This is a genomic window from Serratia sp. J2, from assembly GCF_046269175.1.
Lineage (GTDB): Bacteria > Pseudomonadota > Gammaproteobacteria > Enterobacterales > Enterobacteriaceae > Chania > Chania fonticola_C.
This window is the reverse complement of the sequence record NZ_JBKABN010000031.1, coordinates 1-57,671: the sequence shown is the minus strand read 5'-3', so window position 1 is coordinate 57,671 and position 57,671 is coordinate 1. Positions and strand designations below refer to the sequence as shown.

60 protein-coding genes (1 of these 60 running past the window's edge) are annotated in these 57,671 nt (G+C 48.8%); 15 read left to right on the top strand and 45 right to left on the bottom strand.

The window, feature by feature from the left end:
- The 3 genes in view from ACKWMY_RS23960 to ACKWMY_RS23950 are tightly spaced (each overlapping or abutting the next) and all read right to left on the bottom strand, a layout consistent with a single transcriptional unit that may run on beyond the window.
- Positions 1-455: the beginning of a sigma 54-interacting transcriptional regulator gene (locus ACKWMY_RS23960; RefSeq protein WP_074031679.1), read on the bottom strand. It extends 889 nt beyond the left edge of the window; 455 of the gene's 1,344 nt are visible here — the first part of the coding sequence; its start codon is at positions 453-455; its stop codon lies off the left edge, out of view.
- Positions 442-2,214: a PAS domain-containing sensor histidine kinase gene (locus tag ACKWMY_RS23955; protein ID WP_081375856.1), complete on the bottom strand. Its 1,773-nt coding sequence runs from the start codon at positions 2,212-2,214 to the stop codon at positions 442-444. Before ACKWMY_RS23955 ends, ACKWMY_RS23960 begins: the two co-directional genes overlap by 14 nt.
- A complete protein-coding gene (locus tag ACKWMY_RS23950; RefSeq protein ID WP_309048240.1) occupies positions 2,204-2,377 on the bottom strand; it encodes a hypothetical protein in 174 nt (57 codons plus the stop codon). Before ACKWMY_RS23950 ends, ACKWMY_RS23955 begins: the two co-directional genes overlap by 11 nt.
- 154 nt (positions 2,378-2,531) lie before the next feature.
- On the opposite strand from ACKWMY_RS23950, the gene ACKWMY_RS23945 reads away from it, so the two are divergent.
- The 3 genes from ACKWMY_RS23945 (at position 2,532) to ACKWMY_RS23935 (ending at position 5,384) form a co-directional block, all read left to right on the top strand.
- Positions 2,532-2,984, top strand: coding sequence for a periplasmic heavy metal sensor (locus ACKWMY_RS23945; RefSeq protein ID WP_074031669.1), 453 nt, complete (start codon positions 2,532-2,534; stop codon positions 2,982-2,984).
- A gap of 329 nt (positions 2,985-3,313) precedes the next feature.
- The gene (locus ACKWMY_RS23940; RefSeq protein ID WP_199062777.1) at positions 3,314-3,781 is read left to right on the top strand and encodes a glycine zipper 2TM domain-containing protein; all 468 of its coding nucleotides are present in this window, start codon (positions 3,314-3,316) and stop codon (positions 3,779-3,781) included.
- A 148-nt stretch (positions 3,782-3,929) separates the two neighbouring features.
- Positions 3,930-5,384: an alpha/beta hydrolase gene (locus ACKWMY_RS23935; RefSeq protein WP_409487184.1), complete on the top strand. Its 1,455-nt coding sequence runs from the start codon at positions 3,930-3,932 to the stop codon at positions 5,382-5,384.
- A gap of 44 nt (positions 5,385-5,428) precedes the next feature.
- Here the strand turns inward: ACKWMY_RS23935 and ACKWMY_RS23930 are convergent, their stop codons facing one another.
- From ACKWMY_RS23930 to ACKWMY_RS23900, 7 genes are all read right to left on the bottom strand, one after another.
- Entirely contained in the window at positions 5,429-6,007 is a 579-nt protein-coding gene (locus tag ACKWMY_RS23930; RefSeq protein WP_309048238.1) for a helix-turn-helix transcriptional regulator, read from the bottom strand.
- 123 nt (positions 6,008-6,130) lie between these two features.
- Positions 6,131-7,315 (bottom strand): fimbrial protein, encoded by a 1,185-nt coding sequence (locus ACKWMY_RS23925; protein ID WP_409487183.1) that lies wholly within the window; start codon positions 7,313-7,315, stop codon positions 6,131-6,133.
- Positions 7,316-7,438: 123 nt separating this feature from the next.
- The gene (locus ACKWMY_RS23920; protein ID WP_409487182.1) at positions 7,439-8,611 is read right to left on the bottom strand and encodes a fimbrial protein; all 1,173 of its coding nucleotides are present in this window, start codon (positions 8,609-8,611) and stop codon (positions 7,439-7,441) included.
- A gap of 108 nt (positions 8,612-8,719) precedes the next feature.
- On the bottom strand, positions 8,720-11,368 hold the full coding sequence (locus tag ACKWMY_RS23915; RefSeq protein ID WP_211136389.1) for a fimbria/pilus outer membrane usher protein: 2,649 nt from the start codon (positions 11,366-11,368) through the stop codon (positions 8,720-8,722).
- 75 nt (positions 11,369-11,443) lie between these two features.
- The gene (locus ACKWMY_RS23910) at positions 11,444-12,145 is read right to left on the bottom strand and encodes a fimbria/pilus periplasmic chaperone (RefSeq protein WP_409487188.1); all 702 of its coding nucleotides are present in this window, start codon (positions 12,143-12,145) and stop codon (positions 11,444-11,446) included.
- A 54-nt stretch (positions 12,146-12,199) separates the two neighbouring features.
- Positions 12,200-12,745, bottom strand: a complete 546-nt coding sequence (locus tag ACKWMY_RS23905) for a fimbrial protein (RefSeq protein WP_409487181.1) — start codon at positions 12,743-12,745, stop codon at positions 12,200-12,202.
- A gap of 118 nt (positions 12,746-12,863) precedes the next feature.
- A complete protein-coding gene (locus tag ACKWMY_RS23900) occupies positions 12,864-13,244 on the bottom strand; it encodes a transcriptional regulator (RefSeq protein WP_074031658.1) in 381 nt (126 codons plus the stop codon).
- 719 nt (positions 13,245-13,963) lie between these two features.
- Here ACKWMY_RS23900 and ACKWMY_RS23895 point away from each other — a divergent pair.
- Positions 13,964-14,782, top strand: coding sequence for a transcriptional regulator (locus ACKWMY_RS23895; RefSeq protein ID WP_409487180.1), 819 nt, complete (start codon positions 13,964-13,966; stop codon positions 14,780-14,782).
- Between the two features lie 261 nt (positions 14,783-15,043).
- On the opposite strand, the gene ACKWMY_RS23890 is transcribed toward ACKWMY_RS23895, so the two are convergent.
- Together ACKWMY_RS23890 and ACKWMY_RS23885 are read right to left on the bottom strand one after the other, a co-directional pair.
- Positions 15,044-15,433, bottom strand: coding sequence for an SHOCT domain-containing protein (locus ACKWMY_RS23890; RefSeq protein WP_024484143.1), 390 nt, complete (start codon positions 15,431-15,433; stop codon positions 15,044-15,046).
- A gap of 474 nt (positions 15,434-15,907) precedes the next feature.
- Entirely contained in the window at positions 15,908-16,159 is a 252-nt protein-coding gene (locus tag ACKWMY_RS23885; RefSeq protein ID WP_074031654.1) for a DinI-like family protein, read from the bottom strand.
- Between the two features lie 432 nt (positions 16,160-16,591).
- Between ACKWMY_RS23885 and ACKWMY_RS23880 the strand changes: the two genes are divergently transcribed.
- Entirely contained in the window at positions 16,592-17,167 is a 576-nt protein-coding gene (locus ACKWMY_RS23880; protein ID WP_074031653.1) for a tyrosine-type DNA invertase, read from the top strand.
- Between the two features lie 113 nt (positions 17,168-17,280).
- Here the strand turns inward: ACKWMY_RS23880 and ACKWMY_RS23875 are convergent, their stop codons facing one another.
- The 19 genes from ACKWMY_RS23875 to ACKWMY_RS23785 form a co-directional block, all read right to left on the bottom strand.
- A complete protein-coding gene (locus ACKWMY_RS23875) occupies positions 17,281-17,778 on the bottom strand; it encodes a helix-turn-helix domain-containing protein (RefSeq protein ID WP_409487179.1) in 498 nt (165 codons plus the stop codon).
- Positions 17,779-17,894: 116 nt separating this feature from the next.
- Positions 17,895-18,557, bottom strand: coding sequence for a hypothetical protein (locus tag ACKWMY_RS23870; protein ID WP_409487178.1), 663 nt, complete (start codon positions 18,555-18,557; stop codon positions 17,895-17,897).
- A 66-nt stretch (positions 18,558-18,623) separates the two neighbouring features.
- Positions 18,624-19,541 carry a fimbrial protein gene (locus ACKWMY_RS23865; protein ID WP_199063387.1) on the bottom strand — a complete coding sequence of 306 codons (918 nt, stop codon included), beginning with the start codon at positions 19,539-19,541 and terminating at the stop codon, positions 18,624-18,626.
- A 13-nt stretch (positions 19,542-19,554) separates the two neighbouring features.
- Entirely contained in the window at positions 19,555-20,061 is a 507-nt protein-coding gene (locus ACKWMY_RS23860; protein ID WP_409487177.1) for a fimbrial protein, read from the bottom strand.
- 15 nt (positions 20,062-20,076) lie between these two features.
- Positions 20,077-20,604, bottom strand: coding sequence for a fimbrial protein (locus ACKWMY_RS23855; RefSeq protein WP_065686982.1), 528 nt, complete (start codon positions 20,602-20,604; stop codon positions 20,077-20,079).
- Between the two features lie 22 nt (positions 20,605-20,626).
- Positions 20,627-23,266, bottom strand: a complete 2,640-nt coding sequence (locus tag ACKWMY_RS23850; RefSeq protein ID WP_081375854.1) for a fimbrial biogenesis usher protein — start codon at positions 23,264-23,266, stop codon at positions 20,627-20,629.
- A gap of 82 nt (positions 23,267-23,348) precedes the next feature.
- On the bottom strand, positions 23,349-24,017 hold the full coding sequence (locus ACKWMY_RS23845) for a fimbria/pilus periplasmic chaperone (protein WP_074031645.1): 669 nt from the start codon (positions 24,015-24,017) through the stop codon (positions 23,349-23,351).
- A gap of 125 nt (positions 24,018-24,142) precedes the next feature.
- A complete protein-coding gene (locus ACKWMY_RS23840) occupies positions 24,143-24,685 on the bottom strand; it encodes a fimbrial protein (RefSeq protein WP_065686984.1) in 543 nt (180 codons plus the stop codon).
- 78 nt (positions 24,686-24,763) lie between these two features.
- Complete coding sequence (gene fimA, locus ACKWMY_RS23835) at positions 24,764-25,312, bottom strand: type 1 fimbrial major subunit FimA (protein WP_024530428.1); 549 nt, start codon at positions 25,310-25,312, stop codon at positions 24,764-24,766.
- A gap of 405 nt (positions 25,313-25,717) precedes the next feature.
- Entirely contained in the window at positions 25,718-26,389 is a 672-nt protein-coding gene (locus ACKWMY_RS23830; protein WP_081375852.1) for a tyrosine-type DNA invertase, read from the bottom strand.
- Between the two features lie 591 nt (positions 26,390-26,980).
- On the bottom strand, positions 26,981-27,397 hold the full coding sequence (locus ACKWMY_RS23825; RefSeq protein WP_409487176.1) for a hypothetical protein: 417 nt from the start codon (positions 27,395-27,397) through the stop codon (positions 26,981-26,983).
- Between the two features lie 445 nt (positions 27,398-27,842).
- A complete protein-coding gene (locus ACKWMY_RS23820) occupies positions 27,843-28,373 on the bottom strand; it encodes a fimbrial protein (RefSeq protein ID WP_409487175.1) in 531 nt (176 codons plus the stop codon).
- A gap of 9 nt (positions 28,374-28,382) precedes the next feature.
- On the bottom strand, positions 28,383-28,865 hold the full coding sequence (locus ACKWMY_RS23815; protein ID WP_226906619.1) for a fimbrial protein: 483 nt from the start codon (positions 28,863-28,865) through the stop codon (positions 28,383-28,385).
- Positions 28,866-28,879: 14 nt separating this feature from the next.
- Complete coding sequence (locus ACKWMY_RS23810; protein ID WP_098931726.1) at positions 28,880-29,314, bottom strand: fimbrial protein; 435 nt, start codon at positions 29,312-29,314, stop codon at positions 28,880-28,882.
- A gap of 74 nt (positions 29,315-29,388) precedes the next feature.
- On the bottom strand, positions 29,389-30,144 hold the full coding sequence (locus ACKWMY_RS23805; protein ID WP_309046888.1) for a fimbria/pilus periplasmic chaperone: 756 nt from the start codon (positions 30,142-30,144) through the stop codon (positions 29,389-29,391).
- Positions 30,145-30,158: 14 nt separating this feature from the next.
- On the bottom strand, positions 30,159-32,693 hold the full coding sequence (locus ACKWMY_RS23800) for an outer membrane usher protein (protein ID WP_074031637.1): 2,535 nt from the start codon (positions 32,691-32,693) through the stop codon (positions 30,159-30,161).
- 18 nt (positions 32,694-32,711) lie between these two features.
- On the bottom strand, positions 32,712-33,290 hold the full coding sequence (locus tag ACKWMY_RS23795; protein WP_233169615.1) for a fimbrial protein: 579 nt from the start codon (positions 33,288-33,290) through the stop codon (positions 32,712-32,714).
- Between the two features lie 41 nt (positions 33,291-33,331).
- A complete protein-coding gene (locus ACKWMY_RS23790; RefSeq protein WP_074031636.1) occupies positions 33,332-33,871 on the bottom strand; it encodes a fimbrial protein in 540 nt (179 codons plus the stop codon).
- 160 nt (positions 33,872-34,031) lie between these two features.
- A complete protein-coding gene (locus ACKWMY_RS23785; protein WP_199063390.1) occupies positions 34,032-34,703 on the bottom strand; it encodes a helix-turn-helix transcriptional regulator in 672 nt (223 codons plus the stop codon).
- Positions 34,704-35,096: 393 nt separating this feature from the next.
- Here ACKWMY_RS23785 and ACKWMY_RS23780 point away from each other — a divergent pair, with 393 nt between their 5' ends.
- Together ACKWMY_RS23780 and ACKWMY_RS23775 are read left to right on the top strand one after the other, a co-directional pair.
- Positions 35,097-35,897, top strand: coding sequence for a transcriptional regulator (locus tag ACKWMY_RS23780; protein ID WP_409487174.1), 801 nt, complete (start codon positions 35,097-35,099; stop codon positions 35,895-35,897).
- Complete coding sequence (locus ACKWMY_RS23775) at positions 35,890-36,366, top strand: hypothetical protein (protein ID WP_074031633.1); 477 nt, start codon at positions 35,890-35,892, stop codon at positions 36,364-36,366. Before ACKWMY_RS23780 ends, ACKWMY_RS23775 begins: the two co-directional genes overlap by 8 nt.
- Positions 36,367-36,512: 146 nt before the next feature.
- Here the strand turns inward: ACKWMY_RS23775 and ACKWMY_RS23770 are convergent, their stop codons facing one another.
- From ACKWMY_RS23770 to ACKWMY_RS23725, 10 genes are all read right to left on the bottom strand, one after another.
- The gene (locus ACKWMY_RS23770) at positions 36,513-37,334 is read right to left on the bottom strand and encodes a PapG chaperone-binding domain-containing protein (RefSeq protein ID WP_409487173.1); all 822 of its coding nucleotides are present in this window, start codon (positions 37,332-37,334) and stop codon (positions 36,513-36,515) included.
- Between the two features lie 52 nt (positions 37,335-37,386).
- A complete protein-coding gene (locus tag ACKWMY_RS23765) occupies positions 37,387-37,932 on the bottom strand; it encodes a fimbrial protein (protein WP_199063391.1) in 546 nt (181 codons plus the stop codon).
- Between the two features lie 10 nt (positions 37,933-37,942).
- The gene (locus ACKWMY_RS23760; protein ID WP_065687006.1) at positions 37,943-38,422 is read right to left on the bottom strand and encodes a fimbrial protein; all 480 of its coding nucleotides are present in this window, start codon (positions 38,420-38,422) and stop codon (positions 37,943-37,945) included.
- 10 nt (positions 38,423-38,432) lie between these two features.
- Positions 38,433-38,921, bottom strand: coding sequence for a fimbrial protein (locus ACKWMY_RS23755; protein ID WP_199063392.1), 489 nt, complete (start codon positions 38,919-38,921; stop codon positions 38,433-38,435).
- On the bottom strand, positions 38,918-39,403 hold the full coding sequence (locus ACKWMY_RS23750) for a fimbrial protein (protein WP_074031628.1): 486 nt from the start codon (positions 39,401-39,403) through the stop codon (positions 38,918-38,920). Before ACKWMY_RS23750 ends, ACKWMY_RS23755 begins: the two co-directional genes overlap by 4 nt.
- A gap of 43 nt (positions 39,404-39,446) precedes the next feature.
- Positions 39,447-40,049, bottom strand: coding sequence for a fimbrial protein (locus tag ACKWMY_RS23745; protein WP_081375849.1), 603 nt, complete (start codon positions 40,047-40,049; stop codon positions 39,447-39,449).
- Between the two features lie 75 nt (positions 40,050-40,124).
- The gene (locus ACKWMY_RS23740) at positions 40,125-40,886 is read right to left on the bottom strand and encodes a fimbria/pilus periplasmic chaperone (RefSeq protein ID WP_199063393.1); all 762 of its coding nucleotides are present in this window, start codon (positions 40,884-40,886) and stop codon (positions 40,125-40,127) included.
- Between the two features lie 101 nt (positions 40,887-40,987).
- On the bottom strand, positions 40,988-43,498 hold the full coding sequence (locus ACKWMY_RS23735; protein ID WP_409487172.1) for an outer membrane usher protein: 2,511 nt from the start codon (positions 43,496-43,498) through the stop codon (positions 40,988-40,990).
- A 13-nt stretch (positions 43,499-43,511) separates the two neighbouring features.
- On the bottom strand, positions 43,512-44,066 hold the full coding sequence (locus ACKWMY_RS23730) for a fimbrial protein (protein ID WP_409487171.1): 555 nt from the start codon (positions 44,064-44,066) through the stop codon (positions 43,512-43,514).
- Positions 44,067-44,139: 73 nt separating this feature from the next.
- The gene (locus tag ACKWMY_RS23725; protein ID WP_074031624.1) at positions 44,140-44,682 is read right to left on the bottom strand and encodes a fimbrial protein; all 543 of its coding nucleotides are present in this window, start codon (positions 44,680-44,682) and stop codon (positions 44,140-44,142) included.
- Positions 44,683-45,217: 535 nt separating this feature from the next.
- Between ACKWMY_RS23725 and ACKWMY_RS23720 the strand changes: the two genes are divergently transcribed.
- Together ACKWMY_RS23720 and ACKWMY_RS23715 are read left to right on the top strand one after the other, a co-directional pair.
- Positions 45,218-46,000, top strand: coding sequence for a transcriptional regulator (locus ACKWMY_RS23720; protein ID WP_074031623.1), 783 nt, complete (start codon positions 45,218-45,220; stop codon positions 45,998-46,000).
- Positions 45,984-46,478, top strand: a complete 495-nt coding sequence (locus ACKWMY_RS23715) for a hypothetical protein (protein WP_074031622.1) — start codon at positions 45,984-45,986, stop codon at positions 46,476-46,478. Before ACKWMY_RS23720 ends, ACKWMY_RS23715 begins: the two co-directional genes overlap by 17 nt.
- A 103-nt stretch (positions 46,479-46,581) precedes the next feature.
- Here the strand turns inward: ACKWMY_RS23715 and ACKWMY_RS23710 are convergent, their stop codons facing one another.
- Both ACKWMY_RS23710 and ACKWMY_RS23705 read right to left on the bottom strand, forming a co-directional pair.
- A complete protein-coding gene (locus tag ACKWMY_RS23710; protein ID WP_074031621.1) occupies positions 46,582-47,154 on the bottom strand; it encodes a helix-turn-helix transcriptional regulator in 573 nt (190 codons plus the stop codon).
- Positions 47,155-47,563: 409 nt separating this feature from the next.
- The gene (locus ACKWMY_RS23705) at positions 47,564-48,130 is read right to left on the bottom strand and encodes a LuxR C-terminal-related transcriptional regulator (protein WP_074031620.1); all 567 of its coding nucleotides are present in this window, start codon (positions 48,128-48,130) and stop codon (positions 47,564-47,566) included.
- A gap of 1,041 nt (positions 48,131-49,171) precedes the next feature.
- Here ACKWMY_RS23705 and ACKWMY_RS23700 point away from each other — a divergent pair.
- Positions 49,172-49,384: a hypothetical protein gene (locus ACKWMY_RS23700; RefSeq protein WP_178380952.1), complete on the top strand. Its 213-nt coding sequence runs from the start codon at positions 49,172-49,174 to the stop codon at positions 49,382-49,384.
- Positions 49,385-49,816: 432 nt separating this feature from the next.
- On the opposite strand, the gene ACKWMY_RS23695 is transcribed toward ACKWMY_RS23700, so the two are convergent.
- Positions 49,817-51,568, bottom strand: coding sequence for a UvrD-helicase domain-containing protein (locus tag ACKWMY_RS23695; RefSeq protein WP_409487170.1), 1,752 nt, complete (start codon positions 51,566-51,568; stop codon positions 49,817-49,819).
- A 3-nt stretch (positions 51,569-51,571) separates the two neighbouring features.
- The gene (locus ACKWMY_RS23690) at positions 51,572-53,683 is read right to left on the bottom strand and encodes an ATP-dependent nuclease (protein ID WP_409487169.1); all 2,112 of its coding nucleotides are present in this window, start codon (positions 53,681-53,683) and stop codon (positions 51,572-51,574) included.
- Positions 53,684-53,975: 292 nt separating this feature from the next.
- Here ACKWMY_RS23690 and ACKWMY_RS23685 point away from each other — a divergent pair, with 292 nt between their 5' ends.
- The 5 genes from ACKWMY_RS23685 to ACKWMY_RS23665 form a co-directional block, all read left to right on the top strand.
- On the top strand, positions 53,976-54,929 hold the full coding sequence (locus ACKWMY_RS23685) for a hypothetical protein (RefSeq protein ID WP_409487168.1): 954 nt from the start codon (positions 53,976-53,978) through the stop codon (positions 54,927-54,929).
- A 3-nt stretch (positions 54,930-54,932) separates the two neighbouring features.
- Positions 54,933-55,139: a hypothetical protein gene (locus tag ACKWMY_RS23680; protein WP_248578184.1), complete on the top strand. Its 207-nt coding sequence runs from the start codon at positions 54,933-54,935 to the stop codon at positions 55,137-55,139.
- A 53-nt stretch (positions 55,140-55,192) separates the two neighbouring features.
- Entirely contained in the window at positions 55,193-55,576 is a 384-nt protein-coding gene (locus ACKWMY_RS23675; protein WP_409487167.1) for a hypothetical protein, read from the top strand.
- A gap of 557 nt (positions 55,577-56,133) precedes the next feature.
- Positions 56,134-56,496, top strand: coding sequence for a hypothetical protein (locus ACKWMY_RS23670; protein ID WP_409487187.1), 363 nt, complete (start codon positions 56,134-56,136; stop codon positions 56,494-56,496).
- Positions 56,465-57,671 (top strand): relaxase/mobilization nuclease domain-containing protein (locus tag ACKWMY_RS23665; protein ID WP_409487166.1); only part of this gene is annotated, 1,207 nt, incomplete at its 3' end. The genes ACKWMY_RS23670 and ACKWMY_RS23665, both read left to right, overlap by 32 nt.

The window sequence follows — 57,671 nt, the reverse complement described above, 5'->3', positions numbered from 1 at the left end:
CGCATCGGTTCACTGCGGCCAATAAAATTTTGCTGTTCGAACCGCAAGCGCTGCTTCAGATCTTGGTTCTCGCTTTTTAACGAGGTATGCTCCAGCGCGCGTGCCAGCGTGAGCTGCAACGTATCGAAATCGAGAGGCTTGGTCAGATAGTCATAAGCCCCCGCCTTAATCGCTTCCACGGCAGACTCCACGTTGGAATAGGCAGTCATGATCAGGATCGGGATCGCCGGGTTATAGCTTTTGATGGCCTTCAGCGCCGCGATGCCGTCCATTTCCGCCATCCGCACGTCGCTGAGGATCAGATCAAACGGTTGCGCCATGACCTGCTCCAACGCTTGTCGGCCGTTATGCGCCACGCTGACCCGGTAACCCCAGCCGTTTATCAGCGCCTGGAGGATGGTGCAGTGGCTGAGATCGTCCTCAACCAGCAAAATATGTGCATTAGGCGTCTGCATGAGCCTCTCCCTGCAGTGTTTGGTGACTAAGTGGGATCACCATTGTAAAGCGTGTGCCCGTTGGTTGGCCGCTGGTCACGGCGATCGTCCCCTGATGCTCCTCGATCACTTTCTGCACCATGGTTAGCCCCAGACCTGTGCCCGTCGCCTTGGTGGTGAAGTAAGGGTTAAAGATTTTTCCAAGGTCGTCGGGTGGGATACCAGCACCCGAGTCGCTGACGGTAATGCGCATCGCCCCATCCTTGGTCACTTCAACGTCAACCTCGAGTACGCCTTTCGAGCCAATCGCCTGGATGGCATTGAGATAGAGATTCAGCAACACCTGAGTGAGGCGATCGGGGTCGATCTCCACCAGCGGCAAAGCTTCATCACAACGGGAACGGAGGACGATATTGTTACTCTCTGCATCCTGGCGGATCAGGTGCAGCGAATGTTCGATCACCTCGTTAATCGCCACCCGCTGAAAACGCAGATCGGCAGGGCGCACCAGCGCCAGTAACTCGGTGATCACCCGGTTGAGACGATCGACCTCTTTCGCCATCACCTTGGCCAGTTCATGCTGTTCGCTACCCGCAGGCGAACGGTCGGCAAAATACTTGGCGAAGCCTTTGATGGAGGAAAGCGGATTGCGGATTTCGTGGGCCACGCCAGCCGCTAAATCGCCGATAGCCGCCAGCTTTTCTTTGCGGCGGATCTCCTCTTGCAGTTGGCGAATTTCCCGCATATCGCGGAAGATAAACACGTTGCCCAGAAAATGGCCGCTGTGATTAACAATATTCGCCACGCTTAGGCTCAACGGCAGGCTCTGCCCGCCAGCTAGCCGATAGTCAATATCCTGTTCGATAATCGGCTGGCCGTGGCTACTTTTCTGCGCCAGTTGCTGCCATTCGGCGGGCAGCACCTGATGGCTGGGCTGGCCAAACAGCTCGGCGGCACGACAACCCAACATCACTTCTGCCGCATGATTAACCACCCGGATCTGGTGCTGCTCATTGGTGGTGATCAAGCCCATCGGCAAGTTACTGATAATTTCGCTGGAGAAGGCCCTTGAGTCCTGCAACTGCTGGCTGGAACGTTGATAACGCCGCCCCCAGAACAGCGCCAACACACTGGCTAACGCCAGCAACAGCAGGATGGACAGCAAAATCGAGGTGTTGCGCATATCCTTTGCCTGGGCGGCATCCAGCGCGACGGTGTCTAACGCCGCAAAAATGACGGCCTGCTCATCATCCTGAAACTCGGCAGCCTCCTGCATACGCGATCGGTTCATCATATGGCCGGCGTGGCCGCTACCACGTTTGAGCGGCTTAAACCAACGGTAGGCTTCGAAAGCATTCTGCTGCTGAGCCTGTGGCTCATCAAAAACCGTCATATGCCATTGTGCATCGCTGGAGACTTTCAGCTCAGCCATCTGTTGCGGGCTATACAGCTGCTGGCCAACGCGTTGCGGATCGCTGTGCGCCAGGATGCGGCCAGAGCGATCGGTAATGGCGATGTACAGCACGTTCGGCTGATAGGCCATCTCCTCCAACAGGGTTTGGCGCTGATCGTGACGCCAACGCATCCCCATACCGGTACGGGCACCGGATTCAAACGAGCTCATCAACACCGCGCTTTTTTCTCGTAGCGTTTGGATCTCCACCTCACGACCACGCTGCAGATCTTTAATGGCCAGGGTGATGATAATGCCGAGCAGTAACGCGACCGCAGCAATCGCTATCCAGGCAGGTAAGAGCGTCGATTTGGTTTTAAATTCCATTGGCTTCCTCTGCAACCGGCACGCCAGCGTGCGGGTAATTATTACCCACACTATCAGTATGGCGAGTAAAAATAACCCACTTTATCTCTGGATTGCGACCAGCAAACGGCCATCCTCTACCGTCAGTTATTTTTATTACTGTCATAAACTTAACGCGCTGCATGCTGACACTCCTTGGCTGGTACCCGTTGGTTGGAGCTAGCCCAGCCCAAAAGGCGATCCTGGATCTATACAATTCCCATGCCAGCCTGAAGCTGGCACGACGGTTGCAATGAAAGAAATGGAATCCATGAACCCTAAACAAAAGGAAATCAATCATGACGCTAACTAAAACCACCTTCGCCGCCATTATCTCCGTTGCCCTGCTAGCCGGTGTTAGCACTACTGCGCTGGCGCAAAATGGTTACCACGCAAACATGACCAATGCACAGGGAACTCATCAGGGGATGGGTTATCAGCACGGTAACCGCGCGAACTTGACGCCTGAACAGCAAGCCGTCAGCCAGAAAGCCTTTGATGAGTTCCAGTCGAAAACCGCCGATCTGCGCCAACAGCTGATGTCCAAGCAATACGAATATCAGGCGCTTCTGACCAGCAAGCCTTTGGATGAACAAAAGGTCTTGGCCGTGAGCAAAGAAGTTACCGCATTGCGTGACAACCTGTACCAACAACGCGTGGCGCTGGATACCGATCTGGCCAAGGCCGGCGTGCCAATGATGGGCCGTGGGATGGGCGGAGCTGGGATGGGCGGCGGACGCGGCTGCCGTTAAGCCCTAACATTACCCTCAGATAAAATCGGGAGAACGCCAGACCTGTTCTGGTTTCTCCCACCAATTCTTCGCAATTCCAGGATTGCTCAGGCTACCCCCGCCATTGATTTCTCCCTTAAGAACAATTAATAAGACTGATTTAAGACTTATTAATGAGAATATCCTTGGGAAATTGACGCAAAACAGCATACTAAAACGCTTAATCTCTATTCTTACGCCCGAATATAATTTTTTGTCGTATCACCTGAATAAAATCAAGTTCCTGCCATACTTATTTGCATGAGACAGCGACTGTCTCTTTGCGCACTTAACTTGCTCGGAGTTATCTCATGAATAAAACAATCATTGTTGTCGCTCTTGCTGCCGCCGTTCTCAGCGGATGTAACGCTAATCGCACCGCTTCCGGCGATACCTTTACAGCAGCACAGGCCAGGCAGGCCAACTTCGTCACTTATGGCACACTGGTCTCCGTGCGCCCGGTCACCATCCAGGGGGGTGATGGCAACAACGCCGCTGGAGCCATCGGCGGGGCTGTGGTAGGTGGCTTCCTGGGTAACACCGTGGGGGGGGGAACAGGGCGCAATCTGGCAACGGCGGCAGGTGCCGTTGGGGGCGCAGCTGCTGGCTCAGGTATCCAAAGCGCCATGAACCGCAGCGCCGGGGTGGAACTGGAAGTGCGCCGGGATGATGGCGTGAATATCGTGGTCGTTCAGGCACAGGGCTCAACCCAGTTCCATAACGGGCAGCGCGTCGCACTGGTGACCAATGGCAGCACCACCACCGTATCACCACGCTAAAGGGAACAAGTTGCTTCACGGTTTAGGTGTCAGGCCGCAACATGGCCCCCTTGCTGATAGGATACAGAATTCAGGGACGAACTCCCCTTGCGGGGTAAAAGCGAGTTTTCCGGCTCGGCCATTACAATAAAAAACGGAGTTAAACCTGATGTTTATCAAATGGATTAAACGCATTGCCTTGCTGCTGGTGGTGTTAATCGTCGGTGCACTGGGCATGCGAGTTTATGAAACTCAGCGTGGGCCATCACTACAGCTTTGGCATACCTTTGTCCCCAATGAAATGCGCGCCGATGAGATCGATAAGGCCAGTTGGGCGGATTATCTGACTGCCGAGGACGCCATTTTCAAAGAGGTCCGCCAGAATGTGACCGACAAGCTGGACAGCAGCCAGCAGACCTCGTTGAACCGCTACTATGCCGGCAGCCCGATCTATCCCGAGAAATTCCCCACCGACTGGAACCGCTCCTACATCATGATGCCGGACGGCAAACCGAAAGGTGCTGTCGTGCTGTTGCATGGTTTGACCGATACCCCTTACAGTCTGCGGCATATCGCGGATAATTACCGTGAATATGGCTATGTGGCGGTCGGTATTCGTTTACCGGCGCATGGCACCGTACCGGGAGCACTGACCGATGTGGATTGGCAGGATTGGATGGCGGCCACCCGCTTGGCGATCCGTGAAGCCAAGCGCCTGGCAGGTGACGACGTCCCGCTGCATATCGTTGGTTTCTCAAACGGCGGCGCGTTGGCGATGAAATACACGTTAGATGCGTTGGATGACCCTCGGCTGACCAAACCCCAGCGTGTGGTGCTGATTTCTCCGATGATCGGCGTCACCAGCTTTGCCCGTTTTGCCGGTATTGCCGGTTGGCCTGCCATCTTCCCGGCGTTTGCCAAAGCCGCCTGGCTGGGAATTGTGCCGGAGTTTAACCCGTTCAAATACAATTCGTTCCCGGTGAACGCGGCACGCCAGTCCTTCCAGCTAACCCAGGCATTGCAAAAGCAGATTGCCGCCGATTCGCGCAATGGCAAAATGGGCGAATTGCCACCGATTCTGACGTTCCAATCGGTGATGGACTCGACTGTCAGCACCCGTGCGGTGATTACAGCGCTGTATAACCATCTCCCCGCCAACGGCAGTGAGGTGGTGTTATTTGATTTAAACCAGGCGGTAGCGTTTGGGCCGTTACTCCGAAGCTCATCCTATACCGCGCTGCCGCGGCTGCTGCCACCGCCACCGCGTAACTATACGGCCACCATCGTCACCAACGTGACACCGGAAACTACCGATACCGAGGCGCGTACCATCCTCGCAGGGCAAACGGCAGAGACCACCGTTCCGCTCGGTATCACCTATTTGCCGGATATCTTCTCGCTGTCGCACGTGGCGTTGCCGTTCCCGCTGAGTGATTCCCTGTACGGGCGCTACCCGGAACCGCGCAATCAATACGGCATCAGCCTGGGGACCTTTGCCGCACGTGGCGAGCGGGCGGTGCTGGTGGTCGGGCTGGATTCGCTGATGCGTCTGTCCTCCAACCCGTTCTTCCCTTATATGCTCAAGCGTATCGATGACAACATCGGCCCGGCACCAACAAAATAGGGCAGGTTAACCCGGCCAGTACCCAATCGGTGCTGGCCGGGGTTTTAACCGGCAAAAATGGCTGAATTGAGCACGCTGGTTTTTATAGGGCACGCCTGAAACAGGTTACGCACCCCCAGTTTATGCAGCGCATTGCGCCGGTGGGTATACACGGTTTTGGTTGAGATACGTAAGCTGTGGCCGATGGCCTGCATATTCATGCCATCGATCATAGACAGCAGTACGGCCTTCTCTCTGCGGGTTAAGCTATCCTGGAGAAAAGTAGCAACGGGAAGCTCTCCACCGACTATCTTGACTAACTCATTAAACACTGCGTCTACATCAGCATCCTCTGCAAAGGCAACATGCCGCCCAAAATCCAGGTTGAATTTTATTTTCATTTCACGTGGCAAAAAAATTATTTTGCCCGGAAATTTGGCAACAGCAATCAAGAACGACATTTCACTCATTGAATTCAACATATGAAAAACCAGCACATCCTCTTTGCCAAAGCTACTAGCACTGGTGTTTTTCAGTTCATTGAGCGCCATTAGATTAATCACTCTACCCTCGGCATACAAATACGCCTTGAGCCCAACAAAAAAATAATAATTATCGGTAATTATATTAATTCTTCCAGACATATCAATGGCACTCCTTTATGAAAAATAAATCTCCATCTCATTGTTATCACAGCAAGCAGATACTAAAATCTGGCGAGCGGAACGTTTGTATAGTCATGAGTTATGTTATCCACAGGCCGCAATTCAATAATAGTTAATGGTAAATACCACTTTGCCATTCGCCTTGCCCGGCGTCAGAACCGCCGACGTTTTAATATAACGGGCAGCCAAGGGAATTCGAATTGTCGAACTACCATCTTTCGGCAAGGTCACGCTCTGTTCCGCCGAGAAGTTAAACAGCGTCGGCGCTTGGGCGCTCTCCCCCCAGCCAAGTTGAATGCCTACACCGCTGGCAGCACCGGATACCGTTGAGTCGATAGCCATAATGCCATTGGCAGCATCCAGTACCGTGGTCGTTGGGGTTAGACGCACGCCTACGCTGTTATTCAGCGAGATGGTAGTGGTACTGCTCCCGGTATTGTAATCCATTAATAGCGGTGCATTGGTCGAATTATAAAAACCGTAGAATTTAGGGCAGTTAGTCAGGTTAATTGAGGCATCAACCCAAGGAGTTGTTGCATTCGCCGTGCTAAAATGTTCACTTATATCGTAACTTCCCAAGTTAACGGAAACATCAGGGGTGCTGCAGGTTTGTGCCGATACCGTTATATTGCCTTGAAAACTGAAGGTCCAATAATATAATGGCAACCCACTGATCGTTACAGCATTAGTGTGGCTGGTGGGTGAAAGATCCATCCCCTCCCGAGCGGTAGGAAAATTTGCACCATTGATGCTGTAACTTCCTGGTACCAAAGGGCCTGTTTTAACCAATACAATACTTCTCGGTGAGCTTGCACCACTAGAGGTAATCTTTATACCTAACGATGAATCCAATAAAATCTGCCCCTCAGCATAAAGCTTGGTCGTGGTTATCGCTCTATTTGACACGCCAGTGATAATCGCCACGCCGATACCTGGGATACCGGTTTCATACACCCCATTAGCATAAGGTCCGGTTGCCAGGCCAGAGAGGGGCTTTGGCGTAGTGATTAAATTCAATGATGTCGCATAATACAAATATTTTCCGATATCGGAGGTGCCCCATTTCCCTTCAATATAGGTATCTTTCATCGTCAGGCTTGCCTGATATATTACCGTTCCCACCGGTACATCTACACCGGCAGAAATCACCGGTGGACTCAAGGGAACGATGACAGTTTGCTGACCGCCAGTGAGCGTCGCAGTAAACGTTGCCCAGACAGGGCAAGAGATAACCGTTAGCACTATTCCAACCAACAATCCTGATATTTTATCTATCGATATTTGCATGAGTAACATCCTCTTTCGCACAATCTATGTAGGCCATGACAGATAGAATAAGGTTGGAATTTGTGGCTACGCTAACCACGGGTCAACCTTCTTTATTAATCCGAGAGGCAAGCTTGTCGTTGCTCAATAGTAATTAATGGTAAACGTCACTTTGCCATTCGCCTTGCCCGGCGTCGGTGCCGAAGCCGTTTGAATATATCGGGCGGCCAGCGGGACACGAATGGTCGGGCTGCCATCTTTCGGCAGCGTCATAGCCTGTTCAGTTGAAAAATTAAACAATGTCGGCGCCTGGCTGCTCTCCCCCCAACCGAGCTGGATGCCTACGCCCGATGCCGCACCTGGAACCGTCGAGTCGATTTCCATCACGCCATTGGCAGCATCGATCACCGAAGTTGCCGGGGTTAATCGCACACCAATACTGTTACTGGTTGAGTTGGCTACAAGCCCGGTGCCGGTTGTGTAATCGAACATCAGCGTACTGTTATCAGCATTATAAAAACCGTAGAAGGTTGGGCAATTGGTCAGCCTAATTGACGCATCAAGCCAAGGAGTGGTCGAACCTATTCGGTTAAAATACTCTCCGATGTCATATTCACCCATTGCAACAGCGACCAGCGGTGTGCTACAGGTCTGTGCCGACACCGTTAATTGCCCCTGAAATTGAACCCGGGTAACCGTGATAGGCAATCCAGTTGTCGAGGCATGATACAGCGGATTAACAATAGTCAGGCCGGCTACCGGAAGTTTCGACGCATCCAAGGTATGATTCCCAGGCGAAATAACACCGGTTTTAATCAGTGAGACGTAGATGACCCTATTCGCCATATAAGGCTTATAATGCCCCCCAGTTATCGGGCTCTCGACATCGTTGGGAAACTGATAGTTTGGTTGGCCAACCTTGGCCGCATCACCATTATTGCTGCGGGAGATGGCAATGCCTATACCTGGAATGCCGGTCTCATATACCGCGCCACCGAAAGGGCTGCCTGACCAAGTGGAAAGCGGCATAGGCGCCTGCTCAATACTCCAGGCAGCGTTAAGCCAGATTGAGGCAGGGTCCAACGTGGATGTACAGTCCATCACACTGATACCGGTTGAACCACTAATCCAGCGCCCTTGATAAATTACCGTTCCGACAGGAATATCTGCCCCTGCAGAAATCGCGGGAGGGGTTAGTTGAACGATATCGGTACGGGAGCTACCACCTATCGCAGTACAGTTTACCACCGCCCAGGCGCTGTTGCTGGCTACCATGAACAAAAGTAGCCCAATTGTACGCTGCATTATTCTCTTCATTCTTTCACCTCTGGCACAACCGTATGCGCCACACTTGCTATATTTTATATAATCTGCACGACATAATTTATTTGGCTTCACCAGCCGAATAGCTGTCATACCGGACGGCTAGCCTTGGTTAACAGCCGATATCGCATCATTGTTCGCCAGTTTCACTCTCTGGGAACCGGCTGATGTCGTCGCCGCACAAGGAGAGTTGAATTGCTGTATCTGCGCCTGGCCCTTGGCTACAGGCATCAGCACATAGCTGACGGTGCATTGCATCTCACCGCCTTCACCCCATTTCACTCGCAACTGGCCCTTGTCTTGCGACACACGCGCATACAGCTGCCCGCCCTGGCCCACTGAGCCTACGCTGTTGCCTTTGCTATCAAAGATATCGGCCCCAAACGGTACCGGCTCCCCTTGATAGGTCGCGTTCACCAGAATTGGCGTCCCCTGCTTAGTTGTATATTTCATCTTCACTACCGCACCGGAATATGGCGCGACTTTCTGGCTGGTGTTATCCAACTCCACACCGGCCGCCGTCCCTTTCGGATCGATACTGATCTCGTTCATCTGGTACGGATTCAGGTATGGCACTATCGCGTACCCCCGTGAATCGATGCTAACGCCCGGATATGAGGAAACTTTCGCTCCCTCTGCACCCTTGGCTTCCACTAGCGCGAAGGTGTCGGACGTGTACGGCGTAAAGGTCACTCCACCAGAGTGGGCGATCACCGTGCCGTTCATCCCGGCAGAGGCGCTTTGATAACCTTTACCGGTACTGTAAGTACCGCTCAACGCCGTGGCCGGGGTACGATAGTTACCGCTCAGCGAGCCGCTGGAGCCCATCCCCTGATTGGCATTCATCGCCGTCACGCCGTAGCTGAACTGATTATCCATTCCAGCAGTGCCGGATACCGTAGCCTGCTGGCCATAACGGCCGCTGCTGTCATGCGACAAATCCATCCGCAACTGTGGCGTGTGGGTTTCGTCGCTACGCCCCAACGGCAGGCTGAAGCTCAACAGATAGTTGGTCTGCGCCGTGCCCAGGCTGGAGAAACTGCGGTTAATGCTCAGGCCGTAGGACAGGTCCTTGTAGCGATTGTTGTAACCCACCTGGTACTGCTTCTCGCTGCCGTCTTTGTTCCAGTAATTCTGCAAGGAGCCGCTGATATACAACTGGCCCCAGTTCTCCGGCAGACCTTGTCCCGCGGTCACCGTCAGGCGATTTTTGGCTCGCGAGATCGACTCCGGCGAAAACCCTTCTGCTACCGCGTCACGAGTCTGCATCGCGGTCATAAAATCCATAAAGCCATCGGTTGAGAAGCGGTACGCCGCCAACGACAGGTTGCTGTTGGTTTCGCTGATCAGCTTGCTATAGCTCACCTTATAACTTTGCCCACTCAGGCTATTATCCGCCTCATGTCGGCCATTGGCGTCGGTGCCGTTCCCCAAATGGGTACGCGCCTGCGTAACGTCAAATGCCCAGGCACCAATCGGCGTGCCTACCGCCGCACCCAACTGCAGTGCGTAGTAATCCTGGCTGGCCTGCAGGCCACCGTAACCGGTGATGGCGTTAGTTAGCCCCAGTTGATAGGTGCCCTGATACAGCGCCGGTTTCTCACGCAGGTTATCGCTGCGGACTTCACCTGCGGTGATCGAATAACGTGATGACCCAGGTCTCAGCAGTTGAGCCACCGAGGCATAAGGCACGCTGAAAGTCTGCTCGGTACCATCGGACTCACGTACAGTGACCTGTAGATCCCCACCGTAACCGGTCGGGTACAGATCGTTGATCAGAAATTCGCCCGGCGTGACCGTAGTTTCATACAACACCTGGCCGCCCTGACGCACGGTAACGCGGGCGTTGGTGCGGGCAATGCCACGGATATCCGGCGCATAACCGCGCAGGGACTCCGGCAACATCCGCTCATCACTGGCCAGTTGAATACCGGTAAACGGCAGCGTATCGAACAGTTGCCCGGTAGTGTTCGATTGGCCCATCAACACGCGCGCCTTGAGCACTGGAATATCGCGCTGCAAATAAGTGTTGAGGTTGCTGTACTGGTTTGGCCCATTGTCCATCCGGGTATAAGACCCGTTGTGACGTAGATACCAGGCACCGACATTCAGCCCGGCGTTCACACCGGCAAACAGTGAATTAAAGGTATTGCCATGCGATTCGCTGGTGTAGCCGTTGACGTTGTAGCCCATCAAAAGTGCCGGTACGCCGCTGTCCCACAGCTCCGGGCTAACGGTGCCACGGGCGGTGTTGAGCATGTAAACCTGCGGAACCACAATATCCAGGCGTTGCTCATTACTGTCGTAATTCACCTGAGCCTCTGGCAACTGGCTCTGGAGATCGAAACAGACTTCCCCCTTGCTCAGCAAGGTTAAAAAATCCGCCGGCAGTTTGGCGTAATCAAACGCAATGTTTTTAATCAGTTCGCGGGTCAGACAGGGATAAACGCTTTTATCTGCTCGCGCTTTGAATTCAATGTCAGTATTGCTGATCGGTTGATTATTAACATATAAAGCCGTTTTATAGACCCCAGGCAGCCCCGAGGAACCATTGGCAAAACGACTAAGGTCAACCGACTTTTCATCATCCACATTCAGGAAAGAGGCATCGAACTCAAGATTTTTGGCAATATCTTGTGATGTCGAAGCCGCGATCTCAGCATTAACGTTAGCCGCAAAAAAAGTTGATAAAATAGCTAGGGCCAGTGGAGATAGCTGAGCACACAGGCCATATTGAAAATATTTAGACATAGATATCCCTTCAAGAACTGATTCCTGAATAGCGGTCAACAAATTAATGCGAGAGTGTTTTATATAGCGGGGACGTTATTTTATCACTGCATCAAAAGTATTAACCGCACCGTAATCATTTACGAAACTCCCTGTAACCTTACTACCTGCACTACCCGCCAAGTCCAATGTCATGGTGCTACGAGGGGCCACCATCGCATAGTCAAGTTTTTTACCATTCACCGACAGGTTGACCAACGAGACATAATAAGGCGTTGGGTTACTGGCCTGTACCCGATTACCCTGGCTGTTCCAGGTTAGCGCTTTAGCCGCTTCATTGGCGTTACCTTGCAGACCCGCTGGGCGATAAAACAGCTTGATGCGCGAACGGAACGCCATCTGCAAGCGGTTCTCAGTGACTTTAGCCTGGGCTTTAGCTGGGACTTCCAGCACGTTCAGCCAGAACACCGATTCTTTATCCATCGGCAGCGAACCACCGGCGTAGCTAATACGTAACGTCTGGCCTTTACTTGGCTCCACACGGTTCATCGGGGGCGTCAGGACAAACGGCACCTTGATCGCTGCCGGTTTGGCGTCGGCGTCACCGTTATCGATCCAGCTTTGCAACAACACCGGTGATGGACCGCCGTTACTGATTTTGACGCTGACTTCTTTGGCGTCAGAGGGGTAAATCACCCGAGTACCACTAATCACCACACTGGCCAAGCTACTGACGCTGAATAAGGCTGCGGCGGCAAGCGTGCCAACTTGCAGCACATTAGTAGAGAGAAGCTTCATCATTAACTCCGAAAACTGACAGATTGGGAGGGGGATACCCCCTCCCACAGTCCATTACTGGTACTGAATAGAATAAACAACGTTGCTGACTACGGTACCCGCAGTGGTTGCTGCCTCTGCATAGTAGCGAACAATGTACGGCAGAGTAGTGCTACCACCGGTAACGTCTTTATAGGTCATCGCGGTAACCTGATCTTGGCTACCGGCTTTGATCACGGCCTGAGTCGGGCTTGAAGCGTCAAGCAATTGCAGGCTGACGTTGGTTGCACCACCGGTAGTGTTAAGCAGACGGCCAGTCACCGCATCAACCGAGGCACCCGCCTGGAAGAAGGCAGAAGCAGTTTCCAGCGTGCCAGAACAGTTGTTCAGGGCCATCACGAAGCCGGTATCACCTGCTGTGCGAGTGGCAGTTTGCAGTTGGCTGGTGCTTACGGTTGGCAGAACTACGGTGGCGTCTGCTGCCTGGCCGTCAACAATAACGTCACAGGTGTTGGCAGTCAGTTCACCGTTAAAGGTGATGGTGCCGGTAGAAGCTGCCTGAGCCAGGCCAACAGTACCGAAAACAGCGATCAGGGATGCAGCGATTGCTAACTTTTTCATATATATTCCTACTTACCTTGTATTATGAATACCATTTTAATATCCATTAAAATGGCCTGGTGAATACCCATGGGGATGGATATAGCTAGATGATTCCAGCATTTATATTAACAACAACTTACTTAATAAATAGCGAAGAGACTCGGTGGTTATCGACGGAATAGCCAATACCATGAACGTTCGCTATAAAATCTTCCGGGAGTCCAAGTGACGCCAGTTTCTTACGCAATTCATTTATTGCATGCCATAAACGCTGACTGGACGAAGATAAATTAATCTCCTCCCAAACGTTTTTCATTATGTCATTTTTATAGATGACGGCATCCCGGCAATTTGCCAGCAAATAAATCAGTAATCGGGTCTGGATCTCGTTTAGAGAGATAACCTTGAAAAACAGGGTGCGCTCCGCAGCTCCATCAGAGTAATAAAGGAGTCTTCGGTTGGCAATATCGAATTGAATGTCATCATCAATTAGGAATCCATAAAGTCTATTTTCCATATGCATCTCGGATTATTATTTTGGTTTAATAACAAAAATAACAAACCTCCCTTAAGTGAGACATTATAGAAGCAATTTCCACTATGGCAACCGCGCCAAGATGATCACATTGCCATCACTAAAAGTCTCACGACAGCGTTAAATTCTGAGAAATTCAATTCAGTCAGAATTTACCGCTAGCCGACGCGAATCATTCTGGTGTTTTTCATAACTCATTACTTCACTTCATTTGAGTAGTCATAAATGTCAAAGATTTTTATTTTACAACATTTATAGCTGGCCATTAAATTTTACTCATTAATATTCAATCCATTACCTACAAACTCACGATTAGGATTTATCTGTTACACCGATATAAAAAGCCGCTACCGGTGAAGCCATCCTTTACCTCAGCAAGATGAAGCTGTTTTACTTTGTGCTCCCCTCGCTGATGGAATAAATACTAGGTCATGGATGAGACTTTTCTGAGTGAAGTAGTTTTATTCTTGATAAAAAACAAAAAAACACATAAAATTCAACAAATTAAAAAAACATATTAAATCAGAACAGACTATTCTCAATCGTTCTTAAATGACAGTTACTCTCATTTAAGATTAATTATTAACATATTGTTTTTTAAATGAATGTGAATTGTTACTGATTTTTCATCCCACTATAAACGGTTAAACTATACTTTAAATAAATCGGACACTCAGACTACAAAAAGATAATATATTGAAATGAAACATAAAGTGATCATTAACGACACCGTACTGTACCTTCCAGAAGAGCACCGCCTGTGCCCACTGCGCGCTCGGGGTAAAGAAACCGTTTTGAACGTTCCTGCCAGCCGTTGCCTGCAATTAATGTTGCAGCATCCCGGCGAGGTGATCAGTCAAAGCGACTTTTTTAACGAGGTATGGCAAAAAAACGGCCAATATGTCACTGCCAATACCCTCTATCAGAACATTTCATTGGTAAGAAAAGGGATGCGGGAAGCCGGGTTGAGTAAAAATATCATCAGAACGGTTCCTAAAGTTGGGGTGGTTTTTTCCGGGACCGTTGAAATACAACAAGAAGAGAGCACCAAGGTCATAGTGCAGCAAAGCAATAAGCCGGAGTCGATCCCAGTGGAGAGCCCACAGGCCGAAACGCCGCCGTCAAAACGCACGGTTTTAAACCAGAGCAAGCTATTGCGTTATGGCCTATTTACGGCGTTCATTATGGCTATGATGATCCTTCTGGCCAGCAATCAGTCACAAAGCGCACGTTTTTTTGACAGCCACAATAAAGCTGCCACGATCAATCAATGTTCTGTCTATATAGATAGAGACGATCTGGAAACCAATGTGGCTGGCTACAAAGAATATTTGACCGTCAACAATGTGGTCTGCAATCCGGATGAGTTTGTCTACATTACTCGAACCCCGGCAAACCACAGCACGCTGGTATTATTTTGCGATACCACTGCACAAGGCGATCTGAGATGTTCCTCACGATTTCAAATCGATAATCAACACGACCCTCTTTCCGGCCTGCGACCAGCGGGGAGCCAATAGCCGTTTAACCATAAAGGTAAGGCAACAACGAACGGCGGCGGCGTAGTTGCATTCGTCATGTGGGCCCGGTAGATTGCAAGAGACCTCCCAAGTGGTATACCTACTTGGGAAAAAGCATGAGTGCTGCACCACCCGCGATATGGCCAATAAACGCCGTGCCGAAGGGGATGATAACGAAGAAGCAGGATCGCAGTTACCTTGATTTTATAAGGGGGCCATGCCCCCTTTCCTCTCCAATCATGTTTCCTGCCAACTTCAACCTCAAGCCAATGCTTTAGCCTTAAGCTGCTGGTATTCACTTTCGGTGATCACGCCATCATCCAACAGCTTTTTGGCATCCGAAATTTGCTCGGCTGGCGATTTGCCAGCCACCTCACGGATATACTCGTTGGTGGCTGAGACAGATTTTTGCACCTGCGCACGATGCCGCTCGGCCATGCCTTTACCACGGGCAATCAGATAGACCAGAGACGTTAACAACGGGATGAACAGCAGGAACACAATCCATACCGCCTTATAAAAACCGCTCAGTTGGTGATCGCGGAACAGGTCAGAAACGACCTGGAACAGAATAAACAGGTAGGCAATAAAGAAGAAGAACGAGAAGGTGGTAACCAGAATATCCCACAGGGTGAGTAGGTGATAAGTCATTAGTGCTCCTTATGGTCTAGCAAAACCAGGATAAAACGGCTTTCAATAACAGATTGATGTTTAGCACCATAAGTATATGTCGGACTTTCATTTTTTCCATGTTAGGCGGGAAAATACGGGAAGAGAGGGTATCTGTATGAGTAAGGCACGGGCCCCTCACCCTAACCCTCTCCCACAGGGAGAGGGGACCGACCGAGTGGGCTGAAAATGCGGTGATGTATCTTGAATGGGGGCGTTCGAGTTTACTGAGATGATTTCTTTACTTCCAAAGAGTAGGGATAACAGCTCCCTATCCCTGTGGAAGGGGCCGATCGAGTTTGCTGAGATTATCGCTTTTCTTACAAACGAGCAGGGGCTGACAGCCCCCTATCCCTGTGGATGGGACCGATCGAGTTTGCTGAGATTATCGTTTTTCTTACAAACGAGCAGGGGCTGACAGCTCCCTCTCCCCGTGGGAGAGGGTTGGGGTGAGGGTTATGCGTTACGCCAATGGCCATGCAGGATGACATCGTCGACAATTTCCTGCACGGTCAGTTTTGCCTCAACATCGTTAAAAAAATCACTGGTCACGATCTCGGTCTTATCATTCAGCCCAGCGATCACCGTGAGATGGCTGGCTGGATAGACCTCATGGACACGTGTTTGCATTTCGTCCAGCAAGGCCTCACGGGCTTTCTCAGACAAGTTGTCGAACAAATTGTTATCAACTTTTATTTGAATATTCATATTGGTAGCCTCTAGCAATGCGCGTGGGATTATCCCTATCATGATAGGCTCAATGTACAATTTTTGGCTAGTATCGATTCATTACGCCATATATCGAATTTTTATTCTGACAAATGTGGAATTTATTATACTTTACACTATTAAGAAACCTGAAAATCATTATATCACCAAGAAATAGCCAACTTATAGACTGTATTATCAATGCTATTTAAACAGTGCAGATCCCTCCCCGTAAATGCTGGATATTGTCGGTCGTCACCTGTAACATCTCAATAAATACCGAAATAGGAATTCTCCTATGAAATTATCTCTAAATGAATGTCTTACAAACTTTTATTGCACCTTTGTGATTTAAAAACGATAGGTAAGAATTTTATTCTATCCAATCCTAATTATGGCGTTTTTTTAAGCGAAAAAATATAGGAGTTTTCTTTGGTACAGCGTAAATTTCTCACTCTGACAGAAGTTCGTAACCTGATGAGTGCTGCCAGAAAGACACAAACTGGGGTACGGGACAGCTGCCTGATCCTGCTTGCCTTCCGCCACGGCTTTCGTATCAGCGAGCTGCTGCGCCTGCGCTTTCGCGATCTTGAAATGGTCGAAGGACGGATAAATATACGCCGGCTTAAAAATGGCTTTTCTACCGTTCACCCTCTGATGAACGACGAATGCGAGGCAATTAGGGAATGGAAACAGCTCAGGGCCCAATGGAAACCGGGGGCAGACCCGGACATTATCTTTATTTCTCAGCGAGGAACCCAGTTATCGCGTGGTCAAGCCTGGCGCATTATCCGCCAGGCTGGCGAACTGGCAGGGACGGTCATCAATACGCATCCCCATATGTTACGCCATGCCTGTGGCTATGAACTGGCGGAAAGAGGCGCCGATACCCGCCTGATCCAGGATTATCTGGGGCACCGTAATATTCGCCATACCGTACGCTATACCGCCAGTAATGCGGCACGATTCGCTGGCATATGGGAAGCGGGTAAACGAAAAAACGGCTGAACCCCGCCAGAATAACCTCACTTTTAGTGTATTATGCAGCAAACCATGTTCTACCACCGCCGGAGATCGCTGTAGATCAGCGATCTCCAAATCGGGCAGTAACCGATATTTGACTATTGATTAAAGCAGGCATAGAGCTCGACTTCACTCTCAATGCCAAGCTTGCCCATCATGTTACGTTTATGCGCACTCACGGTCTTGACGCTGCGAGAAATCTTCTTCGCTATCTGCGAAATGCTGAAGCCTTCCTGCAATAAGCTATAAACCTTTATTTCCGAGCGGGAAAAAGGTCTGGTATCGGCGTTGAACAGACTAATCTCCCGCTCTCTGCGCAGAGACGGACTGACAACAATATTGCCAGACAAGACCCGATCGACCTGATTAACTAGCTGACGAATATCCTCAGATAGAGCAATATAGGATGCCCCAGGCAGGTAACCCGGGCAATCCAACACCTGTTTTCCTGGCACATCGGTCATAATCAGTAACGGTTTGTCCTGCCTGACCGATTGAATAAATGACAGCAGCTTCGCCCCCATAGTGATATTTTCATTCAGGCCATAGAGCTCACTGACGATCAGATCAGCATCAGATAAATCATCATTAAACACCAAATCATAGATAGAGTGTGCCGGTAAGATCTCTGCATCAGGCAGTTTGCGCCTGAATAACTGATACAAACCATGCTAGGTCACAATGCAGGGATGCATAATCATTATTTTTTTCATCACACCTCACCACTCAGTCTGTTTATCTTGGTTAAATAAACCAGCCTACCCGCCAGCAGGTAGAGTTCCTCATTGGTTGTCATCTGTAACTTTCTAATGATCGATTTCTTCTGCGTGCTGATGGTACGTACATCTTTGCCCGTCACATTGGCAATAGCCGTAGCACTGCGCCCGCGCAGTAAGGCTAGCGCAATTAATCTTTCCTGTTTACCTAATAAAGCCGCATTTTTGGACGTTTTATCAGTCTGCTCGCTGCCTAAACATTGGGTGATTTGATAAAGGTTAACCGGATCGATCAGTACCGTATCTACGCCAAACGCGTGGAGAAGTTGCACCAGCCAGGCCATATCATGCTGCAACCAGATCACTGAGTTGGTTTTATGATGATAACTGGCAATATCTGACAAAAAGGATAATAACGACAGATAGTCAGTGCCACGAGATAATGAGCTAAACAAGATCACATCAGGCTTAAATTCATAAATTTTCTTTTTGGCATCGGTCAGTTTACTGACCCGGCAAAAACTTAACTCAGTGCTGCCCGCGTCCCCCAGTAACCGCTGCAGCCCGATCCAATTGATCCTGGATGGCTCAACAACCAGAATTCGCTTGCGGCTTTCCGCTGTCGCATGCTCGACTTGCTGATGATTTGCCTGCTGCATTTTTCCTCCTAAATAACCGTGTTTAGTGCCCTTCCCCCAGGCTTGAGGCCTCGTTCAAACGCACATTCAAGGATACAAAAAGGTCACCCCCACCACGGCCTTGACGTTACCCGCTACTACCTGACCGGTAGTGCGTGCATAGTTGGCGGTCAAACCTAAACTGACTGCAGAACTACCGACGGTACCCAGCGCAACGTTCCTATTGGTGGCAATGACACCATTGCGGTTGGCAACCTGAATGCCAATTCCCTGAGCCACCGGTGCAGAGGCGGTGTTGGCAAAAATCGTGGATGCGGCATCCGTGGTTGGCCCGGTCAGGTAATAGGCCAGGTTTTGGTTCTTAGCGCAACGCACCGTCAACGGTATCGACACCGTTCCCGGATATTCTGGCAGATTCACGGTAACGTCGCGGGAAGATACATCACAGCCACCGGTAGGGATCACCACGCTATTGCTGGCATAGATATTCCAAATATACGAATGCGATTCTCCTACGTTATTGGTTTGATGCATATTTAACACCGCAATCAACGACCCACTGGTTATCGCCACTCCACCTGCGGTGCTGATAGGCGTGAGATAAAGCACGGCGGGCCATGGCGTCATAGTGGTGGTTCTATAGACAACGGACTTGGTTTCAGAGGTTGTCGGGAATGGGTAAGAAGTACCGTCATACACAAAGCTACCGGTGAAACTTGCCAGTACGCCACCATAGGCCGAGCCTCTTTGCAGAGAAACGTAGTCTATTCGAGTATCTGGATAATCATTTCGGCAGGATATCTGACGGGACAAATCAACGATCAGGTTTTGGCCGACCCCGATCTGCGGAGTCAAATCCACAAACACGTTAGCGCTGCCGCCACCGATAGGGATGGTTGCCCCGGCCGCCGTTTGGCAAGCAAATGCATGGGCACTGGATGAGTAGCCAATCAAGAGCGCAGCTGCACCCAGATATTTCAGAAATACGCGGATTAAGTCTTTCATATGTTCTTCATCATCAGGAATAGGTGTAAGTCACGTTGATCAGGGATTGAATCGAACCCTGCGTCACATTGCCGCTGGGCGTAATGGCCCTCACCTGCAAAACCAGGCTGGCGGCCAGCGATGCGTCATTCACCGCCACAACTTTGGTACTGCCGTTAGGCAGATTTACCCCACTGCTATCAGCCAGTTGCAACGCAATATTGCGGGCCGCGCCCTGATTGGCGTAATAACTTCGGCTGCTATCGGCCGTGCCGGAAAAGGTCGCGGTCACCTTTGAGGTCCCTACCGGGCAGTTGGTGAGGTTCAATGTCACCGAATGCCATGGCGAAGTCGCACCTGCCGCCAGCAGGTTGAAGGTATACAAATCACCCAGCTCTACCGTAGTGGACACGGTGGATACCGTGCAGGGTTTTGCCACCACCTTGCCATTGATGGTGATGTTGACATCTGCCGCTTGCGCCAGGGGGAGTACCATCATCAGTAACCACCCCGCGATCGGACCCAGCTTGCTCATGTTCATAGCCCTTTTCTCCGGTTACTGAAATTCCAGGGTGAAGTTTGCCGTCGCTCTAACCTGCCCGGCAGTCACCGGGGCACGGGTCGCCATCAGACGCGCATAGAAATACAGCGTATTGGATTGCCCGGCGGTGATGTTTGACCAGTTCAACCCACTCGAGATCTCATTGAGAGCAATGGCATTGCCGTTGTTATCGAGGATCTGTATACCCATGCCGGCTGCCGCACCGGCCCCACCGTCGATTTTCAGCAAAGTCAAATTGTCGCTGTCTGCCCCACCGGTGAAACCCGTTTTCACCGCGATGGCTGAACCGCCGCATTTATCGAGCACGATGCTGAACGGCACCATCGGCGTCGTCGCCCCTACCCGATGCAGCTGCTTGGCCGCATTACTCATCAGATCCACCACAAAACTTTGCGAACCCGGCGCTATGGAGCAGGCATTGTCCTTAACGTAGCCGTTAATGGCGATGGTACTGTCCGCAGCCTGCGTTACCCTGGCGCTAAACAACGCCAGCAGACACAGGCTATAAAGTTGTATTCTCATTGATCGCCTCTCCCGCCCAGCGTCATCGGCATACTGCCGTTAGATAGCTGAGTGCACGCTGCTGACTTTCCGGCGGCAGTTGGTAACTCGCCACGCACTGCCCGCCTGCACCCTCGCCCCATTTGGCTTTCACCTCGCCACTTGGCGGCAACCCGGTCAGATACACCTGTCCGCCGTCGGCAACAATGCTGCCAGAGCGGCCATTATCGAAGGACACCACCGACCCGAATGGCAACGGTTGTCCGTTATAGGTCAGCGTCATCAGTACCTTCAGCCCGATATGAGTTTTAAAATCAGCCAGCACCACCGCGCCGTGATTCGGCACTACGCTGACCACCGCGTCATCCAGCTCGACGTTGTTTGCCAGCGTATTGGGGTTCAGCGCCACGCGGTTTTCACGATAATCCATGGCAAACGGCAGTACGGCATATCCCCGCCAGTCGGTACGTATCCCGCTCTGGTTTTCCACCGATACGTTACCCGCCCCCGGCGCTTTGACCAGGATCAGCGTGTCATTCAGTGGTTGACTCAGGGTGATGCCATTTTCATGGGCCAGCACACCGCCGCTCAGCCCGTAATACAGTTGGCTGGTACCGCTGCTGCGGCTGTAACCCACGTTGGCGTTGCCAGAAGCCCCTCGATAGTTCAGCGATGTGTTACCCGTCCCGCCTGAAGTGCCCGTTCCGCCTCCGGCGTAACCGGCCTGCACGTTGTAACTCAGGTTGTTATCTTCCAGTAACGTGCCATACACCCCAGCCTGATTGGTCATCCTACCGCTCAGATCGTCAGACATGCTGTAGCTGACGCTAGAGCGGCTGAAAGCGGACTGGCTGTCGGAACGCAACCAATGGCTGAACGGGATGCTGATGTTAAAGGCCAGCATATTGTCGCGTCCGTCCTGCCAGGCATTTTTGGTCAGGCTGTAGCTGAGGGTATAAGTGATATCCTCCAACGTACCGCTGTAACCAGCCTGCAGTTGTTCATCCGCCTTACCGACCCCCCAATAAGTCTGATGGCTACCGGTCAGATAAAAGGTGCCATTGTCCCCAACCTGCTGAGTCACCGTCATCTGCAACCGCCCACGTTTGTTGTAGGCCAGATTGTAGTAATCGGTAAGTTTCGGAATGAGCTCGACGATACCTTCATCGGTTGCCGCCTTGTAGCCGCTCATCTGGCGCCAGGTCGTGTCACCCAGCGCGTAATAGCCGCTGGTGGAATAGCGGTAGCCGAGCAGTTGCAGGTTGGTGCCCCATTCGTTCAATGCCTTGTTATAAAGGAAGCGCAGCGACTGCCCCTGATGGGTGCTGTCATCCGGCAAGGTGGCGCTAGCCTGGGTGATGTCAAACGACACGGCGCCGAAAATGCCCAGGTTTTTAGCCACTCCAAGGTTGAACGCACGATAGCGATCGGCAAGCTGGGTGCCACCAGACAGCGTCCAGCCGTCAGCCAGCCCCCACATCAGGGTGCCCTGGCCAAAGGTGGGCTTTTCTTGCTGATCGTTGCCGCTGCGATACTGCCCCACCATCACCGTATATCTCACCTGCCCTTGGCGCAGCAGCCCAGGAACCGACGTATAGGGCACGGTAAAGACCTGAGCCGTGCCGTCGGCTTCCTGAATGCTGACCTGCAAATCACCGCCGCTGCCCGATCCAGACAGATCGTCGATGGTAAATGGGCCTGGCGGCACCGTGGTCTGATACACCTCAAACCCATTCTGCTTGACCGTGACCCTGGCGGTGCCGCGGGCAATTCCGCGGATCACGGGAGCATACCCTCGCTGGCTGTCTGGCAACATATTGTCATCCGTCGCCACCTGTACGCCGCGGAAGTTCACGCCGTCGAAAACGTCCCCTGAGGTATAGCCGTCACCCAACGTCAGGCGACTGCGCAGCAGCGCAATGTCCCGCTGCAAATAGGTATTGACGTGCTGCCAGCGGTTTTGATTAGCGCTCGATCCACCGCCGCTGGTGTAGCTCCAGGTAGTATTATCCCGCAGCCGCCAGGCCCCCAGATTCACGCCGCTTTGTAAGTTAAGGAAGGCGTAATTGCTGTTGCTCGACTGGCTGTTACGGACATTACTGCCGGTGAAGCTGTAATTGAGCAGCCCGGCAGTGATGCCGTTTTGCCACTGGTCAGGCGGGATATAACCACGGGCAGAGTTACCCATGTAAGCCTGAGGAACACTGATAGACAGGCGCTGCCGCCCAACGTCAAAATCAGTGGAGGCTTCCTTGATCAGCGAGGTTAATGGTACGCAGGCTTCCGATGCCAAGATGGCCATTCCCGGGACCGCCCGGGTATTGACACCCATGGTGGCCAGTTGGCTGCGAGTCAGGCAAGGCACCAAGGCCTTGTTATCGGCATCGGCCCGGAAAGAGACATCCCGGGTCGACATAAACCCGTCATTCATATAAATGTCGACACGGTAGATACCCGGAGGCGCCTCAAGTCCCTTTTCGAACCCAGACAGATCGGCCACCTTCGCCGGATCGTCAGCCAGAAAACGAGGGTTGAAGTAATTTTCCGCTCGAGCCGATGCATCGCCACATAGCGCCCATAGCATCAAGGCCAAAGGCGTTAAAGTCAGCTTTAAGATGGGGGCACCCTGGTGGTTATCGTTTATCACTCTGCGACTTTCCGTGCCGTTTTTCAGGTATAGCATGATCCCTCCGGTTCGATACAGGTCGCCCGGCTGCCTGATTTATCTGGTTATAGCTTGATGAAGTGGATAGCGGCTCCAGGCCTTACTGCATCACACCCTTGAATGCCGGCGTTTGGGCACCGTAATCGTTGATAGTCCGATAGGAAATCGTGCTGCCTGCATCGGCGGGGAGCGCCACATTGGTCGATCCCATAGGCGATACCATGGTGTTAGCCAACTGCCGAGTGCCAGCGTTCAACTCGCTCAGCGTGATGAAATAAGGGGTAGGATTGACGATCGTCAACTCTTTGCCGCTACGTTTAAAGCGCAGCTGCTCCGCTGCCTTGTCTGGCGCAATGCTCAGCCCATTGGGGCGATAAAACAGTTTGATACGGCTGGTAATAGCCAATTGCAGGGTGTTCTCATCCTGGCGTGATTTGTCCAGTGAGGGGATCGCTTTGACGTTAACCCAGAACAGGCTTTCCCGATCCTTCGGCAAGCTTTGATTAGTCGCATCAATAATGCGCAACGTGTTTTCTTTTTTTCCCTGCATCAAATATAACGGTGGCGTAATAATCAGCCGACCATCTTTTTGGCCATCAGCGTTTTCTACCCAGGATTGGATCAGATAGGTACTTTTCTCATCGTTATTGCTGACTCCCAAAGTCACCTGCTTCTGATCGGCAGGATAGATCACCCGGGTCGCGCCCAGGCCGACTCCGGCGTTTGCCATGCCAACATGCCCCGCCGCCAACAACAGCAGCACGGACATCACCTTTCCAACCTTCGAAATTGTTCTCACATTTACCTCGTCCATCAGGATCTGACTTCCATAACACTGCGCGGCCAAGGGCCAAGCATTCGCAGCGCTATTACTTTTCATCTTGCGGCCAAGGCCTACTGATAAGTCAGTGCGAACCAGGCCTGAGCGTTAGCCAAACCATTGTTCACCGGCTGTCCGGTGGCGCGGTATTTCGCTACGAAATGCAGGATCACCGGCCCCTCTTGCAACGGCACCCAGTACCGCGGCGCAGTATTGAGTGGAATAAATCGGCCTCTGTCGTCGAACAACGCCACGGCTACGCCAGAGGCGACACCTGGCCCTTCACCAACAGAAAGCACCTGCGGATTATTGCTGTCTGCCATGCCATGGAACATGACCCCCACGTTACGGCTGACCGCGGTAGTGCAGTTCTGCAGATGTAAATCAAAGGGGACTGGATCGGCCTCATCGCCAGGCATACGAAACCGGTCGGTGGTGATATTCCCCATCGATACCGTCAAGTTGCGATCTCCGGCTTCCACCGAGCAGGTTTCAGCGATCACTTCACCCTGAAAGCGCATCAGGCCACCGAGAGGTTGTTCCTCCCAACGATCGTCAGCAACGACCTTCCCCGCCAACAGCAGGGTTAGCAGGAGTCCCGCTCCCATTCTCCACATCGCACACTCCTTGCCTCCGGTAGCTGAAAATCAGGCCTCCCTGGCCTGTAATCATCATCCTTGATAAGCTAATTCAGCTTACTGATACTGCACCTTGAAGGTCGCATCAGCGTTGGCAATACCGGCAGTGGCTACGCCGGTCGCGATATAACGAGCCTGGAATGGAACAATAACGGTGCCATCAGAGAGCGTAGTAGCCGCACTGAAGGTAGCGCCATCAACCGCTAACGCAGTACCGGTGCGATCAAGGATCTGAACGCCGACGTTAGTTGCATTACCAGCCGCAGAGCCTTGCAGGGCCAGCGCAGTAGGATAGGTGGCGTTAACCGCTGTGCCGCTGAAAGCGACAGCTGCCTGGGTAGCAACGGTAGAATCACAATCATTCAGTTGGATGTTGAACCCGGTAGCGGAGCTAACATCACCAGCGGTAGCCAGTGAAGTCGTTTTAACCTGCCCCAATTGCACTGTCTGGCCAATAGAACCGGCATCCACGGCACAAGCCGCATTAACAACTTCCCCTTTAAAATGGATAGGGCCACCGTTGACGGTAGTAACCGTTGCCGCATTAGCGACGCCAGCCAGAGAAAGAACTGCGGCAATACCAGCAACCAGTGATTTGATTTTCATACTATTTTCCTTTGAACACATAATGTTTCATAACCATGAAAAAGTGTGGAGGTCGATTCCCCTGGCGGGCAACCGCACAGACTTCATTTCTACTCACGGCCGGACCTCCCTATTCCGTTCAGTTTTCGCCAGCAACATGAGACATTTGGGGCTATTTTGTCTCACCATATAAAAAAGCGGTAAATTAATAAATTACGAATTAATTGACTATTTTTAATATTCAAAACCAGGAATAAAAATATTAAATGCCTTGCAATAAGTGTATTATTGTGATTCTGGTGGTATTTTCGATTAACAGCAGAGAATTTATACCATGACAAAATTGCGGGAGGGGAAGAGACTGTTCTGATGAGATAAAAAAATAAGCTTACTTATCATTATGATAAAACGTAATTCAGGAATATTCTAACATGAGGTATTGCAAAATCTTACCGAACGTTGAAGAATTAGGAACAGTTTAGCCCCAATTGTTCCATCTTGCGCCTGATTATTTACCAATAAATCCTTTATAACCAATCCATTACGATCCCACATCCCGACAAAGCGCGCCGCGTTGCTGGCGGTATAACGCACGGTATGCCTGATGTTACGATGCCCCAGATAATCCTGAATCAAGCGAGTATCCGTGCCCCTTTCCGCCAATTCATAGCCGCAGGCATGGCGCAGCATATGGGGATGCGTATGGGTAGCGGTGCCCGCCAGTTCCCCAGCCTGACGGATAATGCGCCAGGCCTGACCGCGCGATAGCTGGGTGCCACGCTGAGAGATAAAAACAATCTCTGGATCCACGGCAGGCTTCCACTGTGCCCTGACCTGGTTCCACTCCCTAATCGCCTTGCATTCATCACTCATCAGAGGATGAACGGTAGAGAATCCATTCTTAAGCCGGCGTATATTTATCCGTCCTTCAATCATTTCCAGGTCGTGATAACGCAAGTTCAACAACTCGCTGATACGAAACCCGTGGCGGAAGGCAAGCAGGATCAGGCAACTGTCCCGTACCCCGGTCTGTTTATTCCGGGCAGCACTCATCAGGTTGTTAACTTCGGTGAGAGTGAGAAATTTACGTTGTGCCACAAAAAACTCCTATTGCAATTATGCTGGATATTACTCGCTCAAGAATTAATAAAATCTGTCGCTGACAGATTGTTTAAAGCATAGCCTATTGTGATGAAGGATTACCAAATAAAAAATAGCATTAAGCGCCAGACAACTAAAACTGTTAACACGACAAGACCCTAAAAATTTAAAGGTTTATTTTCCACCCCCTACAAATATAAGATTTATCTCACCAAAAGTGCGTTTTGTAAGCAAAGCCAGCGCTGGCCTGCCGCCCACCGCCAAAGTGAGGATTTTTCCTAATCACTATGCTAGACAGTAATTAATCGAATAGTATTTTAAATTTTGTAATAAGATGAAAATGCCGTCACGCTATTTTGCTAATCAATTGTTCATCATGTTATTTTTAACCGTCCAGAATGTCACATAACCTTAGCGGTAATACATTCGCTAATGACGTGCACAGGGTTTATTGATTGAGAAGTTCAGATAAAGGGAAGGCAGACAACCGGTAATAAAAAACTGCCCGCTAGGCGATCGTGGAACAGGTCGGAAACGGCTGGGGATGTCAGCCTGCAAAACGCAGACTGACGTCTTCAGGGGAGAACGTTAAAGAATATCCACATTAATCACTGCCGAGCCGCGGAAAGCCCCCCCCGCCAGATTACCGTTAACCTTCAATACCGAAGAGATAGGCACGGCTATCGTTTGGTTGGCCGCGATCTTTTCAAGGCTGCCGACATTGGCTGGCTGGTCACGCACAAGCACATCCGCCGCCAGTGAACCATCCGTACGCAGCTTGATACCGCTAGAGGTGTAGCCGACCAGCGTGACTTTAACCGTGGCGCTGGAAGTGCATTTAATGTACAAGTCCGAGGTTTTTTTCAATCCTGGCACACTATCGGCCTGAATATCCCCATAGCTGATGTCTACCGAAGTGCCTACCAGTGAACAGGCGGGACCTGGCGGTGGCTGAGGTTTCCAGGCGTCACCGGTTCCACTACCATGGTCGAGAGAAACGTTCATAGACGGACCATCAGCAGGACGTTTGCCAATTTCTTTACCCAGTCCGAAGAAATACTTTTCATCGCCTTGCAATGTATACGTGAAAGGGAGTATTGATGCCAAAACCTCACTACAGTTGCCACTTGCCACTCCCCTAGCTGACACAAGAAAGCGTTGGTACATCCCCGTACTGGTACCCAATATAGCGTAAAAGTTAACTGTAGTGCCGGTTCTACATGTAGTGGTGGATCCACCGATCCCATCAGGTTGGGCACTAATGGTTAATTGCTTTGGCCCCGTCCAGCTCACATCGATCCCGAGAGCGTGACCATATACGGGCATCATCAGGCCGATAATCACGGCCGTTTTTTTAAGCAGTGTTGTCCCTATTAACTTCATCTCTGTTCCTTATTGCTCTGCGCTATTGCTGATTAGCCTCTTCACAGAGGCCTAGCGGCGTCAGCCCTTAGTCATAGGTCAATGCAAAGGTCATGCTGGCACTGAAAGGACCACGATTAATGGTTCGGTTGGTAATCGCGTCTGGCTCACCTTGCACATAGGCCATCATGCGCAGATAGTTGTCCCCTGCCGCTAACGGGTAGCGATAGGGGCCTAACTGGTTCAATGGCAAAGGAGCGCCATTTTCTGACTCAATACCAATACCAATGCCCGATGCCTGGCTGGAGGCATCCAGCGCCAGTAATCCCGGCAAGGCGGGATTTTCCACTCCGGTGAACGTGACCTGCACCGATTTGCCTAGCGTCAGATCGCAGTTGCTCAGGTGCAGTTTGAATTCCCAACTGGTAGTTCTTTGATTGTGATACAGCTGTTTGTCGATCACCGTACCAAAATCCAGTTGGACGGTTTCCTCACCCGGCGGGATGATGCAAGGTTCCGCCACCAGCGTGCCATGTAAACGCATGTTTGCCGCCTGAATGCCCTGACTCAGACAAAGCAGAGCGACGGTGGCACAGAGATATCTCAGTATTTGCCGCATATCAGCTCCTTATTGGTAATCCGCAAGCAGCGTTGCCGTAACTTCAAACGTCCCTTCTGTCAGTTCGGTGCCCGGTTTTTTAACCGGTACAGCTTCTAACAACGGTGGATTGAGCGGGTCAACAGCGATAGGCGTACCGAGCTCAAACGGCTCGCCGTTCTGGTAAATTTTGATGCCCAGATTGGCAATATTGGTCTGCAGCGTAGCCGGCTCAAAGGCGGCGACCGGGCCGAGCAGCGTCAGCACCATGCTCCAGGCAGGCCCCGCAGTACAGTCCAGCACGTAATCAACCTGTCGGCGGTGCTTCACCCCATCCACGCTCTTGACGCCGATCCGGTCAAAAGGCACATCAATGTCTTTGTCGTTGTTCACCAGACAAGGAGGTGGCTCAATCAACGTACCGCTAAAGCTCATGTTTTCCGCCGCTTGCGACGGGCTTATGGCCAGCAGAGCAAACGATAGCAATAGTGACATCCCTGCAACCGATCTCATTCCTTTCTCCCGTTTCACTGGTAGTCGACCACCATGGTGGCTGCCGACGTAAAGTAGCCAGCGGTCAGGGTGGTCCCTGGGCGCTTCACTAAAGTGGCAAACAGCTTTGGCTGATCCGGCAACGTGAAATTCAGCCAGCTATTCACTGGCATTGCCTGGCTGTCACTCGATAAGGCAATCCCCAAATCGCCTTTCGAGGTTTGCAGAGCACCGGCAAAACCGGCGTCCATGCCCTGGATCTGCATTTTTAACGCGTTGGTGTTGCCTGCCGAGCATTCCAATGTGTAAGGCACCGGCTGGCGGTAGTTGATACCATCAACCCGGGTCGTCATCACCTCGTTGGTAAAATCCACCGTGATGGTTTGATCCCCGTTAATCACGCAGGGCGGCGGCAGTAAAATATTGCCCGAGATAGTCAGGTTGGACGTCGCAGCAACCGCTGATGACATGCCCAAAACCAGTATCAAACCTGCAAATCCCGTCGACGTTTTCCACGGCATAGTTCACCTCTGTTGCGCGTAGGCTATGAGTTACGTTTGCCAGGTTCTGCCTGACAGGTATCACCCGCACAGCGGAAAATAAGTTCTGGGCGGCCACCGAAGTCATTCACGTAGGTCAGCACCGGCGCACTCCCTAAAGCACTGACGCTGGCGCTTAGCGGTGCATTGGATTTAGGGGGGACCATCAACGGCACAAACCCTTTGGCGCTCTGGCCACCTTTAGTGGTGCTAGCCTCAACGATGGTGATGTAATACGGCGTCGGGTTGTTGACCACATAGCGATCGCCTTGGCGCGTCAGCGTCATTTTTTCCTGCCACGGCGTACTCATCTGTTCCTTGGTCGGTTCAATCGCCTGCGGGCGGTAGAACAGTTTAATGCGTGTCTGCAATGCAATTTGCAGCGTGTTCGGCTTGTCGCTGCGCGGTGGAATTTCACGCAGGTTGAAATAAAACAGCGATTCACGATCCTGTGGTAGTTGCTGCAAAGCAGGCAGCCCCTGCACTTTCACCTGGCTTTTGGCACCAGACTCAATACGCTGCACCGGAGGCAGAACGATCAGCGGGCTGGTGATCTTATTGCCCTGCTCATCCTCAATCCATCCTTGGGCCAGATAAGGCAGATGCTTGTTTTCATTGCTGACGTTCATGCTGACAGACTTGCTGGAAGCGTTATAAATCACCCGGGTACGATCCAGGGCAATCGCCGCATTGGCCTGCGAGGTAAAGATGGCCAGCAGCAGTGCGCCAGCGGTTAATAAATGTGTGGTCGTTAATTTCATCAGTCTTTTTCCGTTCAGCTTCTGTTTTCCGTTTCCGGATTTTCCCCTGCGGCGATTGGCCGACAAGGCAGCAGTAAATTCTGTGTCCCATGTTGTGGGATATGCGTTGGCAGCGTTATTTCGCACTGGGTGATGCCATTCCAGTTGGTGGTCATCTTGGCGCCGGGTTGTATGCCGCTCAGATAGACGCTGCCGTCATCGTTGATAATGCCGACGTCCCGTTTCTTGCTATTTTGTACCGTGGCACCGAAAGGCGGTGATGACCCATCAGCCAGACGAACCACCGCCATCGCTTTTTCACCAGCCACCACTTCAAAACGCCGTAAACCAATCGCCCCTTCGGTCAATGTCGCTTGCTGCACAGAGCTGAGCGCTTCGGTCTTGTCATCCAGCGCGTTCAGATCGATGCTGACCTGGTTGCGGTAGTAGCTGTTGAGATCGGACACCACGGCTTTACCAAAGCGGTTGGATAAGGTGGTGGCACCATAGCCGCGCACAGGAACGCCTGCGACTCCATCGGTATCCAATAAAATGCGCGTTCCGCCAGGCATGCCAATCCGATGCATGGCCACGCCCTCCCCGGTCGCCGTCACCCCACCTTGCAACAACAGGCCCATGGAACTGGAGCGCCCGGCTTGATAACCCGCGTTGGCACTCACCTGCGCGTCGTTGCCCAAGTGGGTGTAGTAACCGCTGGCAACCGCGCCTTGGCGGGCACTACCTGCACTGATCTGATAGGAGTCGGCATCATTCACGCGGCCGAAATAGCCCACCTGGTGAGTATTTTCATTGCGATCCCATGACCCGCTGTAACTGATGGAACCAGAGTGGCCCCAGGGAATGGTGACCGCCAGATACATGCCGTCGTCGTTGGTGCCGTTAAATTTGTTGCGATAGGCGGTCAACGAGAGGTTAAGATCCTTGAACTTGCCCAGATCGAAGTATCTCGCCAGCGACAGGTTGTAATGATCGTTGGCACTGTCGTTCCAATAGGTCTGGTGGCTGTAATTGATAAAAGTGCTCAGGCCCAGCTCGACAAACTGCTTATTGAACGTAACGGTGTACATCTCCTTGCTGCTCTGGGTGCGGGTACCAGTAGTCCGTGCATCCAAAAATTCACTCATGTTCATAAAATTGCGTTCGGAGAAGCGATAGCCAGCGAACGTCACCTGGCTGTCATAATCGTCAAAACGTTTGGAATAACTGAGGCGGTAAGAGTTACCAAACAACGAGCTTTCCTGCGGCAAATTAGCCCGGGATTGGGTGACATCGAACGACAGTGCGCCCAGCATCATCAGATCGCGGCCAACCCCCAACGCCAACGCGTTATAGTCGTCGCTCCCCACGCCGCCACCGTACAGTGACCAGCCGTTGCTAACCCCCCAGGAGAACTCGCCGGTGGAGAACAGTGGCCCGGTGACGTTATGTTTCCAATCGGTCGGTCGGCCTGCCGCGAGTTTATAGCGCAGCGAACCTGGACGGGTCAGATAGGGGATGCTGGCGGTGTTTACGGCGAACTCCTGCACGCTGCCATCCTGTTCCTCGACGCGAACCTGCAGTTGGCCGGAAACCGCATCATTCAAATCCTGAATGCGGTACGGGCCTGGCGCGACCTGAGTTTCATACAACACCCGGCCCTGTTGGCTAATAGTCACCTTGGCATTGCTTTTGGCAACGCCACTCACTTCCGGGGCATAGCCGCGCAGGTTAGGTGGCAGCATGTTGTCATCGGTATTGAGCGTAACGCCGGTGAAGCGGAAGCTGTCGAAAATATCTGAATTGAGAAAATTCTCCCCGAGCGTCAGGCGGGCAAGCAGCTTGGGCAAGGCGCGATAGGCGTAATAACGGCTCCAATCCAGGCTATTTTCGCCGTTGGTGCCAGACTGATTCCGCATCTGCAACTGCCAATCCGCGCGCAGACGCCAAGGGCCAAAGTTGGCCCCGGTGGTCCCATTACCACTCAGGCTATAGGCCTGATCCTGGTGCTGCTGGCGCGTGGTCAGGAAGTTCAGGTTATAGTCAAACAACGCACCGGTAATGCCGTTGTCCCAACGGGAAGGCGGATCCCAATTTTCAGAACTGTATTCAAGATAGGCTTGTGGCACGCTGAGCTGCAGGGACGAAGTCGCCAGGTCGCCCTGAACCGTCAATCCTGGAATGCTTTGCAGATCGATACACTGCCCATCGTCTTCCCAGACAATGTCCTTGAGCACGCTGTCTCTCAGGCCAAACAGCTCTATCAATTCAGGCGTCAGGCAAGGTTCGCTGCTTTTAGGATCTGCTTTAGATGGCGCGAAGGTGATTGAACGCTCCGCTATTTGCTGCCGGTTGAGAAACACCGCCATGGTGTAAGTCCCTGGCATAATATAGCCGCCACGGGAGAAATGACTGAGATCGAGATTCTCCCGATCTTTAATATCCAACACATCGGTATTGAACTGGATATCCTCTGCGGCATGCGTAAGATAAACCGGGCTTCCCAGCGATAGAGCAATACAGACCCACAATCCGCGCAGCCGGAAAGTAGAATTCGCAACAGGTTTGGCCATCGATAAAAATTCCGTTTATCAGTAATAATCCATTTTGAAACGCACGGTGGAACGGTACTCACCGGCTCGCAGTATTTGGTGATTCGGCAACAGGTTTACGGTGTATTGCAGCAGCTTATCTCCGGAGCTCAACTCTGCCAGGGGCATAGCTACGCCGGGTAATGCGATGTTGCCTGATTGGTCTTTGATCTGTAGCCCAACGCCTTGGGCCTCGCCTTCAATACCCAGCAAGGCACCATCCTTCAAACCATCAAAGGTCACGCGGAATGCCTGCCAATCGGGCATCGTGGGATCGAAGCGTGGCAAGGTGCAGTTAATTAAGCGAATGACAAAAGGTTTAGCGATACCTTGCCCATCATGAGCAATTTGTGACGCAGGAACGGTGATCATCTCAATCACTTGCTCACGGCTGCTCATCTCAATGGCGCAGGCAGTTTCAATAATGCTGCCTTCCATGACGACACGGCCCCGTCCCAAAAACGTATCTGCCATTGCGGTTACGCTAAACAGAGTGCTGAGCAGGCAGCTCGCCACGATATATTCCATTTTGTTCACGCTGTTAATTCCCTTCGACACCATGACCTTCAGAATAAACATGCGGGTTTCCCCGCATGTGTGACCGCTTGACCGGTTAAAACTTACTGATAAGCCAGGGTGAAGGTCGTCGTGGTGCTGAAGTCGCCTGGGACGATTTCTGCAGCAGTTTTACCGTCAACACCCATGTCGCCCTGCAGGTAAGCAGAGAAGTTCAGGATGTTGGTTTGATCCTGGATGCCCTGTGGAGCAGTTGGTTGACCCAGTTTGATCAGCGTGCCGCTACCGTCGGTGATAGCCAGGCTAGCGCCACGAGCAGTACCGGTGATGCCCAGCAGATCGGCGTTACCCGCAGAAGTTGGACCTGTGAAGGTGGTGGTTACCGTTTTAAGGGTAGATGCATCACAGTTTTCCAGATGGATGTAGAAGTTTTCAGGGGTAGATTTGCCGCCGTCTTTCAGTGCCACGTTAGCGATCTGGCCCATCGGGATACGCTGGTTGTCATCGCCTGGGGCGATAGAGCAAGGTGCATCAATGATGGAACCGTAGAATTCGATTGTGCCATGGCCCGCGTCCTGTGCAGCATTGGCAGCAGAAACAAAACCCAAAGCGATTGCGGCAACTGTGAATTTGTTCAGTTTCATTATTTCTATTCCTTTATAAATTGATTGATATAAACGACTAATTAACCATCCATGTCAAACATGGTCTGGGCACTGCAAAAAACATGAGGCGACCGCCCATTACCCAATAGGAATACGCTTCATTTTTTATACTTCCGGCACTCAAGATTGGTTATATCGGTCAGCCTTCTACGCTGGTACCGTAATAGACCCTCAAGGTCTTATATAAGCCAATCTTATTGGTGCAACCAATTTTCTTCATAACGGACACGCGGTGACTGCTGACCGTCTTAATATTAATCCCTAAAATCGCACCGATCATTTTTGGCGTGTAACCGCGAAAAAGATAATAGCAAATCCGCTTTTCTCTGTTGCTTAACGCAGCCAAGGTCCCTTTAGGGATAAACTTGTCGCGTTTTGCCCATGTTGTATTTGGTGAATCGGCAATTTGTGTCAGCAGTGCATTAGAGCACTCATTGGTCGCAATAAAAACAACCCGATCTCTGTAGCGTTGCTCAATGCTTAGCGACAATATATTCAATAACGCCGTACTGGCAATCACTACCATCAACGTTCGGCTTTTCTTTTCACGTATCATTTCGCTAATCAGCAATGCACTGCGTGCCGAACCATCCGATATCGAATGCTCAAAGGCAACATGACTATGCTGTTGCTGCAACTTAATCAAGCTACACCTGATACCTTGTAAAAAGTAGCTATTATTGCTGGAGATATGGAATGAAATCTCACTTATATCTTCACTATGATAGTCGAAATCATATTCACCCACACCGTACCCGTCATCCATAACGCTACCAAACTTATCGCCAAATCCATATCGGCTATCGTACATCTGCTTCCCGCCACTATCGCTGAAAAGTTGGATGCATGTTAGCGATCGACTCCAAAATGCCATAATCAATTTATATCAACCTGTGAAATTTCATTTAAGTAATATAAAAAAATCAATAAAATCATATCATTGTAAAAAATTTTACTTAAGATCAACTCACCTTAAGAAGATGCCTAGAGCGGTATATTTGATCATTAATCGACATTAATCAATTTACTAATCAGAAAAATCTTGCTAAGTTTTATAACGCAAGACCAGGAGCAGCCTGGTTCCTGGCTGTTCAACGGTGATGCATTAGCAATCAACAAGAAAAATCTCATTTAATAAATTGTATGCTATCCGTTATTTTTTGTTTTAATAACGCTCGTGATTTTGAACAAGGAAGTAAACGAAATGACTAGTAATTGTCGCGGTTATTATTATCTCATCGGTGACAGCGTTGAGTTCTGGCCTGAGGAAAACCTGCTTTACTCTCGTGTCAACGGTGAGAAAATCACGCTATTTATCGCAGCCTCACGCTGCCTTCAGCTTTTATTAAGCCAACAAGGTGAACTGGTTCCGCAGCGGAACCTGTTTGAAGCCGGATGGCAAAAAAATGGCTTAGAGGTGTCTAACAATACCTTTTACCAAAACATCCTTATGTTACGTAAAGGATTAAAGCTTGCCGGCTATGAGCAAGCAGTGATAAAAACAGTGCCCCGCCAGGGTCTTACCATTCCCTCAATAGTTCCGGTAGCAAGAATAATACCGGACATGAGTACAGCCTCTACCGAAGAAATATCCATTGCTGCGGAGGAAAACCAACCGTCAACACCCAGCAAGGTGGATAAAAAAGCATCCTCCCGGCCTCGTCATGTGTGGGCAATATTGCTTAGTCTCTCTTTCGGTATCGGTATTGTGCTGTTAGCTGCGTGGAATAGCTCTGAGAACAAGAATTTCTTCTCAAATTTTAACTTCGTAGGGAATATAGAGCAGTGTTCGGTCTATCTCGACAACGGCCAGACATCGTTGCAGTCCTACATGCAATTTATTGCGCAAAACAACTTCACCTGCAAAAAACAGGAAGTTGTCTACTTTACCGCCAACCCATTGGTTCCACGAGCCTCGGTAATTCGCTGCGAATGGCCATTTGCTTCAGGGACAAAGAATCTCTGTATTTCTGAATATTATCTGGAGTGGCAGCATAATGAATAAGCCCCAACTGTTCGGCGTATTTACACTACTCTCTTTGTTGTTCCTGTTGCTCGCGCTGGGGGCATACCGCCTCTATAGCCAATATCAGCAAACCCATTTTAGCTGCGAAGCCATGCTGCTGGTTCACAAAGATGATGCGGAGCTGGCCCTCATGGTTAACTTTATCTTCCAAGGTAATAACGGCATCGTCAGTCTGAAGGGAACCCTTAAGGAGGGCGACAAAACCACTAGCGTAAGCAGAAGAAACTATTTTGATTTCAGTCAGATAAAAACAGTTTATCACCTTAAGTCAATCTCGGCAGTGACCACACCGGCCGACAACAGTGACACCAAAGCTCTCGCCCGTTACCTCCCTCTTTTTTACCTGGAACCGGGACTAAAATTCGACTTCACCGCTTACTCTGCTACCAAAGAAGGGTATGTTTTTTCTACCGGGCAGGTGCCGTCATTTTACTGTGCACGTAAGTGAAATGCTGCGATACGGAGATAGGTGACCAGCAAAGGGCTGTTTGACGTTAACGAGTTTCGCTTGGTGGAGACGACTCTTTAGCGCTGGGATCAAAAAACCGGAGGAAAGAGTCTCTTTCCTCCGGTGATGACATCGCCGTGGCGTGCTTATAGAACATCCACCACAACAACCGCAGACCCGCTAAACGCGCCAGCCTTTACAGTCCCCCCCGTGGGGGCGAGAGTAGATTCAATCTGCACATTTACCGAGCCATTAATGGTGATTGGCGATGGGAATTTCGAGCCATTGATGGTGATAGTCGATTGTATTCCATTGCCGAAACTGGTGGTGTTATCCGAGAGCGCGGGGACAGTTATCACAACTTTAGCTGGCGTCGGGCAAGTTATCGTCGCCGTCAGACTCGCGGTATTCCCAGCTATGGCAGTGCCGTCCACCAGCCCGTGGTCGAGAACTGTGGGCCCGGTTATATCGCACCCGGTGGTGAAGGGTTTGTTATTCGTATTTACGCACGAAGTTGTCAACCTCGCGTTCGTGCTGTTAGGACCTTCATAGACAACACAGGTGCGAGTATTTCCTGTGTTCGCATTAATCCTGCTAGCCTTACCCTTCCAGCTCCCGCCAGATCCTAGCCCCGTTCTCTTCATTAATTCCTTTTGGAAATCCGACCAGTAATAGTAATTCTTAGCGTAGCCTTGAGTAGAATAACTAAAGGCACAGTAGGTATCTGTGGCATAAGCATTCCATCCAACATTATTCTTGGTCACACACACGTCAAAGAACGAGGTCGTGCCCGGACGGATGTTTGTTGTATCGTATTGTTCGACACCGTCGGTATAGGTGAAAAACATCTCTTGTGTTGTTTGGTCGAATTGCGCGCTGGTGATGACGAACGCAGCAAAACTGGACGGACTGGCCATCAGGCAGAGTAAAGCAATTAGCGATTTCATTCGTTTCACGATGTCGTACATAAAGTTAGTCTCGATTGCAGGATAGGCAGGCAGCTAAGCGGAGGAACAGTTGCTACTGGTACTCCAGCGCAAAAGTCGCCGTGGCCGTAAATGCCCCTTCCACTATCCCTTGGTTGGCCTTGGCCGCGGGTTCTGCCTGCACATAGGCCTGAAGCGCAATCACCATATTGCCCTGCGTCAGCGGCGTGGTGGAGCTCTGGATATTGAGCGGCAACGCCTGGCCAGCCCCCGTTTCCATCCCCACCGCCACTCCGCGGGCCACGCTGGCAGCATCCAGCGCCAACAACCCTGGCAATGCCGTGCTCTCGGTGCCCATAAACGTCAACTTCACACCTGTTGCCACCGCCTTATCACAGTCATCCAGATGCAACGAGAACGTCTGGCTCGGGGTACGCGTATTGGTGTAAAGGAACTTGTTAACCAGCGTGCCAAAATTCAGCTCTATCGCCTCGTCACCTGGGCGCAGGGTGCAGGGTGCATTTACCAACGCCCCTCTGAATTCCACGTTCTCGACCGCCTGCGCCGGTGCGCAGAATAAAAATGGGCAGGTCAACAGCAGTGCCAGACCGATCCGTGGTAACTCTTGCCATTGCTTCATCAAGCGGCTCCTATTGATATTCCGCCAGCAACGTGGCACGGGCAGTAAATGCCCCGGGGACCGGTGGCTGCGCCGGATCGGCTACCGGCACTGCGCTCAGCCCCGGGAGTGATTGCACGTTAACATTATTAAAATACGAGTTCTGCCAAGGGAACGGTAAGCCACCCTCAAGCAGAATACGGATACCCAACCCCGTCAGATTGGTTTGAATGGCAGTGGCGTCAAAACTGCTCGGGGTCCCCTTGAAACTCAACTTAACCACCCCTGCCGCACTGCAATCAATCTGGTAAGGAATCGGCTTGCTGTAGCGCACCCCGTCAAGATTGCGGATCACCAGATTATCGCCAAAATCCACTTCGATCGTTTCACCGTTATTGATAGTGCAGGGCAGTGCCTCCACCAGGCCGCCCTGAAAGTTCACCTGTACTGCCTGTGCTGGCTGCACCAGCATGCCCAGCAACATAGCCAGAGAAACTGTTTTACCCGTCATTGTTCATCCCTCACTGATAGTCCACCAACAGCGTGGTAGCCGCGGTAAAGGTTCCCCCGCTCAGGGTGCTGGACTTAGCCTTAACCGGGACTGCCGTCAGTGCAGGGCGAGCCGGGTTGGTAAAATTGAGCCAGGTATTCATCGGCAGCTTGGCGCCGTCACTGCGCAGCTCCAGGCCCAGATTGGCTTTGCTGGTACCGAGCACGCTGGCATCAAAACCGGCCCCACCGCCCTGAAATTGCAGTTTCAGCGTTGCGGAGGTTGCGCCAGTGCAGTCCAGCGTATATGTGATAGGCTTTTCGTAATTAACCCCATTTATCCGCCCAGCCAGCATATCGGTGTCAAAATCCACTGAAATATCGCTGTTGCTGTTAATCACACAGGGCGGTGGCACCACCAAGGTACCGGTGAACTTGACGTCCACGGCCTGTGCCGGTAACGCGCTACCCAAAGCGGTCGTCAGGGCCAAAACAGGCCATAACGCTGTGAGCTGTTTCATAACACCTCCACCAGCAGCGTTGCCGTACTGTTGAATACCCCGCCTGGTAAAATGGCCCCCGGCCGTTTCACCGGCACGGCACTGATGGCAGGCGGTGTGGCCGAATAACTGAAGGTAAACCATTCACCCAGCGCTAACGCACTGTTGTCCGGTTTCAACAGTTTGATCCCCAGATCCGTAAAGTTGGTTGCCAACACGTCAGAATCAAAGCCGCTGACCGATCCCTGGAACCGCAGACGCAAGCTGGAAGTGCTGCCGGTACAGCTCAGGGAAAACGGCACCGGCGTGGCATAGTTGTTGCCATCAATGCTGGTAGTCTGCAAGGCAGAGCCAAAGTTCACGTCAATCGTGGTGTTGCCATTCACTATGCAAGCGGGTCCCGTCATCACGATCCCCTTGATGGTGAGGGCAAGCTGGTTGCTGGCCTGTGCCGTAGCCAGACACAATGCCAAGCCCCCCACCGTACCGAGGGCAGTACACATTAGGCTCCTGAGAATGGAGCGTCCCTTAAGCCGATAAACCAACCTATTCATAGCTCAGCCTGAAGTTGACATGGGCCAGATACGCGCCCGCTTGTAGCGGCGCCCCAGTGCGCTCCGGCGCGATGTAGTAGGTCAGCACGTTGCTGCCCGGTGTCAGTAATTGCGGTTGTCCTGCCAACCCCGGCACGACGTCACGGCGGGAGGCATCCGTCAGGCGCAGCCCCATACCGCCCACACCGCGCGCCAGGAACAGATTGGGCTCGTGGCTATCCTGCACGCCGGTAAAGGTCAATGACACTGCGGGCTGGTTGGTGCTCCAGGTCAGGTTGCCCTGCTGGTCACGATTGTTGGCAGCGCTGCGCAAGCAGTCTTGCAGGCGCAGTTGTACTGCCACCGCCGTTCCCCGATCGCCAACATGTTGCAGGCGACCCGTTCCCACCTCCCCCAACTCGACCGACTGGTCGGCGCTGCTCATCTCCAGGCGGCAGGCGCTTTCGGTCAACGCTCCCGACACGCGCAGCACACCGTGCTCACCGTCAATCACCCCCGTAGCAGCCTGCGCCACCGGGGAAAACAGGGCTGCCAGTACCATTCCGCTCAGGACGGAGTCCTTTACCGTCTTGCCGGGCAGTCTTCTCTTTTCCATGATTGTTTTCCTTGTTCTTCCTTCCCGGTTCATGCCCGCCGGGCATCGCCCAACACCACCACTGACGCCGGGTGATTATTTGTCGCGCTTGCTTTCATCTACCTGGCAGCTGTTACCCCCGCAGCGGAAGGTCAGTGCCGGTTGACCGCCGTAGTCATTGACATACACCAGCACCGGGGTCGCCCCTAACGCCGCCGCACTGCCGCCCAGTTTGACGCTGCCCTTTGGTGGCACCATCACCGGTTCAAAACCTTTCACCACTTCGCCTTCTTTCTGGGCGCTGGCGCCAATCAACGTCACAAAATACGGCGTTGGGTTGTTGACGGTGTATTGATCACCCTTTTTGCTCAGCGTCAGTTGCTCCTGATACGGCGTCGCCTGCTGTTTGGCTGCCGCTTCGGCTAGTGCAGCCGGGCGATAGAACATCTTGATGCGCGTTTGCAGCGCTATCTGCAATACGTTCGACTTGTCACTTTTCGGCGGGATTTCCCGCAGATTGAAGAAGAACAGCGATTCGCGATCCTGTGGCAACATGTTGGCTCCTGGGGTTGCCTGGATTTTCACCTGCGTCTGCCCTTTTGGTTCGACACGCTGTACCGGTGGCAACACGGTAAACGCACTGTTTCCTTCCAGCTTGGTGCCGTGGGCATCCTCCAGCCACCCCTGAGCCAGGTATGGCAGTTCCGGGTTCTGGTTGCGTACGGTCAGGCTCACAGACTTCTCATTCCCCGGGAATACCACGCGGGTCCGATCCAGCGAAATGGCCGCCTGCGCAGACGGAGCCAATGTGGTTAATGCGGCTCCTGCCAACAGGCTCATCACAAAAAATCTTTTCATCATCATTACCTATATTCTTCCTATCGGACGTCATCTCGGCAGGCTCAAAAGCCTGCGGACGATGACGCCCTTGACTGTTCAATGGGTTTACTTCGCTGCCGTTATCCCTTTACACAAGGCAACAGCAGATTGGCGGTCATCCCCGCCGGTATTTCCTTCGGCGGCGTAATGCGGCACTGTTCGGCATTGTTCCAGTGCACCGTCATGGTCTCACCCGGCTTGATACCGCTGAGGTAGACGTTGCCCGCATCATTCACCATGCCGGTTTCCTGTTGCTTGGCATTCAGCACCGTGGCACCGAAAGGCGGCACCGAACCATCGGCCAGACGTATTACCGCCATCGCCTTCTCACCCGCGACGACTTCAAAGTGACGATAGCCAATGGCTCCTTCGGTCAGCGTGCCTTGCAGCACTGAGCCGGTGGCTTGGGCGTTGTCAGCCAGTTTGTCTACGTCGATACGTACGCTGCTGCGGTAATAACTGTTCACATCCGCCACCACCGCTTTACCGAAGATATTGGAGTTGACCGTGTTGCCATAACCGCCCACTGGCACCCCTGCAACGCCATCGGTATCAATCAGCATCCGCGTCCCGCCCATTAGCGATGTACGATGCAAAGCACCACCTTCGCCCGTCAGGGTAGCTCCGCCCGACATCGACATCCCTGCCGAGCTATACTGCCCAGAGCGGTAACTGGCCATGCCATTCACCTGTGCCAGGGTTCCACGGTGTGAGTAATAGCCGCTGATATCAGCATCGCTATTCGCCATTCCAGCCCGGACCGTATAGTTGTCGGTATCACCGACCCGATCTGAATAGTTGACCGAGTTGGTATTGTCTCCCGCAGCATAAGACCCGTTATAGCCCAGCATGCCGCTGCTTCCCCATGGCATGGACAGCGACAGATACATGCCGTCATCCTTGGCGTTGCTGAAATTGTTGCGATAAGCCGTCAGCGACAGATTGACGTTACGAAAACGGCCAATATCAAAATAGCGCGCCAGCGTCATGTCATAGCGGTCACTGGTGGCCTGGTTCCAATAGGTCTGGTGGTTGTAGTTAAGGTACCCACTCATCGCCAGCGACTCGAACTGCTGGCTGAAGGACAGGGTATACATCTCCTTGCTACGCCCAGGGCTTACCCCATTGGCGTTATCCTTGGCACTCAGGTAGTCCGCCATCGACATAAAACCGCTGTCGGAGAAGCGGTAGCCGGCAAAGGTGACCTGGCTGCCGGTATCATCAAAGCGCTTCGAGTAGCTCAGGCGGTAGGAGCCCCCCTGCTGAGTGCCTTGATCCGGTAGCCTAGCCCGGGACTGCGTCACGTCCGCAGACAAGGCCCCAAAAATCATCAAATCACGCCCAATTCCCAGTGACAGGGCCGAGTATTCATCCCCACCCAACCCACCACCGTACAGCGACCAGCCGTTACTCACGCCCCAGGAGAACTCACCCGTGGCAAACATCGGCCCATTGATATTATGTTGCCAGTCAGATGGGCGGCCTGCCGCCAGCTTGAAACGCACCTGCCCGGGTCGTGTCAGGTACGGAATGGTGGCGGTATCCACCTGGAAACGCTGCACGCTGCCATCCGCTTCCTCAACCCGTACATCCAGTGCGCCAGAGACCGCGCTATCCAGATCCTGAATACGGAATGGCCCGGATGCGACCAGGACTTCCTTGATCACCCGCCCCTGCTGGCTAATCACTACCTTTGCGTTGCCGCGTGCCACACCGGTGACTTCTGGCGCATAACCACGCAAATTCGGCGGCAGCATGTTGTCATCCGAGACCAGGCTGCCCCCGGTGAAACGGAAGCTGTCGAAGATGTCGGAATTAAGGAAATCTTCCCCTAGCGTCAGCTTGGCGCGAAGCGGTGTAATAGCCCGGTAGGCGGTGTACTGCGTCCAGTCAAAACTGCGGGTATTCTCTTTCGCCGAATCGCTCTGATGGTCGATCCTGGTCTGCCAACTGGCCCGCAGCCGCCAGGCTCCCAGATTGGCCCCGGTCACTCCGTTGCCGCTGAGGTTGTACCCTTGAGTACCATCCCGGTTCTGCCGCTGAACCTGGGTATTAAGGCTGTAGTCCAGCAGAATGCCAGGGATCCCCTCTTCCCAGCGCGACGGCGGATCCCAGTTCGCACTGCTGTATTCCAGATAAGCCTGCGGGATACTGAGATACAGCGTGTTGGTACCGAGATCGGTTCGGGCCTGAAGCCCATCCAGGCTAGCCAGATCCAGACACTCCCCCTGATGCCACCAGGTCAACCCTGCCAGTGCGGCCTTGGTCAGCCCCAACTGCTCCACCATCTCTTTACTCAGACAGACCTGGCTGCCTTTCGGATCGTCGTCCGGCGCCAAAAACGTCACTGGGCGTGCCGGTTGCACCTGGTTATTCAGGCTTAAAGCAAGGTCATAAGTGCCCGGCAGGATAAAACCCTGGTGCGAAAACTGGCCCAAATCAATGTTGTCACGATCTTTAAGATCCAGGACATCCGTGTTGAACTGGATATCTTTTGCCTGGGCCACGTTCACCGCACCGAGCAATACGCTGCTGCCCAGGCCGGCTTGACACAAGATGGCAAGCAGGGAGCGGGAAAAATAACGCGCCATGAAGAGAGTCCCTTTAGTAATAATCCATTCTGAACCGTATAGCCGAACGGTAATCCCCTGCTCGCAACGTCTGTTGGTTACCCACCAGGCTCAGGGTGTAATGCAGTTGCATTTCTCCCTGGGTCATGGCTCCGGCCTGCAAGACATCCCCCGGTGCTGCTACCTCGCCTCTGGCATCACGTATCATCAACGCCACGCCGCGTGCCTCTCCGCTCACTCCGAAGTGACCGCGATCGTCATCACCGTCAAAGGTCACCTGAAAGCGCTGCCAGTCGGGGGCTGTCGCATCAACACGGACCAGCACGCAATCCACCAGGCGGATGGCAAAATCTTTTTCTGGCCCGCGACCGTCCCGGATCAGTTGGCTGACCGGGAGGGTGTCCATCACCAGACTCTGGTCACGGTCCCCAACTTCAATTGCACAAGGCGTCTCAACAATGGCGCCTTCCATGCTGACGCGCCCCTGCCCCAGCACATCAGCGGAAAATGCACTCCCGGAAAACGCCAGGGCACAACACATCAGCAGGGAAGGCACCACACAAGGCGAAACGCCATAAGTCCATTTCATTAACCAACTCCATGGGTCGCAAAAAAAACCTGCGGCAGAGCCGCCGCAGGTTGTTCAGCACTAGACAACGAACTTACTGGTAGGACAGTACGAAGTTGGTTGGAACCTGGAAGCTACCTGGTTTGATCACAGCGTCTTCGCCACCACCTTTCAGAGCCGCAGTGAAGCTCAGGGTGTTGTTGGTACCATTAACCACAGTCCGAGCTGCGGTAGGGGTGTTCAGAGCCACTTTGGCACCGTCAGCCTGAGACATCAGAATATAAGCACCTTCAGCAGTACCGATCAGACCCAGACTGGTAGCATCATATGAAGAAGCCGTACCGGTGAAGGTCACAGAGACTTTATCTTTGGTGCCTGCAGTAGCAATGACGCAATCTTTCAGCTCAATGCTGAAAGCTTCTGGCGTAGAGACACCGGTATTATTGTTAGCTGCCAGAGCAACGTTGGACACGGCACCCAATGGGATAACCTGATCCAGTGAACCTGCAGCGATAGAGCAAGGTGCATCAGTGATAGAACCGGTAAAGGTGATCTTGCCTTCGCCTTGGTTAGCTGCGTAAGCCGTGCTAGCCACCAGGGAAGCGCCAATGATCATTGCAATTGCTTTAACTTTCATGAAATCCGTTCCTATGATTTATATATTAACTAAAATGTTAGGCGGACTGTGAAATACACTGCCACGCCTTTTATCACTACCCAACAATATTTCCGTTGCTTAGGATTGGCGCTATAATACCGTCGTAAGAAAATACTTATATAGGACATTCCTCTTTGTTTTTTCCTGCTGTCTTATAAAAAAACCCACCTCAGCGAGCAACTCAGCAAGTATATGTATACACTAGGAAATATCTTAATAATGCGTTTTAAATAAGCATTTATTGCTAGTGAAAAAAGCAAAAAAATGTCTATTTTCAGAATTTTTTTATCACTATTATCGGCATGAAATACATTGACGAACTATTTTTTACATTTGTGTAACTTCCCGTTGCGGGTTGAGCGTTCTCCCCTCCCCCGCATCCCGACATGCCACAAGCGGGGAACAATATCGGTTATAATACAAGATTGTGAGATTGCGGCGCTGTACTGTAGCCCGGCAGCAGAGTAGGCTGGTTTAATGAGGCAGAGTCAGGTCTTAACCTACAGAGGTGGACATGGTTTTTACGATTTTTAACATGATTGCGTTCAGGAGCGAAGACGGGGCGATGTGGAACATTGCACAGCCCGACAGAAGGCTCTCCTTCACTACCATTCCTACCCGGTTGTTCACCTACCTGTTGGAAAACGCCGATAAAATGGTAAGCCGGGAAGAATTACTCAATAATATCTGGAATAAATACGGTCTGGAACCTTCGAATAACTCGGTGAATCAGTATATTTCGCTGATCCGTAAGTCATTGAGTGAGTTAGGTTGTGACGAAGAGATCATTAAAACCATTCCTCGAGTCGGCTTTTATATTGCCCGGGAGATGGTGTCTGCCAGTTCGGAGACACCGCACAACGTCGAAACCACAAGCACCAAAGTTCAGCCTGCAATAGAGCAATCAAGGCTACGCGGAGTGTATAAACCCGCGTTGCTCGCCATCAGCTTGATTATCTCAACCTTATTGGTTCTGCAGCCTTTCCGCTCCGCTACTGGCCACCTGGATTACCGTTTCCCGAAGTCTACGCTGTATAAAATTGGCAATATAGCGACCTGCCCTGTCTATGCGCTTAGCGCTAGCTCACCTGACGTCGCTGCACGCAAGGAAAAATTGGCCGAAGAGTTGGCTGCTGCGCATGCTCCGTGCATCAACAATGAGATATTTATTTTTCACTCAGGCGAACACTATGCCTACCAACGGTCCGGCAGAGCATTCATAACCCGTTGCACCAATAGTGATCACACCCTGTCTCATTTCTCTGACTGTAAGGCCGTCTATGCTTTCGCTAAATAATCGCTCAGGCAGGTTCATCGGGTTGGTTGCTCTCGCCTTGGTCGCTGTAGCCTTGCTATTCAACCTCCTGATGCATAAATTTTTCATTACCGAGAAAGGCCCAAAAGTGAGCTGTGCCGCCTTTTTCCTGGTACAAAGCGACTTGCAAACCCAGGGCGTCATGAGTTTACATATTGATGGTGTAAGCCATGGGAGAATGCATATCTCAGCTACGGTCAAGGATAGCGTTGGCGCAGTAAAGTATAATCTGCTGCGCAATGTCAATTTTGAATATCGTTATGAAGGTGATGGTCACCTCGCCTTGCAACTGGTGGATGTCAATAAAAATGCCAGCGATACTATGCCGAATGAGTTGTTTAACCAGTCCATTTTTGATTTTTCGGTGAAAGCCCGGCAACTGAGGATCACCGAAGTGGGTGATGGCTACTTATTGTGGAATGACTTTTCGCCAGTGATGATGTGCATCCACAATCAATAACAGGCCAGTTTATGACTGAACAGTAAAGCGCTCTCTCTTCCCACTCTGCGAATGCGATGGCTGAAGGATGGCATCCAGCGCCATCGCACGGGTATTTCGCGGTTTATTGCACATGAGTATTACCGAACTTAAGCATATACAATTCATTGAAGTTTCTTGCCCCGTGTCGTTTTACCGCCTTGGCCTTATAACCACTGACCGTTTTTATCGACAGATGCAGCATCTTGGCTATCTGTGATTGCGAGTACCCCTCCACTAAGAGCTTTACTACTCGGTGCTCTTTCTGCGACGACTTCAAGACTTCCCCCCAAATATCGCCAAAGATATTGTCCGCTACCGTCTTGGGTTGCGCTGAGTTCAAAGCTCGGACCAGGTTTTTCAGATCGGCATAGGCGATTTTTTTATCAACTATAAAGTCGGATAAATGCTTAAGTATTACAGAACACTCTTTACCTTTGGAAAGCAGCGTGATCACATAAATCGTTTTGCTTTCCTTTTTAAGGCCATAAATCTGTTTTATGGTGCTGTATATATCGGTTGAGTCTCCATCAACAAAAGCAACGTAACTTTCATCATGATGCAAGCTTGAATTTGGCTCAGAGTTTAAGGACTCGACAATTGAATCGAAGGCAACCTTATTTAAAGGGCAAGGGTAATTCGTGTCAAACAAATACATGGATAACTTCCTGAAAGAATAATACTTGAATTTGGTGAAGCACCAGGCCTAAGGCTATTCAAGATAACCTTGTTCATTGTTAATCGACGTCAGAGGCCTAACCCCTTAAGGGTTTTGACTGATATCTACCTGGTGTTGAACTTATCGTTACTGCTCAGGATTGACGTTGTGCCTGCCAGGCCTAAACCCGGCAAACTGCACCCCACATCAATCTGAGCCTCAAGTTACAGGAAAAGTTATCACGCAGTTATTTATAACTGCAATTACGTTATTTATAGATTTAAATTCTAAATTTTAGATTTATTAATGGAGCTATAGGGATTTAACACCACACAACCGCAGTGGAATTCAGCAGCAAGTCATCCTATTGCTTAACCTCAACACCAAGAATGCTGTCTATTAGGTGATATCAAGCATTATTCCTTAGCTTTAGCATGTAGAGCTCATTGAAGTTTCTTGCCCCATGTCTTTTTATCGCCTTAACCTTATAGCCGCTGATGGTTTTTATCGATAAGTTTAACATTTTGGCTATTTGGTATTGGCTGTGGCCATCCAACAACAGCTTCAACACCAGATACTCTTTCTGAGAAGACTTCAAAATGTCCCCCCAGATATCGCCAAAAACATTATCCGCTAACGCCTTGGGGCTTGCCGTAACCATGGTTCTGATCAGCCGTTGCAGATCGTCATAGGTGATTTTTTTATCCACCACGTAATCAGATAGATGTCTGATCACCGAGGAACAATCTTTATCTTTTGACAGCAACGTGACCATATAAACAACTTCGCTGTTCTTGCGTAACTCGTAAACCGACTTGACGACGCTGTAGATATTAGCCGAGTCCCCATCAACAAAAGCGATAGAACCCTCGCCATAACGCCAGGCAGGGGTTGGCTCACATCTCAAGGAATCGATGAGCGATTTAAAGGTTACTTTACTTAATGAGCAGGAATAATCTGAGTCTATTAGAATCATTGGAATACTTACCTCCTGGTAAAAATAATCCATCCATATTGGAACGCACAGCATTCAGGAGCACCAATGACTGGCGACCCAATATCGTCTTTAATATATATCCAGGTTCTAATACCATAGGCAGAGCAAGCCAAAATTAATTTCCGGCTCTTTGATTTATGCAAAAAACTCTCTTATCACCTGGATAAAGTCATGACATTCCTTTACACCCAGCCTTATCAGTATATTCTTATAAAATTATTATCGTCAATCACTTTTATTGCTTACAATAACTATCAAACATCATAAAAAACATTCCTTATATTTTATAATCGCTTATAGATGGATTTATTCAAGAACACAATCAATTATAAGACAAAAAGAAAAAACAAAGAGAAAACTCCCATTTAAATCCGCTATGAACGGCAATACAATAACGCATGACATTCAACACAACCCAGCAAATCAATTATTAATCAGGATATCCAACCCCAATCAAAGCTTATTGTTACGCTTTGATTTTTATATTGATAAGTAGAGCTCTTTCGCGCGTAAATGGCCGTTCATCGGGACAGGTAGATATCAAAACCCACCAATCATCAAAAAAGAAGCGCTGACCAAAAGATACCGCCGCCAAACAGTCATACAGGATATAGGGTGGGGCTGGAGGGTCTTTCATACCTGCAAGGAGGCGCTATGATAAAGCGCACTTTCTCCATTTTCATCGCCCAGCACGACCGCTATTTTGCTCATGGCTTTGCGTCGGACTAAACGCATTCTACTACTGACAAGAGATATCCCTACGCTGGTTGACAGCGATACTATCCCAACGACCGGGTTAGTGGCTATAAACCGCAGTATTGGAAAATAGCTAACCATTGTGCTTCATGCCCCCTTCTCTAATGCAGCAGCTTGCTTCTTTCAGCCCCCTTTCCTTACCGTTTAACCTCATCGATGTAACCTATTCAGTCTATTACAAGAGCAGTTTGCGTAATGCTTCCAATTTTTGGCTGTGACAGCCTATTGCCTACTGGGCTAGTATAGCGGCTGAAAAAGATCCTGATGCTTGCGGTACGTAAACCTAGGATCTTGCCGAGTTTGGCGCGGCTTTTATCCGCCAATCTCGTCATTGTGCTGGCTTTGAGTGACAAAGGTTTGCCAGCCTGTTTGCCGGTCATATATGCTCAATCCCTTGACCAACCGATTGATTTATTTGAGCAGCGCTTGCTGTTGCTCATCCTGAACGTTTTGGCGGTTTTTAATGAGGCGACGTGATACCCAATGACGACAACGAATATCACAATCAACTTTGAATTCAATGGATTGGAACAGTAACGTTATGACAAGCACCGAAAAACTCGATTCGCACACCCCTATGATGCAGCAGTACATTTTTTCAATGATTAACTCGTTGAAATAGAGGGGTAAAGAGATTACAAAGTATGTTCTAGTATACCTATAAGCTACAATTCCTTTCAGCCAAGCGTCTATGCTCATGAGTTTAATGCTCCACCTCATGAGGTAATAGGGAATGGTCGAATGATGAGAAAAGGTCAAAACCACACCAATTTAAGCATCGGTTTATGTAGGTTTGAACAATTTTCATATATGGTCAATGAGGGATTAAGCATAATTTAATCATACATATATCGAAAATTAAATTATACTTTCGAATAAACAATCATGCCTTATACAAGAAATGCGATATCAAAGCTGTGGTGTTGTCTGATATGGATATCCCCTTTTTGTTTTGTAACCTCTCTCTGATATCATGTATAAGTGTTTCTTTGCACGCGAGGAAACAACATATAAAAGTCTACGGGCAACATAGTTTTGATGTTCTTGATCGCAATTGAAAATATCATTCCAGTTAGGTATTTTTCCATTTAGTAAGCCAGTGCAAATTACTACTTCATACTCATCACCTTTTGTGGAATGACAAGTTGTGATTTTAACTCCGTGTTTATAATTGAAAAAGGAATGTAAATCACTTGCTTTATAATTCATTTTATACTTCAGCATTCTTTTCTTTGTGGCATTAATTAAAAAATCCATTTCTTTATAACAATGGCTATCCATATTCATACCCAAATCAATAAAATAGCAAAAGTTCAGTATAACCTCTTTCAACCAAACATCAATTTCACAATTATATTCCGCAGATGATGAAATTTTATTTATCCACTTCAATATTTGTTTGGGCGACAAAGACTCAGTATAGGGTGCATGAATATTTAATTCTTGAAGAAAATCCCGCAGTAGCTTCTGTCTTGTATTAAAATTCGAGGGGACTCTATTGATTAAAAAAAGTTTGATCAAAGCGAGCCAGAGGTTTTCATTATTCTTAGGTATAGGCGAAATCATAACTCCATCAATTTCTATATCAGGATTAAGAGCGACAATATCATTTGATAATTTTATCACATCAAACCAACCAGGACACAGAACAGCGATTTCATTTGAAAGCACTCCCTGAGCTAAATGAGTTCTAATTATACTTGATATATAGATTGGCAGTTGAGTAACATCTACTTCACTTTCTTTAAAGATTACTGATTTAAAATCCTTATTGTCTGAAAGTGAGTTTATATCAAAATCTTCATCTTTATACTTACTGTAAAAATTGACAATAGATTGGCTACTACGAAAACAACCCGTTAATTTCATTTCAGTTAAACTTTCAAGTTGGAAACAATCAGTCAATTCATCTCTGTTTTTTACGACCGCACCCAAGCCAGTGTATATAGCCTGCTCTTTATCTCCTATAAAAGTAACCATGGTATTTTTCTTTAATACAATTTGTCTAAGTATTTCATACTGTATAAGAGAAGTATCTTGATACTCATCGACTAAAATACATCTTAAAAGTAAAGACAATCTTTCACAAAGCGCGTCGTATTTTGTTAATACGCGACAAGTTAGATTTAATATTAAATCAAAATCAATTAACTTGTGCTCATACAAATGTTTATGATATTCCTTTACCACTAAATATTCTTTTGTGCCACGAGAATAAAGTTGGATAAGATTAAAATCCAAATTAGTAAGGACTTTATCATTTATAGATAAATCATACTTTTCTTTTAATGCATTCAATAAAAATTCTTTTTCATGCTCATCAATTACATTAAACCCTCTGCAAAGCCTGGGTATCTTATCTACGTTAGGTTTTATAATCCAATTCAAACAAAAACTATGTATTGTTCCAATCCATAACGATTCACTACTTATGCCGAAAGACATAATCCGTTCAAGAATCGTATCTGCTGCTATATTAGTATATGTGAGAGCTATTATTTTCTTCTTACCTACACCAAATAGCTCTTTATTTTCTAAAATATAACAAAGCTTAGAAACTAATGTTTTTGTTTTACCCGATCCTGGACATGCTGTTAATAATAAATTGCCTTTGAATTTCACGGCATCCATTTGCTCAGAGGTTAAATTTCTATATGGCATAAACTATAACTCCAACAATTTTACAAAACTGTCATTGAAGTGTTTCTTATATTCTTCCATTTTACTAGAAAAGTCCTTTTCAGCACTTATGCAGTCAAATTCCTCCGCACCCATGAATGACATATTGTAGTCAAGCATTTTTTGATATATAGGTTCGACATTTCTATCACCAATAACAAACTTAATGGCTTGCAAAATATAATCAGGAACACGATTATCAACACTGAGATGCCCTACCATTTCCGTAGCTAACCATCCCTTTCCTATTTTCTTTGCAAACTTTAACACTCTTTTATATCGAACTCTGAGATCAGATGACTTAACGTCTAATTCAGCCTTCTTAAAGTAGGCATCTTTTTTATAATCAGACTTCATAACTTCTAAAAACAAGTTATTGTTTTCATCGTAACGAACAAGCTCTGTTTCGAAAGTATTCTCTGCATAATGAACAGTAATAAATTTATTACTTTCAATATATTTATCTAATTCTTCCTTTCTTCGCAGACCATCATCTTCTGCATCTACCAGAGATTCGACAAAATCCGTATCAAAAATATCATCAGCTACCTTTACATAGGCCGAATCAAGATCCGTGATAATTGCACATTTCCTTTTCAACCTTTTTTCATGGAAAAGATTAGAAATATGCTTGAATACAGTGCCATCTACTTTGATCAAACTTATACCTAACTCATCTAAACTGATGCCCAAAGTTTCTTTAACCATAGCTGGTATTAGAATAAGCTCTGCATCGCCTTCTACCAGAATGACACTCTTAGCAAACAAAAGGTCGCTACGAATTGCATCAAGATACCGTTCTACGGAAGAAATCTCCTTAGGCGTTAAACCAGAAGATGGATGATAAACATCTGTGAATCCCTTTTGACGAGATAATATGTTCATTGACGATATTTTTGATACAGAACTAATTTGGGTTGAATGTGTAGATACAAACACTTGTGTATTTTTGAAATTGAAGTTATCGAAAAGCGTCTTTTGGATATGGTTATGGATGTGTGCTTCTGGCTCTTCAATTAACAAAAAATGAGTGATATGTTCTTCACTATCTCTTATTTCTTCGTATTCATACAGTTTTAAAGCAAGATAAATTAAGTTTGCTCCACCAAGACTCAAATCATCGATCTTACCCGAGCCATTATAATCCAGAGAATCTTCAACCACTAAACCGAGTGATTGAATCAATTCTGTAAAGTCCTCTGGAAGTTGTGAAGATACTAATATTTTAGGGGAGTAAGTAGAGCCTACTGTATTGAGTAATGAAGCCGATATTTTATTACTCAATCGCTCAATTTCAGGGATCGCAGAAATTTTACCATTGATCTCTTTCACATTTTCTACAATATCTTTTCTATCATCAATTTGTTTACTTTTTAAAGTAAGTAATTTATACAATGGATTTGTTTTATAATATTTAAGATCTGCAACTACATTCCGAAGTGCTTTGACATAAGTGCAAGCAACTTCGCTACCTAAGGCGAAGTAAGGGGGCTTCTTTACTCCTAACATAGTAGCATCATCTTCATTAGGGTTTGAGAAGGAGTAACTATCAAAATCCCCGACTACTTTTTTATAAATCTCGTCATCATTAAAATCAACTTTTGTTCTAACAAAAGCTACTGCTTCATATGTTTCTTTCGAAATAATATGATTCGATGCATACTCCGTAAATAAAGAAGATCTTGTTTCAAGATTTTCATTTTCCAATGTTAACTCATGCAACTTTTGTCGGATATGAAATCTTGGTCGATATATGAAAGTGTAGTTACCTTCTTTTATAGATTTATCATTCCCATCATTTATTGTATAGTTGGCAAGAACTTGCTCTTCCTCTGACTCACTTAAATCATCAAAATATAGGGTAATTATGATCCAATGGCCGAATGGTTCAGCTAATCCACGGTAGAAATCCTCATTAGAAAGAATCCTGGAATTCATTGGAAGGGAGTCATCCAGAATCAATCTCATAGCATTAAATAAATTTGTTTTGCCAGAAGCATTTTCACCAATGATTGTGTTAACAGAATCTTTTACAAAATGAAAATCAGAACAACGAAAATTTTTATAGTTTCTTATAGATAATCTGCTAATAAACATGATTTCATCAAATCCTATTTTAAATAGTTGTTGTGCAAGAGTTTAACCTATATGCAAATCACTAAAAAGTGCCAGTATCGAAAAACCCCTCTCAAGTCAAGTAAAAAACCATAAGGTTTCAACTCGTTACTATTTCATTGTGTATAATAAAAAAACGAACATTTCTATGAAAATGAAAATTACATGAAAAAACCAATAAAATCAGATGGTTAATTTAAATAAAATTTAATATTGACGATTCAATTCATCTGTTGGATATTAAGTAAACTAAATTTTACAGACTCATCCTATAATGATATTAATACTTAGCGATAGTTATGATGTTCATGCCGATGTAGTTTCCAAAAAAATTGGGAAGCATTTTTTCCGTTTAAATTTAGATATTGAAGCTCTTAAAAAAACTAAAATTACCTTTAATGGGTTAGACTGGATTATCACTCAAAATGATATGATAATTAAGGCATCAGACATAAAATGTGTTTGGCCGAGAAGGGTATCTGTCCAGATTAATTCGGAACAACAGCAAGATCAAAGCAATGGTTTTAGATTATGGCGTTCTGAATGGAATAAAAGTCTTTTTGGATTATATAACGCATTATCAGAGGCTTGCTGGTTTAACCATGTCAAAGATGCAACTCTTGCTGATAACAAATACTTCCAAAGCAAAATAGCTAAAAAAATTGGGTTAAATCAGCCCGAATTCATCACATCTAATTCCAAACAAGATCTTACAAGTTTTGTAGCTACTAATCCTGATTCGGTCATTAAATTCATGTCGCAAGACATGTATATCTCTGAATCTGGCGATTTATTGGGTTTATATGTGAATAAAATCACCCCAGAATTACTTGAAAATTTCCCAAGTGACTGTGAAAATCCAATTACACTTCAAAAATACATTAATAAAAAATTCGAAGTTAGATATACCGTAATCGAACAAGAACATTTCGCCTGTGCTATTGACTCTCAACGTTCAGGTAAAGCAAAAGTAGATTGGCGAAGATATGATTTACCGAATACACCACACTGGCGAATTGATGCACCACAAATAATAAAGGAAAAAGTTAATTCATTAATGACGTTGCTGAATCTTCGTTATGGTGCTTTAGATTTCATCGTTGATGAAAATAATGACTGGTGGTTCTTAGAAGTAAATTCTGCCGGTCAATGGTTATGGATTGAGGATTTGTCCGGAATGGATATATCCAGTTCCATTGCAAATTGGTTAACTTCACATAGCAGGTAAACAATGAATGTATTTGGTTTAAATTTTCTCGAAAAAATGGAGTCCGAACAGAAAGTTGATGTCTCCACTTGGGCTTGGAAACCCGAAAATAGCGAAGCTCAACGAATCTATGGCTCAGGTATGTCAACGAAATCGCGTGAGTCTACTTATGCTGCTGAAAAAGATAGCAGAGAGGATTCAGATCGTCCTAACGAAGGATTAGCAGCATAATAATATGACCAGTGAATTTTCATCTATTCACTGGTTACTATAAGGAAAATAATATGAATCAGGTAGACACTTTTTTTAAAATTATAATCGGTGTTTTTTTCTTTATATATTCTATATTGTTTTTTTATATCCTGTCTGAAATGATCGGGCCATTAAATTATTTGATTTTTTTCCTGCCAGTTGTCATTTCAATACTCCTATGCTTTTATTTCCAAAAAAGTTTAAAGAAGCTTAAAAGTGCAAATGATTTTTTGCTTTTTTCTGCTGCTGGACTTGGTGCTATAAGGTTAGTCGCTTTGAAACTGAGTCATGATAGCTTAGTATTGAATCAAATTTTAGATGCTTTAAAAAACAGTACATTATTACTGATGGTTTTAGCCACAGCAGCAACTTTGAAGGCATCAATAGCTCTTTTCGAGATTTTCACTAACGAATAAGATTATTATTTTACACGGATTTTATTTTTATATAATTTTTCAGAATTAACACGCTAATTATAGGAATTATTAGAACCATGATTGGAGTTAGAAAATACAACCCGTCTTTAATCCATGGTTCTTTTATTATTAATGACAGGAATAATAAAAGAACAATACATACTAATGAGATCGATAAAGCTAAAATTTTTCTCTTCATTACACACCCCCTGTTATTTTATGTATAAATAGCTTGTTTTAATACTTTGTCAATACTTCATGAAATTAAAATAAGCAAGGGCTAACTCTTAGAAGCTGCTGCGCTCGCTTCTAAGAGTTGCCTTGCTTTTTCTGCCCTTCGGTTGAAAAAGAGAATTCAAAATCGTTAGCGAAGCTATTGACAATCTTTCCATCCATTATATAAAAGTTATATATATGAAAACATAAGGAATATGTTTATCGTAATCAAACAGCTTTAATCATTACTATAAAATGGAGTTTATATGAATGAAATAAAAAACATATCAGAAATAGATCTGTCGCGTTCTTCTTGCCGGGGAAGCTTTAACACCAATAAAATGCCTACCGAAGCATTAAGAAGCTATTGTGTCAGTGTAAGACTAAATAATGAAGAACTATCCCTTCTCAATACGAAAAGAGGTCGATATCGCAAAGGTGAATGGCTTCGCATGGCATCACTTCAAAAAATACCGCCTATTATACCTGCCATTAATTTAAATGCCTGGAAAGCTCTATCGGAAATATCACAAAAGCTAAATCGTATTGCGACTCATATTGATGGCAAGAGCAAAGAAAGCCAGCTTACTCATACAGAGCTTTTCGCTGTGAAGCGACAACTGGAAGAGCTTCGCCAGCACCTGATAAATGCTGACATATGGAGCAAACCCGATGAAGGGTATGCAGAAGATCAAAAGGGGTAAGAATTTCTCAGGTGTTGTTCATTATGCATTGAAACCAGGAGCACATCATAAAAGTGATCCAGTCGTTATCGGGGGCAATATGCTGAGTGACTTAGCCCTTGAACTGATTGCTGAATTTGATGACACCAAACAGCTTCGCCCGGAAGTAGAAAAAACGGTGTGGCACAATTCGCTTCGGTTGACCTGCGGTGAAAGCCTAACCAATGAACAGTGGGTATCATTTGCCAACGACTACATGCAACGCATGGGGTTCAGTGATACCCATCTCAGGTGTTATGTGTTGCACGACGACTCAGCAGGCCAGCACATACACATTATCGCCAGCAGGATTGATTTGAACGGCGGTAAGTTGTATTTAGGCAGGAACGAGAACCTTATCAGCACCCGGATCATTAGTGAACTCGAAATCACTCATGGTCTGACAGTAACAAAATCCGCAGCTTCTATTGACCCACAGCAAGCGAAGCGTAAGAAGTTATCTCGCAACGAACTGATGCTTTCTCAACGGACTGGAGTTCCTTCACCTAAGGAAGCTCTTCAACAGCTCATTGATAAAAGTTTAGCTGATACGCCTGAACTTCTAACTTTTATCAAAAGGCTGGAAGAAGCTGAAGTTTCCTGGACGGCCAACATAGCTTCTACTGGCAAGATGAATGGCTTCTCATTCGAATTCACTGGAATAGCATTCAAAGCTTCGCAGCTTGGGAAAAAATACTCGTGGGCGAATCTTCAAAAGCTTCTCAACTACGAGCCTGAACGCGACAACTCGCTACTGTTGCATACCAGGCCAGTTGTTCCAGCACCAGCACCAGCACCAGCACCAGCACCAGCACCAGCACCAGCACCAGCACCAGCAGGGATGGTAATTAAGACAGCTAGGGAAACGCTAACGATTTCAGAAAAAATAGCTTCTCTTACTCCTTCTCTAAAGGCTTCTATTGCTCTTACACCGTCTTTAACACCGAAGACAGCGGTTAAGGAAGATAAGCGCAAACGTATAATTAATGCCGTTCTCGATTTGCAAAATGACCAAAAAATCAGGAATGCAAAGCTTCTCCGCTTCACCCCATGGATTTCCCTCATTAACTTACTGAAAAAATACGGTTTTTGCTTGATACATACTTTCAAAAAATTCAAGAGAGTCCTAAAAGCCCACGCATTAACCCCATCAATTC

Coding starts and splice junctions, on each gene's coding strand:
- ACKWMY_RS23955 (WP_081375856.1), bottom strand. CDS start 2,214: ATGGAATTTAAAACCAAATCGACGCTCTTACCTGCCTGGATAGCGATT.
- ACKWMY_RS23950 (WP_309048240.1), bottom strand. CDS start 2,377: ATGCAGCGCGTTAAGTTTATGACAGTAATAAAAATAACTGACGGTAGA.
- ACKWMY_RS23945 (WP_074031669.1), top strand. CDS start 2,532: ATGACGCTAACTAAAACCACCTTCGCCGCCATTATCTCCGTTGCCCTG.
- ACKWMY_RS23940 (WP_199062777.1), top strand. CDS start 3,314: ATGAATAAAACAATCATTGTTGTCGCTCTTGCTGCCGCCGTTCTCAGC.
- ACKWMY_RS23935 (WP_409487184.1), top strand. CDS start 3,930: ATGTTTATCAAATGGATTAAACGCATTGCCTTGCTGCTGGTGGTGTTA.
- ACKWMY_RS23930 (WP_309048238.1), bottom strand. CDS start 6,007: ATGTCTGGAAGAATTAATATAATTACCGATAATTATTATTTTTTTGTT.
- ACKWMY_RS23925 (WP_409487183.1), bottom strand. CDS start 7,315: ATGCAAATATCGATAGATAAAATATCAGGATTGTTGGTTGGAATAGTG.
- ACKWMY_RS23920 (WP_409487182.1), bottom strand. CDS start 8,611: ATGAAGAGAATAATGCAGCGTACAATTGGGCTACTTTTGTTCATGGTA.
- ACKWMY_RS23915 (WP_211136389.1), bottom strand. CDS start 11,368: ATGTCTAAATATTTTCAATATGGCCTGTGTGCTCAGCTATCTCCACTG.
- ACKWMY_RS23910 (WP_409487188.1), bottom strand. CDS start 12,145: ATGAAGCTTCTCTCTACTAATGTGCTGCAAGTTGGCACGCTTGCCGCC.
- ACKWMY_RS23905 (WP_409487181.1), bottom strand. CDS start 12,745: ATGAAAAAGTTAGCAATCGCTGCATCCCTGATCGCTGTTTTCGGTACT.
- ACKWMY_RS23900 (WP_074031658.1), bottom strand. CDS start 13,244: ATGGAAAATAGACTTTATGGATTCCTAATTGATGATGACATTCAATTC.
- ACKWMY_RS23895 (WP_409487180.1), top strand. CDS start 13,964: ATGAAACATAAAGTGATCATTAACGACACCGTACTGTACCTTCCAGAA.
- ACKWMY_RS23890 (WP_024484143.1), bottom strand. CDS start 15,433: ATGACTTATCACCTACTCACCCTGTGGGATATTCTGGTTACCACCTTC.
- ACKWMY_RS23885 (WP_074031654.1), bottom strand. CDS start 16,159: ATGAATATTCAAATAAAAGTTGATAACAATTTGTTCGACAACTTGTCT.
- ACKWMY_RS23870 (WP_409487178.1), bottom strand. CDS start 18,557: ATGCAGCAGGCAAATCATCAGCAAGTCGAGCATGCGACAGCGGAAAGC.
- ACKWMY_RS23865 (WP_199063387.1), bottom strand. CDS start 19,541: ATGAAAGACTTAATCCGCGTATTTCTGAAATATCTGGGTGCAGCTGCG.
- ACKWMY_RS23860 (WP_409487177.1), bottom strand. CDS start 20,061: ATGAACATGAGCAAGCTGGGTCCGATCGCGGGGTGGTTACTGATGATG.
- ACKWMY_RS23855 (WP_065686982.1), bottom strand. CDS start 20,604: ATGAGAATACAACTTTATAGCCTGTGTCTGCTGGCGTTGTTTAGCGCC.
- ACKWMY_RS23850 (WP_081375854.1), bottom strand. CDS start 23,266: ATGCTATACCTGAAAAACGGCACGGAAAGTCGCAGAGTGATAAACGAT.
- ACKWMY_RS23845 (WP_074031645.1), bottom strand. CDS start 24,017: ATGTCCGTGCTGCTGTTGTTGGCGGCGGGGCATGTTGGCATGGCAAAC.
- ACKWMY_RS23840 (WP_065686984.1), bottom strand. CDS start 24,685: ATGTGGAGAATGGGAGCGGGACTCCTGCTAACCCTGCTGTTGGCGGGG.
- fimA (WP_024530428.1), bottom strand. CDS start 25,312: ATGAAAATCAAATCACTGGTTGCTGGTATTGCCGCAGTTCTTTCTCTG.
- ACKWMY_RS23825 (WP_409487176.1), bottom strand. CDS start 27,397: ATGAACGTTTCTCTCGACCATGGTAGTGGAACCGGTGACGCCTGGAAA.
- ACKWMY_RS23820 (WP_409487175.1), bottom strand. CDS start 28,373: ATGCGGCAAATACTGAGATATCTCTGTGCCACCGTCGCTCTGCTTTGT.
- ACKWMY_RS23815 (WP_226906619.1), bottom strand. CDS start 28,865: ATGAGATCGGTTGCAGGGATGTCACTATTGCTATCGTTTGCTCTGCTG.
- ACKWMY_RS23810 (WP_098931726.1), bottom strand. CDS start 29,314: ATGTCATCAGCGGTTGCTGCGACGTCCAACCTGACTATCTCGGGCAAT.
- ACKWMY_RS23805 (WP_309046888.1), bottom strand. CDS start 30,144: ATGAAATTAACGACCACACATTTATTAACCGCTGGCGCACTGCTGCTG.
- ACKWMY_RS23800 (WP_074031637.1), bottom strand. CDS start 32,693: ATGGCCAAACCTGTTGCGAATTCTACTTTCCGGCTGCGCGGATTGTGG.
- ACKWMY_RS23795 (WP_233169615.1), bottom strand. CDS start 33,290: ATGTTTATTCTGAAGGTCATGGTGTCGAAGGGAATTAACAGCGTGAAC.
- ACKWMY_RS23790 (WP_074031636.1), bottom strand. CDS start 33,871: ATGAAACTGAACAAATTCACAGTTGCCGCAATCGCTTTGGGTTTTGTT.
- ACKWMY_RS23785 (WP_199063390.1), bottom strand. CDS start 34,703: ATGTACGATAGCCGATATGGATTTGGCGATAAGTTTGGTAGCGTTATG.
- ACKWMY_RS23780 (WP_409487174.1), top strand. CDS start 35,097: ATGACTAGTAATTGTCGCGGTTATTATTATCTCATCGGTGACAGCGTT.
- ACKWMY_RS23775 (WP_074031633.1), top strand. CDS start 35,890: ATGAATAAGCCCCAACTGTTCGGCGTATTTACACTACTCTCTTTGTTG.
- ACKWMY_RS23770 (WP_409487173.1), bottom strand. CDS start 37,334: ATGTACGACATCGTGAAACGAATGAAATCGCTAATTGCTTTACTCTGC.
- ACKWMY_RS23765 (WP_199063391.1), bottom strand. CDS start 37,932: ATGAAGCAATGGCAAGAGTTACCACGGATCGGTCTGGCACTGCTGTTG.
- ACKWMY_RS23760 (WP_065687006.1), bottom strand. CDS start 38,422: ATGACGGGTAAAACAGTTTCTCTGGCTATGTTGCTGGGCATGCTGGTG.
- ACKWMY_RS23755 (WP_199063392.1), bottom strand. CDS start 38,921: ATGAAACAGCTCACAGCGTTATGGCCTGTTTTGGCCCTGACGACCGCT.
- ACKWMY_RS23750 (WP_074031628.1), bottom strand. CDS start 39,403: ATGTGTACTGCCCTCGGTACGGTGGGGGGCTTGGCATTGTGTCTGGCT.
- ACKWMY_RS23745 (WP_081375849.1), bottom strand. CDS start 40,049: ATGGAAAAGAGAAGACTGCCCGGCAAGACGGTAAAGGACTCCGTCCTG.
- ACKWMY_RS23740 (WP_199063393.1), bottom strand. CDS start 40,886: ATGAAAAGATTTTTTGTGATGAGCCTGTTGGCAGGAGCCGCATTAACC.
- ACKWMY_RS23735 (WP_409487172.1), bottom strand. CDS start 43,498: ATGGCGCGTTATTTTTCCCGCTCCCTGCTTGCCATCTTGTGTCAAGCC.
- ACKWMY_RS23730 (WP_409487171.1), bottom strand. CDS start 44,066: ATGAAATGGACTTATGGCGTTTCGCCTTGTGTGGTGCCTTCCCTGCTG.
- ACKWMY_RS23725 (WP_074031624.1), bottom strand. CDS start 44,682: ATGAAAGTTAAAGCAATTGCAATGATCATTGGCGCTTCCCTGGTGGCT.
- ACKWMY_RS23720 (WP_074031623.1), top strand. CDS start 45,218: ATGGTTTTTACGATTTTTAACATGATTGCGTTCAGGAGCGAAGACGGG.
- ACKWMY_RS23715 (WP_074031622.1), top strand. CDS start 45,984: ATGCTTTCGCTAAATAATCGCTCAGGCAGGTTCATCGGGTTGGTTGCT.
- ACKWMY_RS23710 (WP_074031621.1), bottom strand. CDS start 47,154: ATGTATTTGTTTGACACGAATTACCCTTGCCCTTTAAATAAGGTTGCC.
- ACKWMY_RS23705 (WP_074031620.1), bottom strand. CDS start 48,130: ATGATTCTAATAGACTCAGATTATTCCTGCTCATTAAGTAAAGTAACC.
- ACKWMY_RS23700 (WP_178380952.1), top strand. CDS start 49,172: ATGCTTGCGGTACGTAAACCTAGGATCTTGCCGAGTTTGGCGCGGCTT.
- ACKWMY_RS23695 (WP_409487170.1), bottom strand. CDS start 51,568: ATGCCATATAGAAATTTAACCTCTGAGCAAATGGATGCCGTGAAATTC.
- ACKWMY_RS23690 (WP_409487169.1), bottom strand. CDS start 53,683: ATGTTTATTAGCAGATTATCTATAAGAAACTATAAAAATTTTCGTTGT.
- ACKWMY_RS23685 (WP_409487168.1), top strand. CDS start 53,976: ATGATATTAATACTTAGCGATAGTTATGATGTTCATGCCGATGTAGTT.
- ACKWMY_RS23680 (WP_248578184.1), top strand. CDS start 54,933: ATGAATGTATTTGGTTTAAATTTTCTCGAAAAAATGGAGTCCGAACAG.
- ACKWMY_RS23675 (WP_409487167.1), top strand. CDS start 55,193: ATGAATCAGGTAGACACTTTTTTTAAAATTATAATCGGTGTTTTTTTC.
- ACKWMY_RS23670 (WP_409487187.1), top strand. CDS start 56,134: ATGCCTACCGAAGCATTAAGAAGCTATTGTGTCAGTGTAAGACTAAAT.